Source organism: Pseudovibrio sp. W74, assembly GCF_001623085.1.
Classification (GTDB): domain Bacteria; phylum Pseudomonadota; class Alphaproteobacteria; order Rhizobiales; family Stappiaceae; genus Pseudovibrio.
The window spans coordinates 1-45,109 of record NZ_LMCJ01000053.1 but is presented as its reverse complement, the minus strand read 5'-3'; the positions used below and the strand labels follow the sequence as shown (position 1 = coordinate 45,109).

Genomic DNA, 45,109 nt, shown 5'->3' with positions numbered 1-45,109 from the left:
TGTGCAACAAGGTCGAGCGCTTTGTCCCAACTGACGCGCACAAAATCGTTGCTGCCACGGTCTTCAACGTCTGCACCACGGCCTTTTTCAAGGTAGGCACGGCGGACCATTGGATATTTGATGCGGGATGGTGAGTAGACGGAGTCCATGACACCAGCCAGCTGATGACTAGGATGTGGATCCTGCTCCCAAGGCTTAACTTCGGTCCAGCGTCCATTTTTAACCACTGCACGGAATGCACCCCAGTGACAACCGGAGAGAACTTCTCCGTTGACGGCTGCTTGTGCAAAGCGCGGTGAGAAGATGGATGGAGCCAATACACCCAGAGCGCCCAGTGCGGAGGCGCCCTTCAGGAAACTACGGCGAGACGTATAGTTTGCAATGATTTTCGACATCTCTGCTGTCCTTTTATTTTGGCAGACAATCGATGAGTTGAGCGAGTTGCTCGATGAAAACAGCCTGTTTTCTCTTGAGATTCACCGTAGTCACTGCGTGTAAACGTGGTTCGCGCGTTGATTGAACGGGATGTAAAATCGAGTAAACAGGTTGTAAATGGAGTTGGTCAGGTGGTGGTCTTTGCCTCATTCAAGTGAGCAAGATCCATGGCAAGCCAGGCGCTGAGGGCATTGGCCAGTTCTTTGTAAAAATCTGACTTGTCGAAGCGCTTACAGCTCTCGCAAAAAGAGGGCACCCAGTTCAGAAGATGATTCGAGAGGAACCAGATCTGGTTCTGATGTGAGGTGTATGCGGTCTCATGATCGCCATTGGCTTCTGCCAGAGCTTCGCGGTCGATGTACTCTGCCAGTACGTTGAGTTGAACGCCGAGGTGATCGGCGGGTTCTTTCATTGAATTTTCAATGGAGATACCCAGATCCTGAAGGATCTTGTTCATGTCTGCTGTTGGCTTTTGGAAGAGCGTGCCTTTTTCGTTGTAATAGGCGGACTCATAAGGAGGGGCTGAATGTTGACCGCCAACCCCCAGAAACAGACGAGAATATGCAGTTGCCAGATCGAGCACCTTGCTCTGATAACTCTCAACGGGAAGCTCTGTCAGCTTGGCAAGCTCACCCGTAAATGATGTGAGTGCCGGTGCTTGTGAGAAGACATCCAGAAGCGCCCGTCCTTCTGGAGAGCTGTAGCTCTCCAGAGTTTCGATTTTCACTTCACTGGTGAAGAAGCTTGCCAGCCAGCGGTAAACCAGAGATCTGTCGCTGTTGGAAAGAGTGATGGGTTCGTGCTTATCCATGAGCTTCACTCCCACCCGTGTCTTTTGCGTTGAGTTGCAGGTACTTCTGCAGGATGCGGTATTGTTCTTTGTCCAGTGAGATGAAGCGCTTCATGGCTTTGAGAGAACCGATCCACTGGTTGGCAAGGAAGTGCTCGGGATCGCGCAGGCCATGGCATGTGGAGCATGCGGCACTGTACATTTCACCGGTGTAAGTCCAGAGCTGATCTCCGTTTGAAATTAGATTTTCCTTTGAGACCCAAGTGTCGATCTGTACCTGATGCCAGGTGAGTTCTGTGTCCGGATCTACCTCGGTTTTTAGGCGTTTGATTTTATCGATGACCTTTTTACCGACAGTGGCAGAGAAGATGCGCTGGCCTCGGAGGGCATAGATCACGCGGTCCACCTGATCTTGCTGCCAACCGGCGATGCGCACTTTGAGAAGATCACCGCTACGTTCCAGAACAGTGACGTCAGTTCCGCCCAGAACACGGCCATCACTTTTGCCGTTGCTTTCCGCTTTTGACTGTTCAACGAAGAAAGGTTTGCTTGTGATGGCGTACAGATGATCTGCGCTTGCACCTTCGCTTACTGACAGGGCTTTGAGCTCGTCATACAAAACTTTGTAGCCCTGAGACATGTCTGGCAGTTTGTGGGCAATGCCTTTGTGACAGGAGATGCAGGTCTCGCCGTCCTTGAAACCCTTCTGCATGGTTTCAGAGGCTTTGGGATGCTGCTTGGCGAAGTCCATGGAAGCTTGCTTGTGGCAGTTGCGGCACTGCTGGGAGTCGTTGGCTTCCATCTCTGCCCAGACACTCTTGGCCATGGTCAGGCGATGGGCTTCAAATTTCTCCTTGGTATCGATCTTACCAGTGAGCTTGGAGTAGACCTCTTTGGCAGCTTCGATCTTGCGAATGATCTTTGGGTAAGTTTCTTTGGGCACGTGGCAATCTGAACAGACTGCCTGAACACCGGATGCATTCGAGAAGTGCGGAGATTTCTTGTACTCCTCGTAGACCGTGCTGCGCATTTCATGACACGAGACGCAGAACTCCAGAGTGTTGGTGTAGTCCATTGCGGTATGGAAGCCGCCCCAGAACACGACGCCACCTGCAAATGTGCCGAACAGTAATAAGCTTATTGGAAATATTGCGGTTTTCGTCCGCAGGAGTCGCCAGATATTCATCTTCTATCTCTTTTGCACTCTCGGACAAGTCGGTCCGTTCAATGCTCAGAGAATTAGACTAAGGTTGTAAATAGCGTTTGGAGGAAATATGAACGGGGTGTAGAATGGTGTAAACATGATGTAAACACACAAGCCGACAACAAGCATATGACAAATAAGGCACATATACTGGTCGTTGATGATGACCTGACCAGCCGCGTGGCACTTTCCGGATATTTTGAGACCGAAGGATACCGTGTTTCTGAAGCAGAAGACGGCGCGCAAATGCGTTCGGTTTTTGCTGGCGGTGATGTGGACCTGATTATGCTTGATATTCGTCTGCCAGATGATGATGGCCTAACGCTTTTGAAGGACGTGCGAAAGAAGTCTGACGTCGGGATCATCATGGTGACAGGCCGGACGGACGATGTGGACCGGATTGTTGCGCTTGAAATGGAAGCAGACGACTATGTGATCAAGCCGTTCAACTCGCGCGAGCTGTTGGCACGTTCCAAAAATTTGCTGCGCCGAGTGAGGGCAGGGCGGGTGCCTGTCGCTGTTGATGAGCGCGTGTTGAGTTTCTCAGGTTGGGTTCTGGACTTGGACAAGCGTGGGCTTCAGTCTCCCGAGGGAGAGGATGTTCGTTTGACGCGCGGCGAGTTTGAGTTGCTCTCTGCGCTGGTTGAGAACAAGGGGCGTGTGCTCACCCGTGATAATCTGCTGGATCACCTGAACCATCGGGAATGGGATCCAAGCGACCGTACTGTTGATGTGCTGATTGGCCGGTTGCGCCGTAAGATCGAAGCGAACCCCAAAGACCCGACTTTGATCATGACCGTGCATGGCGTTGGCTATGTGTTTACAGGTGCGTACTGAAGACGCCTATGCGCTTGCCGGCGCTTTCGTCAGGCAATTGAGCCAGGTTTCGTTCAGCTTGTGCTTTGAGGCTGTATAGGTCACCTCCAGTGCGCTGAAGATCTCCATAATTTTGTGCTTTTCCTTGTTTTGAGCTGCCTGTTCCAACTGCTCTGCGAGATTAGCGGCATGAATGAGACCCACATTATGGGATGCGCCCTTCATGCTATGCGCCTTGTCTCTGATCTTGGAGAAGTTTTGGGTTGCGATGTGGTTTCGCAGCTCTGGAATGATGAAACGCGACGTTTGCATATATGCATCGACAATGCGTTTGGCGCGTGTTTCTCCCAGCATCTCGAAGTGACCACGTAACACCGTTGTATCAATGAGTTCTGTAGGTTGCTCCTGCAATGTCTGTCTGGATTTACGTGCAAACATGGCTCTGTCAGAGAGGCAGGAGGCGATGGCATCCTCAAGGTCCTCTTGAGAATACGGCTTGCCAAGGAACCCATCGGCACCAGCAGTGAAGCTCTTCTCGATGTCAGCCAGGAAGATGCAGGCGCTTTGTACAATAACGGGAATGTTGGAAACATGGTGGTAGTGAGAGGCTCGGATGCGGGCGATGGTATCTGTGCCGCTCAGACCGGGCATACGGTTATCCATGAGCACCAAATCAAAACGGTGTTCGTGCAACTGGGCCAATGCGTCTTCACCGCTGCCGACTGTGCTACAACCATGCCCTGCCTTTTCTAGAAAGCCTTCAGTGACCAACTGATTGACCTTGTTGTCTTCAACAAGCAAGATTTTCAACTTCTTTGGCTTCCAGGTCTCTTGCTTATCTTCAATGACGCTGACGGTCTGATCCGCTTCATAAAACGGAATGATGAAGTGGAAGCTAGCGCCCTGAGTTTGATTAGATCGACAACCAATTTCACCACCCATCGCGTTGACCAGGCGTTTTGAGATTGCAAGACCGAGACCAGTTCCTCCAAACAAGCGATTGATTGCGGCGTTTTGCTGTACAAATGGCTCAAACAGATAGCTGTGATCTCCGGTGGGCAGACCCACTCCAGTGTCTGTCACCATGATCTGAAGACATCTTGCCTGTCGGATCTTGCTTTCAGGAATATGTACGCCGATGGTGATGGAACCTTCATTGGTAAACTTGATGGCATTGCTGACGAAATTCAAAAGGATCTGCCTGATCTTAGTGGGATCAGCCCGCAGTATTTCTGGAACCTGCGGATGTACCTCTATGTGAAGCTGTAGCCCTTTGGTTTCAGCGTCTTGTTGGGTGAGGTCAACAACCTGTTTGATGACTTGCCTGATCTTGAAATCAACGGCCTCCAGCTCCAGCGAGCCTGCTTCCACCTTGGAGTAATCCAGTACATCATTGAGGATTGAGCGCAGCATTTCGCCGGAGGAGATGATGCCATCCAGATAGCGGTGCTGTTCTGGCTTGAGGTTCGTGCCCTTGAGAAGGTCGGCTAGTCCAAGCACTCCGTTCAGGGGTGTTCTGATTTCGTGGCTCATGGAGGCAAGGAAAGTGGACTTGGCGCTATTCGCGGCTTCAGCTTCTTCCTTGGCTTTTTTATGGTCGGTGACATCATTGAGGATAAGGATCATCCCGGGAAACTTGCGGCTGAAGTCGACGATGTGTTGGGCGCGGATATCAAAAACGCGTGGACCTATCGCAGTGTCCAGTGTGATATCTGTAAAGCAGCTTTCCAGATTCTGCGGAAGATAAGGCTGTAGTTGGTTTGTCAGCAGCTCACGTGTGGCTGCATTGACGTATTTGACCTTCGTGTTTTGCAACCCAAAAAAAACAGCCTGAGCAGCATAGTTGAGGTCATTGACCTGGCCACTTTCATCCATCAATACGATGGGGTCGCTCAGGCTTTCCAGGATGGTGAGATACTTGTTCTTCTCATTGGTGATACGGCGGTTTTCTTCATAAGCCTCGTGCAGTTTTTTATCTTCGGCTACACCACTCCATTCCGTCGAAAACCCAAGTTCCATGAAATCGAAATAACGCAATAAGTAGGCGCGATATCTGGCACTTTCTGCCTCTGAAAACCCTTGTGTTTCCAGCAGGTCCAGATAGGCGCTGCGGTAGTATTTTGTCAGACCGAGGAAGTAGCCCAGTGTTACACCTCTGGATCGATGGCTCTTGGCTTGCTCTACGCCAAATGCAGCGAAGGGATGGCTGGAGAAATCAGAGCTGACATCAATCTCAGGCGGTGTGTCATAAGACTCCATCGCTTTGACGATGGATTTTGAGAGACCTTCAACTGATATGCGCCATGCCTCCCGCAGTGTGGCTGTGTACTGCGTGTAACCCTGACTTTTGGCATAAAAGAATATGCGATCTATGAGGGTGTTTTCATTTTGTAAAATCAGATCTCGCAGCACATGCATGATTGCCTCCGTCTTGCTTTCAGGCATGATACGAAGGGAAGGGACGGTCAAATTAAAACTGCCGTGCTACGTGTTGGGGTGTACGCAGCACTCCATAGTCGGTGATGCTTTTGAGTGCTTGCGCTGAAGTCAGTTCAGGTAGCGAGAACCGAACCTGTTCAGCGCGTCTCTTAAGGTTTCCTGTTCATCCAGATGCCGGTTGGCTTCTACTTCGTGGTGATCCAGTTGAGGGCTTTCTTCCGTCATACGAAGGTGATCACCGGAGTTTTCCTGAAGTTCTTCCAGAATATGGTCAAAGACCTGTACTCGCTCTTTGAGAGAATGTTGGCCACTGTGTTCCAGAAAATCTTTCAGCCTGGCCAGTTCTGCCAGCAAGATTGTGTTGTCTGCGATTTCTGAGTGATAGGTGCTCATAATCCCTTCAAGCGCATTTACATCTTCACCAGTGTTTGGGTTTTCTAAGCTCATTACAGGTCTCCTCGTTCTGGGGGAGCATGCGGTCGTGCCTATGGCGATATGTAATTATTATCTAGCCATAAAATGAGGTATTGAGCGTTGTCCGTTGGAGTTGAGGTAAGCCGATGCCTAAACCGTGCCCGAAAGTTCTATGAGAATTTTAACGGCTGCATCAGGGGCCAACTTGCTGATGGGTTTCTCATTCCTTAACCATCTGCTGAGTTCTACAAGTCCAGATATTCACGCAGTCGCCAGGCTCTCGTCATTCCTCACAAGTGTTTTAACGCAGATACCGTGAGGAGTTTGGTATGAAAAAAACAATAGGAGCCGATGAGCTGGATGCTGCAACTCTGGAGTTTGGACTTCTGGTGGGACTGCTTCTTCCCAAGGGGGAAGATCCTGTAGAATACAAGCTCAACAAAGATTGGTTGAAAGACCCAGTGGCTCAATTGCGTAAGCAACTAAAAACCGTCAGCGAAGATCTCAACGGTTGCCTGAAAGATGCATTGCAGGCCATGAAGAAAGGCAGCAGTGATAAGGTTGAAAATGCTGCTGAGGAAATCAGTAAATGGAATCCGCTTCTTTTTCCAGCTATCGGATTTGGTGGCCATGTTGGTGATTTGGGCGAAGTGCCAGCAATAGACTGGCTCTCGCTGATTACGAATGGTGCTGATGTGCCGGAGACCATCGAGAAATGGGTCCAAAAAGTTGCCGGCGATCGCAAAACTCTAAAAGCATGGGGAGCCGCACTCGTTGGCCTCGCAACAGGTCGCCTGGACCATCCAACCGGAATGGGAACTCCCGACATCCCCTACCTTTTCGCCATTATGAATGTGGGATCCATGGGAACCTTGTATCTGTCACTGGCAGCAAAGAAAGACAAGGATGGTTCTGTCGTTCTTGTCCCTGGCCTGTCGTTTGACAGTGATCCGATTGATTTAGACGGGGAAGGGTGACGACCGCGGGAAGTTTTAACTGTCTTATAAGGCCGTGTTGCAGGAGCTACTTAGTTCTCCTTGTTTGCAATAATCAAAATCGTCAGCCTTCAGTTTGACAGAAGTTATTATTGCTCCAGCCTCTCAACATCAAACACCAGATAGAGCAGGTTTTTGCACCAGTGCATTACGGTTTTGCGTTCTTGTTCGTCTGCTGTGAGGGCGACGATGTTGAGGCAGGAGACACTGATGAGGTTTTGGAGATAGGCGAGGCGGTGCGGGTTGTTTGGGAGTTGGCGGCCAAACTTCTCCTGGATACGGATGAAGCGTGCCAGAATTTGGTCCATGTGCGCTTCTTCAAGCTCTGACAATTCTTTAGAGGAGTTCATGGAGCGGCGAAGCTGCCAATGGCCTGCAGTGTTCGCTTGTGCATTGATTGCCATTTGCTCGAACATATCATCGATATAGTCCCGGATTGGCTCACTGCCATCATAGCGTGCATCCAGGTCATCAAGTCCGGTCAAAGCGTTTTCCAGCCAACGGCGAAACAGCTCATAAAGAATGGATTGTTTGTTGGGAAAGAAGTTGTAGAGCGACCCCACACTGACGCCAGCACGGCGGGCAATCTCATTGGTGTTGATCTTATCAACCTGACCTTCGCTCAGCATATCCAGCGTTGTCTGCAGGATAAGTTCGATTTTTTCTCGTGAGCGTTGTTGTTTGGCTTTCTTTCTCAAAGCGAGTGATTGCGCGTTCATGGATGGCATGGGCTGGCTGTCCTTTGTAAATCTCGCTTTCCCGTGTTCTGCACAACAAGATTTCCGGTGGCAAGCCCTTAAGAAACAAATTAGCAGATATACTCACTGAATAACTTGACTTATAAAGTCATATTATCTATTGGAGTCAAAGTCGAGTGATTGCTCAACTTTTTGATCGTCGGATCGGAAGTTGCTGCTAATTCTAAAAGTATTGAAGAATCAAATGATTGAGCTCCAACCAAATTAAACGTCAAGCCAGAAGCCAGACACCTTTGGAGCGATTATCAGTGGTATAGGTGTTTAAAACATGGGCATCCACTACAAGTCTGCGCTTCTGTCTGGCTCCTCTATTAGCTTGCTGCTGTTTGCTGGAATCGTGAATGCGCAAGAGGCGGGTCCTCCCAATCAAGATCTGGATGAAGTTGTTGTATACGGCTCTTCCGTTGCCGAAGACGCGTTGGCGCCGACCCTAGGTTATGTCCCAACTGAGACAGCGAGTGCTGGCCGTATTGGTTTGCCGATCGAGGAAACACCACGTTCTGTTTCGGTGGTTTCCTCTCAGCAGATGGAAGATCAGGGCGCCGAATCTATTGTAGATGCGATTTCCTACAGCGCTGGTGTTGTGCCTGCGATCTACGGATTTGATCTTCGTTACGATAACTATGCAATTCGTGGTTTTGAAAGCGCTGTTGGTGGGCTTAACTACCGCGATGGGTTGCCGTTGCGAATTTTTGCCTGGGGTGGCTGGAACATTGAGCCATTTGGTGTCGAGCGCGTTGAAGTGTTGCGTGGCCCGTCCTCCGATTTGTTTGGTGCGAACCAGCCAGGCGGCCTGGTCAACACTGTCACCAAGCGCCCGCAAGAAGATTTTTCTGCGATTTTGCAAGCAACCTATGGAAACAACAACCGTAAACAACTTGCTGCAGACGTAACAGGTTCCCTCTCAGAAGGTTCTCCAATCAGCTATCGGTTGGTTGGAGTTGGCCGTTTGTCAGATACCCAAGTAGATCATGTGAATGATGACCGGTTCTATTTTGCTCCATCTATAACTGCGAAGCTTGGCGATCAAACCAAGCTTACATTGCTTGCTCAATACCAGAAAGATTTTCAGGGTGAGAGCTGGCAGATACTGCCGCAACATGGGACTCTGCTGCCAAATAGTCAGGGTAGTTTTGACTACGACACATTTGCCGGTGATCCGGATCGCAAAGGGCTGAACCGTGACCAGCACTATGTTGGTTATGAGCTTGATCACCAGTTCGACAATGGCCTTGAGTTCTATCAGCGTGCACGCTTGGCTTATAATAATATTACCTATGATGGTGCCTACAATGGGGGCGCAATAGACTTTGACACGCTTTTAGCAAGTGGGGTTCCGAAGGCTTCGGGTGTTGATACCGTTGTTCTTGTCAAAAACGAAGTCGAAGAAACTGGCTATCAGGGATCCATTGATACCGCACTCAAGTTTGATGCCACATTTGGGGCTGTTGAGACGCAATTTATTGCGGGTCTGGATTACTATAAAGGCTATTCCGAAGCTGATTTAGGAAGCGGGTATGCCGGAGAAAAGAACCTCTTTACGGGCCAAATTACAAATCTCCTACCTAGCCTGCCAGGAATTAACGCGGCTTTGTTGAGCGACTATACAGGGTTCTCAGATCAATCAGTTACGCAAACCGGATTGTATGCTGCAGCAAATTCCAAGATACTTGATAAGTTCCGGCTTGATTTAAATGTTCGTCATGATTGGCTAGAGCGAGACACCAAGGGGCAAAGACCTGAGCCATTTGCCGTAGTGGCGGATGAGCAAACATTTGACCGTGCGCTTACCGGACGTATTGGTCTCTCATATGTGAGTGATTACGGCATCACCCCCTTCGCGAGCTATGGGACATCCTTTGATGCTCCTCCTGCTGGAACGACCAAGGAGGGTCGAGCCTTCAAACCGACTTATGCAAAGCAGTTTGAAGTCGGCATCAAGTATGCACCTACGAGTTTTGATGGTTTCTTCAGCGTAGCCGGTTTTCAAATTACAAAAGATAATGTTCTGACAAATGACCCGAACCACGCAGGACCTGTGCCAGCGTCGATCCAGGCCGGAGAGGTCAGGGTGCGTGGCTTGGAGTTTGAAGGTGCGATTGAGCTATACAGTGGTTTGTCTGCGCTCGGCAGCTACACCTACCTGGATATTGAAGTCACAAAAGATACAACTTCGTCTCTTTTAGGAAATCAACTTGAGCGCATTCCAGAACATGCAGGCTCCCTCTGGCTCAAATACGACTTCGCGGAAAATACCTGGTTAGATGGTTTAAGTGTTGCCGCTGGAGCGCGATATCTGGGAGACCGATATGGTGACAATGAGAACGCGATTAAGCTTGATCCGGTGACACTTCTGGATGCGGCCGTGAGTTATGAATACCAAAACTTCAAACTCTCTTTCACAGGCCGGAATCTTGCAGACAAGTCATATATTAGTCATTGCGGTAAAGCGACACTTGCATCGCTCGTGCCTACAAGTCTGAATATGGACTCCCACAACTGCACATATGGCAAGGGACGTGAGCTGCGGTTGCAGTTGACCAGTACTTTCTAGACTTCTCAATCAGTAAATACGGTGATGCCACGGGCTTTTCAGTCCGTGGCTGGTTTTGTGAGAGTGACATGCAAACCATCCACGCATGCATCAAAAAAGTGAAGCTGCTGTTTTACAGCGCTGTGCTGTGCCTTGCTGTGACTTTGCTGGGCCTTCAGCAGACGACAGCAGCTGAATTTCCAGTGGTGTTTGAGCATCAGTACGGGACAACGACGGTCACTGCAGAGCCTAAGCGGATCGTTTCTGTCAGCTTCATTGGGCATGACTTCCTTCTGGCGTTGGGAGTGAAGCCAGTAGCCCTTCGGCGTTGGTATGGCAGCTACCCGAGTGGTGTCTGGCCTTGGGCGCAACCTGCTCTGGGGGATGCCAGGCCGACAGTCATGTGGGGTGAGATTAATGTGGAGCAGATCGCTGCTCTGAAACCTGATCTGATCTTGGGTTTGTGGTCTGGAATGACCCGTTCTCAGTACAAGATACTCTCGCAGATTGCGCCTGTTCTCGTGCCTGAAGAGCGCTTTGGGGATTACGGAACGCCGTGGCAGCAGATGACACGCTCAATAGCGAAGGCTGTTGGGCGCACTGCAAAAGGTGAGCAAGTGGTGCAGGATCTGGAAACTCGCTTTTCTGCCATTAAGGCCCGCAATCCGGCATGGCTCGGCAAGTCTGCTGTGGTTGTGTGGCCGGGAGATATCGGGGCCTATCCCTCCTCAGACCTGCGAGGCCGGTTCCTGAGTGATCTTGGGTTTGTTGTCTCTGAAAAAGTAGAAGCGCTTGTTCGCAGTGATCTTTTTTATGTGCGTGTTTCTCCCGAGGATTTGGATCCGATTGATACGGATGTGCTAATCTGGCTCGACTTTGGCTCAGGTGCCTCCCAAATCAACACTTTGCGGCTCCGACCAACAATGCGCGTCTACAATGAAGGCCGTGAGGTGGTGGCGACGCCTATGATCGCAGCTGCCCTCTCACATTCCTCACCACTCAGCCTGAGTTTTGCTTTGGACCAGCTGGAACCGCTGATCGCAGCAGCGATTGATGGCGACACGGCAACGCCTGTTGCAACTTCGGTTGAGGCAGGCATCACCCGTGCACAGCAAATGGAGGGGCAGTGATGTTTGCAGAATCCGCTCAACGAGTTGGGACTAGTGATAGTCTTGCTCACTCCGGTCAGTCTCGTGGTGGCTGGTCACTTGCGTTTGTAGCCATTTTGATTGCTTTGTCTGTGGTGTCGCTTGGTGCAGGTGTGCGGGCAGTTCCACTCTCGGCAATCAGTGATGCTTTGCTGGCAACTGATCTGAGTAATCCGGATCATATTGTGATTTTGGAAATGCGTGTGCCGCGGCTCATCGGTGCGCTGTTGATTGGTGCATCTCTGGCAATGGCTGGTGCCATCATGCAGACCGTAACCCGCAACCCGCTGGCTGATCCGGGACTGTTCGGTGTGAATGCCGGTGCCTCCATGGCCGTTGTGCTTTCCATTTGGGGAGCAGGCATTTCAGCAGCTGGGATGTTCATCTGGCCCGCGATGGCTGGTGCATTTGTGGTGAGCGTTGCTGTGTACGGGCTTTCCAATCTGGGGCAGGGCGGTGCCAGCCCTTTGCGTATGGCTTTGGCTGGAGCTGCTGTCAGCTCGTTCCTTTTGGCATTGGTGCGCGGTGTATTGCTGGTCAGCCAGCAAACGCTGGAGACCTATCGCTTCTGGGTGGTTGGCTCATTGCAAGGCGTCAAGCCGGAGATCTTGTTCCAACTTTGGCCGTTCTTTGCAGCTGGCTTTCTCGCCTGTGTTCTCCTCGGGCGCTGGCTTAATGCACTTTTGCTTGGTGAGGATTTAGCGAAGTCACTTGGCATTAAAATAGGTGTTGTGAAGGCGTTGAGTTTGTTTGCTGTGGTCTGTCTCTCAGGTGGTTCTGTCGCTTTGGCAGGACCTGTTGCATTTGTGGGGCTTGTTGTGCCGCATGTGGCACGACGCTTCAGTGGAGCAGACAGCGCCTGGTTGTTGCTGTTCTCAGCTCTGCTGGGCGCGTTGTTTGTGCTGTCCGGAGACATTCTTGGCCGAATAGTGCTTGAAGGTCGTGAGTTGCAAATTGGCGTCACAGTGGCCTTGGTTGGTGGCCCGTTCTTCGTCTACCTCATCAGAAAAACAAGGATGATGTCTCCATGAAGTTGCTTAGTCATCATCTCGTCATTCCGCTACCCGGTGGTGCATTGCTCATGCGCAAGCGCAGCGCTGTGGTTGGTATAGTCTTGCTAACACTCAGCCTTATTTCGGTGATTGCTGCGCTTTGGCTTGGAGTATATCCAATCGCGGCAGGCCGCATCCTTCCGCTGTTCTTCAGCGGGGAGGGCGGTGTAGACCAGCTCATCCTGCTGGATGTGCGGATGCCGCGTATTCTCGTCGGGGTGTTTGTGGGCGGTCTTATGGGCATGTCCGGTGCAATCTTTCAGGCTCTTATGCGCAACCCGTTGGCATCACCAGATGTGCTCGGGTTCAATGCAGGCGCTGCGTTTGGTGCATTACTGACGATCTTCCTGTTTGGATCTGCTGCCTATGTGTTCTGGGGTGCTGTGGTTGGTGGTGTGCTGACGGCGCTTCTTGTTGTTGTACTGTCCTGGTACCGCGGCTTGGATCTGTTCCGGTTGATCATGGTTGGCATTGGTATTGGGTTCACCTTGCTGGCATGTGCCGATTTCCTCATGTCGCAGCTTGATATTCAGCGTGCATCTGACATGGCCAAGTGGCTTGTTGGCAGCCTTGGGCAAGTGCAGCGCGAAGATATTGCTCCTGTTGCTATTGCATTTGTGGCTTTGGGCTCACTGGGCGTTGTGCTGCAGTACTTTTTGGACAGGCTTGCCTTTGATGAGGATCTGGCAACCGGGCTTGGTCTTAAAGTGAATGGCCTTCGACTGCTTATGGTTGCCGTTGCTGTGGTCATGACAGCAACAGCTGTCGCGGTTGCCGGCCCAATTCCTTTTGTGGCTTTCGTCTCCGGCCCCATAGCACGTCAGCTTTCCCGTACTCCATCATCAGCACTCATCCTTGCTGCTGGGATTGGTATTCTCGTCACTTTGTTATCTGACACCGCAGCTCGCACATTGGTTGCAACCTTCCAAATGCCGACCGGTGTTTTTACAGCTCTGATCGGTGCGCCCTATCTTATTTGGTTGCTTGCCCGGCAGGTGAAACGGAACCTCATCTAATGCTTGATCCTAAAGAACACACACCGTTAGAGGCCAGGGGTCTTGGGCTTTCGTTTGGATCTCATAGTGTCCTGAAAGACTTTAACCTGACTATTCCAAAGGGGCAGATCTCTGTCGTAATTGGCCCCAATGCCTGCGGAAAATCAACGCTTCTACGATCACTAGCCCGGCTGGAAAAACCGAATGCTGGCACTGTGCTGCTGGATGGCAAATCCATCCATAAGCAGCCCACCCGCGAGGTTGCCAAGCGTCTTGGTATATTGCCCCAGATGCCTGTCGCGCCTGAAGGTATCACCGTCGGTGATCTAGTAAGCCGAGGCCGCACGCCTCACCAGTCTGTTTGGCGCCAATGGTCCCGGCAGGACGAAGTGGCCATTCAAAATGCGATGGATATGACAAAAGTGACTGAGTTGCGAGACAAGCCATTCAGCTCGTTGTCAGGTGGGCAGCGTCAACGTGTGTGGATTGCGATGGCTCTGGCACAAGAGACTGATCTACTGTTACTGGATGAACCAACAACCTTTCTCGATCTCGCCCACCAGATTGAACTGCTTGAGCTGTTGAAGCGATGCAATGGAGATCAGCAGATGACAATCGTTGCTGTGTTGCACGATATCAACCTCGCCGCGCGCTACGCTCACCATCTCATCGTGATGAAGGACGGGCAGATTGAAGCGCAGGGCAATGCAGCCAAGGTCATCACACAAGACATTATGAAATCAACCTTCGGTCTGGAATGTTACGTGATGCCTGATCCGGTGAAGGGAACCCCGCTGGTTGTTCCAGCTTGATGCCAACAATATTTCGATAAAACAAGACGAGCACTTTGATGACAACCACTGCAACAGAACTTCATAAGATCGAAAGCCTCATTCCCGGTATCGAGTTTGCCAAAGCCATTGAGCTTTTTGCTGCCGAAGCAAAACTCCATAATCTGACGCTGGAAGAAATTACCAGTACCCACTACCGCGTGAATTCTCCAGTCGGAATGGTTGAGTTTCTGAAGGCAGATGCAGAGGCAAAGCTGGTGATCTCAGCACCATCTCAAGAGGCACTGCATCTTGTCAAAGAGAGTGTCGAGCATCTTATTGGCCACATTGACATAAACATTCCACCTCAGATGGTCTGGAGCGGGGATTTTACAGCAGGCGTTCACCCGCCCAACTTTCTCGAAGTTCAAGTTGTCAGAACAGCGGCTTTCAGCTCCAATTTCATACGGGTAACCGTTGCAGCGAAGGGAATTGAGCGCTTCTTTGAAGGTGGATTGCATTTCCGTCTGTTGTTCTCGAAAAATCTGGGTTTTGAAGCCAGATGGCCCTATTGGGATGACAAAGGCCGCACGGTCTGGCCTGAGGGTGATTATGAATTGATGCGCCCTGTCTACACTGTTCGCCAGTTCGATAAGTCAGCACAGACTATCGACTTTGATGTTTTCCTGCATGAAGGCGGGCCGACAGCGGAGTGGGCAGCTCGCGTTAACGAAGGGGACAAGGTTGGTCTGCTTGGCCCTGGTGGCGGGTGGATTCCTGAGGCCAGGTATCTGTTGCTTGCCGGAGATGAAACAGCCATTCCAGCTATCTCACGCGTTCTCGAAAGTTCGCCTGCAGGTACGAAAGGTGCGGTGATCATCAGTGTTTCAAAAAAAGGCATGGAAGCGCCAATCCCGTTACCTGAGACAATGAGCTTTGAGTGGGTTTATCGGGATACTCATGGTCATGACGGATTATTTGAAGCTGCAAAACAAATAGAAATCCCTGAGGTTCAGGAGGCATTCCTCTGGTTTGCTGCGGAAAAGAAAACTGCCAAGAAAGCGCGCAAGTATTTCCGCAATGAAGTTGGTTTCAAAGCCGACAACTGCTACATCGCGGGGTTTTGGGAGGAGGAATAAGCTCTCCTAAAACCCAAAGAGCTTTGCGCCTTGATAAAACAGGAATGACACCAGCCAGGCATAGCTTAGAGACAAGATCAGCGAGAAACTGGTGAACTGCCATGACTTTCCTTCTGAATGCACTGTCGCAATGGTCGTTAGACAAGGCGTGTAAAGCAGGCAGAACAAGCAGAAACTGTAGGCTTCCAGCGGTGTGACACTCATCGAGATGGCTTGAGAAACACCGCTGGCAGATAGTGCGTAGATTGTAGACAAAGATCCGATGACGATCTCTTTGGCGATGAAACCGAAGATCAGTGCCAGAGTAAGATACGGATTGATGCCGATTGGCTCCATGATCGGCTGAAGCAAAACGCCCAGTTGGCCGCCATAGGTATTCAATCCTTCTGCGCCAACTGGCAGGTTCGTCAATAACCAAACCAGAATGCAGCCGATGATAATAAACCGTGAAGCTCTTCTGATGAACTCACGTACCTCACCCCAACCTCTGAGTAAAACCTGTTTGACTGTCGGAATCCGATAGGGGGGTATCTCCAACAAGAAGGGTTCCTGGCTCTTGAACTGCTTGGAAAAGCTGAAGATGGCAGCCGTTGAAAAAGCGGCGAGGAAGCTGATCACGTAAAAGGAGAACAACACTAGTGCACCTTCGGAACTGGGAAAGGTGGCGCTGATGATAAACACGAACACAGCTAGGCGCGCAGAGCAGAGCGAAAATGGAATAACCAGCATTGCCAGCAGGCGCAATGAGCGTGTGCGCATGACACGTGTTCCCATCAAGGCGGGCACATTGCAGCCAAACCCCATCATTTGCATCACAAAAGCACGCCCATCCAGCCCGACGCGGCGCATGAGTGCATCCATTAAAAAAGCAGCACGCGCCAGATACCCGCTATCTTCAACAGCGGCCATGCAAAAGAAGAAGAGCACAAGAAGCGGCACAAATGATGCGACCGTCGACAGACCAAGCCATATGCCATTGATCAGGAAGCTATTGAGCCAGACAGGCGCCCAGGCCAAACCCGGCTCCAGCAGTATCGTTTGTACCCAGTCAGCACCTCGGCTCACAAGATCCTGAGAGGGAAGGCCAATCTCCCAGATCACGGAGAAGATAACCAGCATGCTGAGGAAGAACATGGGCAGGCCCAGCAGCGGATGCAAAAACAGCTGATCCAGCTTTTCTGTCAGTGTTTTCGGCCAGATTTTGGGAAGAGTCACGCAACCTTTCAAAGCATCATCGAGCGTTTCCTCGGTCATCAGGGTTTTGAACAGCGAGTCATAGTCCGCCAGAACCGGCTTGCTGGCAAAGTCAGAGCTTAAACTGTCTGAGACTTGTTTCATGGCATCGTCAAAGCCAGTGCCGTATTTGGCGCTAATCAAGGCCACCGGCATCTTGAGAGAATTCTGCAACTGCTCAAGATCAAACGTGATGCCGAGCTTACGAGCTTCATCGCACATGTTGAGCATGACAACAGCAGGCAGTCCCAGCGCCTTCACCTGCAAAGGCATCAGAATCTGTCGTTCAATCTGCGCTGCATTGATAACGATGATAACCAGATCAATCGGAAATTTTGTCAAAAACCGGTTCACGACGGCTTCGTCTTCAGATCCGCCCTCCAGATTATAAATACCCGGCAGGTCAACATATTCCACGTTTCGCCCTGCTAAAGGCACGCGCGCACGCATCACATTAACGGTGATCCCCGGCCAGTTGCCAACGGAGGCACGGGCATTGGTGATGCGATTAAACAGCATGGATTTGCCAGTGTTTGGCTGACCGATAAGTGCAATACGTGGGGTACTCTGGGCACCTGCCTCAGGCCGAGGGTTCATCGCCTTTGATCTCCTCCACAACAACGCAACGTGCTTCAGAACGTCGGATCGCAACCTGTGTTACCTGATTGACACGAAGCAACATGGGGCCACCCAACCAAGCCAGCCGTATCACGCTGACTTCCTTCCCAATGTTGATCCCCAGTGCGTTCAGGCGAACGACCAGAGCGCGTCCATCAGATGTTTCCTCGCTCTCGATCTCTCGCACAATGGCTCTTTCGCCTTTGAGAAGGTGATCGAGACTGCGGGTTTTCGGTGCATTGCTCATAATCTGTTCTTGGAGCGTTGGGGTGAAGTTGAGGTTTAAACTCATAAATACACAAGCTCCTCTCAGCAAACTGGTTAGAAGCGTGTTGCTGCTGGCTTGAAAACTTAGCTAAAGCAGAAATTATTGTAGTTTCCCGTAAGATCTAATTGCGAATAACTTGCAAGTAGTGATTGAAAATATGAGTGTAATTCTCTAGTTAAAAATCATTAGTTGGTTAGCCAGAACGACTCGTTCGAGCCAGGCCGTTGAGTGCTAGGTAGAAAATGGCTAACGACAGCAGTGCCCATATTGCAGGGCAGGCGCGCGCAACTTCACACAACGAGCAAGGTGATCGTACAGCCCGTTCAGTCATTATCGTGCTGGCGGGGCTTTATGTAGCTCAGGCTATTCCGGTTTATCTTGTCGCTGCGGCCATGCCGGCGATCTTCCGCGCACAAGGCATCAGTCTTGTCAGCATTGGCTCTATGGCACTTTTGATGCTGCCCTGGGTTGTCAAATTCCTCTGGGCGCCAATTGTTGACCGTTATTCCTTCGCTGCCTTTGGAAGACGCCGAAGCTGGATCATCCCGATGCAGCTTATCTCCGTGGGCATCATCACTTACCTTTCAGCACTCAATGTCGCCGAGCAACTGCACATCCTGTTTCCATTGTTGATGGTTCTGGCGCTGTCCTCCTCTACACAGGACATTGCGACAGATGGCTTTGCCGTTGAACACCTCGCCCCGAAAGACCAGCCCCTTGGCAATGCAGTCCAGGGAGGCAGTGTTGCCGCAGGTGTACTGATCGGTGGTTCTCTGTCCCTGTTTCTGCATGATCTGTGGGGGTGGAGCTTTGCTCTTAAAACAGCTGCTGGTCTGTCATTTCTCACTTTGCTGCCACTGCTCTTCTTCAGAGAAAACCCACGGAAAGACAAAGGTGTCGATGGAAGAAGTAAACCACGGCCATCGATCATTGGATTTGTAAAGCGCAACAACACGTTGATGCTGTTGTTTTTTGCACTGCTGTTCCGCCTGCCTGAGGGGCTCGTCAAAGGCGTTGAGCAAGCATTTCTGGTGGACTACGGCTTTTCTCTTTCTCAGATCGGATTGGTTAGCGGAGGTGCAGCCGCTTGCGTTGGCTTGGGCGGTTCAGCGATTGCTGTGGTGCTGATCAAACGAGCTGGCCTGATGCAGTTCCTCTGGCTCATTGGCACTTTGAGGACTTTGTGTTTCCTCGGCTACGCATCTGTAGCTTTGCTGGACTATCGCGGAGTTGCAGTGCTCGTTGGCCTTTCTGCTGCCAACACCTTCATCCGCTACATGGAAATTGTCGGTCTTTACAGCGCATTCATGCGCGTCAGTTCGCTCAAGCAAGCTGGTACCGACTTCACTATTCTCAGCTGCGCAAATCTATTCGTCTACATGTTGGGTAGCGTAGCTGCTGGCTTTATCGCGCAGCATTCCGGCTACGGCATCCTCTTCTCGCTCGCAACTGTCTGCTCAGTCGCAGGCATTCTGGCAAGCATGCACTTCTTCAAAAAAGCATCCATCGGCAAGGGGCAACAAACTGCCGAAGATGCAGATCTTTCAACAACATCACCGATAAAAACTTAGGGGGCAATATGAAACGCGTCGCTATGGGGAACAAAGGTTCCTTCGCGCGAGTGCTGCTGTGCACTGTCGCGCCTTTCGCAATGTTTCAAACAACATCCATCGCAACCGCACAGGATGCCATCGAAGACGACACCGACCTAACCGTCGTCGTAACCGCCAGCCGTACCGAGGAATCCATCTCCTCCATCCCGGGTACGGTGCAGGTGATCTCTGGTGAGGAACTACAGCAAGCTGTTGCCGCAAATGGGGATATCACGACTGCGTTGGGGCGTTACATTCCGGGCTTAAATCTCAGCAATGACACACTGAGCGGATTAGGGGAAACTTTCCGCGGGCGCTCGTTGCAAGTACTGGTAAATGGCAGCCCGCGCACATCTTCGCTGCGTAAAGTGAATCGCGTTCTAAGCCTCATTGATGCAGATAGTATTGAACGCATTGAAATTATTAACGGTGCAAGTGCAGTTTATGGTGATGGTGGTACAGGCGGTATCATCAATGTCATCACTAAGAGTGCTGATAAAGAGGGCTTCAGTGGGGCTTTCTCCACCACCATCTCTGCTAGTGAGCGCAATATTAAGGATAGTGCGCATGTGCTCACGAGTGCTGAGGCTGGATACCGGAAAAATGGCAAGAGCATTCAACTGAATGGCCAGTTCAAAAACACGGGTGATTTGTTTGATGGAAACGGCACGCGCGTACCAGAAGATCCGGCAACTGGGCAGGGTGGTGGCTCTGGTATCGAGCAATACAATATCTCTGGTCGTGTTGGTTTTGAAGCTGAGCGATTTGATGTCTCGATTTACGCCAATCTGCTCAAAATGGAGCAAGATATCGAGTTCTATTCCGATTTCACATCGGACCCGGTTTCTCAAAACACCAGCGATCCCTATAAAGGGCTGAGCCCGATGGAAGACGCCAAGAACCTGACCGCGACATTAAATTTCTACGATCTGGGGCTTTTCGGTGATGCCAATGTAGAACTCTTTTACAACGATACTGAAAGACGTTCGGCTTTGGTTCCATTGAGTGACGCTAATCCGTTCACTTATTCTCCAGATCCGGACCGTTCTCAAAACTCAGTATTCATGAAGCAGGTTGGAGTTCGTACCACATTTGATCGTGATCTCAGTAACTTCTACGAAGGATTGGAGTTCAGCTACGGTGGCGACTTTACATACGAAGATGTAACTCAAAAACTGCCGGATGGTCGAGATATCATTGGACCAATGGAACAAAACTCCTTTGCGGTCTTTGGACAGCTCAAGGTTCCAATCGGAGAGATGTTCGAACTGCGTGGTGGCCTTCGTTATCAACGTTATGATCTGAGCGTAGGTGATTATACAAGACCTGCTGGCACTTATTACTATCAAGGTCTGCATATCCCTGTTGCTGAAGCAAATGTCAAAGGCGGGGATGCAGTTTATGATGCTACGGTCTTTAATGTCGGCGGTGTGATGCATCTTAATGATAATCTGGATTTGTTTGCAGGCTTTTCTCAAGGGTTCTCTGTACCAGACGTTGGAGGTTTCACTCGCCGGTCACTGGACAACACAAACCCGGGTCGTACAGAATTTGATTTTTCTGATTTGAAGCCAGAAGCAGCCATCGTCAACAACTACGAAGTGGGTACGCGTTTCAATGATGGCAAATACTCCCTTGCTGCTTCTGTTTATCTCTCAACAACGGATAAAGGTCTCACATTCAACCCATCTGCAAGCGCTCTAAGGCAGAGAAAAGAACGCATTTGGGGAGCTGAGCTCAATGCAAAAGCCGCTGTAAATGCAAATTGGAGCCTTGGAACTATTCTCGCCTACAAAGAAGGTGTTTATGATTATGATGAGGATGGCGACCTTGACGACGCGTTGCCGAATAATCGCATCGGTTCCCCATTCCAGGCGACCCTTTATACAGACTACCGGTTCGAGAATGGCTTGAGCCTTCATGGCGAAGCAATCTACGGCTCGGGGCGAGATGTTGATGACGGGAACCCGCAGTCAGAAGATCTAAAACTGAAACAGACATTCACTGTCAATGCAGGCGCCAAATACGCTGCGGACTTTGGGACTGTAAAGTTTGGTGTAGAGAATGTGTTTGATACCAAGCAGACCAATGTAACAGCAAGCTCTGGCCGCAACCGCAACATCCTAGCCGAAGGCCGCCGTGTCTTCTTGCAGTACACCAAGACGTTTTGAGTTATGTAAGTGTGGGGGAGGGCTTTGCTCTGCCCCTCGCTCAGAAATTTAATAGTCGACGGTATAGTTAATGTACTTACAGTTCTTTACTATCTTTATTATTTAAGCGAGTAACGATAGCTCTGGCAGCAGGGATCGAACCCGCGCGCTGATTAAAACTCAAAATGAGTCACATTTGCGGATGATCTTAGGCAATCGTATATAAGCAGGTTTTTAAACTGTAATTCTCAGCCTCTGACAGTCAACTATCAGCTCCCACTTCACCGAACCTCACAGAATGCCTTGTTTTTGACGGCATCACAGCTTTTCCAGTATTTAGTTGAAAGGGTATATCGAAGGGCGAAATTCTGCTTACAAAAACGCCCGTTTGCTTACAATATGCTGACAAAAGCCAGAAAAGCAAAAAGCCTCCCGGAGGAGGCTTTGAAATTTCCTTGATAAATCAAGTAGAAGAGTGGTGCCGGCAGCAGGGATCGAACCCGCGACCCCCTGATTACAAGTCAGGTGCTCTACCATCTGAGCTATACCGGCGTCGTCTTCGTTGGAGGGGTATTTACGGGCGCTGGCGGGGTTTGTAAATACCGAAAATGCAAAAATTTGGAAGAATTCACAGGGGAACGAATTTTTTGGATGAATTCGGGGTTGATCTGGTTGTTTTGGGGCTTCTTTTCCACATGCGGAGGATGCAGCCTATTGATATTGATAGAAAATTTCTTGGTTTGCGCGTCTGCGTTGTTTTGTGCGTTCGTTTGAAAGGTATTGGGAATTTCTGCGTTCCTATGGGGTGATGGTCGGAAAACACTGACTGATTAAAGGAGCGTTGGCTTTGTGGGTTTGGGTGTGAGTTGTGCTTCTTTATTCCCCCTTGGCGACAGCTGGGGATGGAAGGGGAGTAGAGCCGATGAGTTTCCGCTTCGGTGAATTTCGAAAGTGAGAAGCATACATATTCGCTGAATATCAGTTTTGCCTTTGTTGGGGTCCTGGCAGCTGTTGCTTTTGGCGGTGTTTGCGGGCCTGTGAGGTGGTGTGTGTGAGTGAGCGTTTTTGGTTGCAGGGCTTTTGAGCAGCGTTCTTTGTTTGGTCGTCGGGAGCGCTTTCCAGAGTGTAGGAGCTTTGGTGGTTGGGTGCGGAGACACAACTTGGCGCGAAAGGTGTCCTGTTGGGGAGCCGAAGGGTGTTTGGGCAAGGCTCAGAACTTCACAGATGCAAAACGAGACGTTCAGGCGATAGCGGTTCTCCGCATGGCCTGTGTTCATGCAGGCCGGAGTAGTCTTGCTGTTTGTTGTGGTGGCAAGTTGAGTGTCGTGATGAAAACGATCAGTGATGCCCCTAAGTGGATCCTGTCTTGTGTTGAACCGGGCCAACAGGAAACATCCGCAATGTAAAATACTGTCTGTTGTGAGCTGACCCGGTTGCTGCTGGTCTTGCAGGGCAAGTGAGCTGTACCTGCATCATGAAAGGGGAGCAACGGTTCCTGCCTACACATTACAGCTCCTATCTGCGGTTTGAGAATACTGAGTTGGCTATCGTTGAGGGGGGAGCAAGGCTTTGCGCAGGACGCAAGGTTTTGGGACTTAACTTTGGCTTAAGCTTGTGATGTGCCATGCGCATATGTTTGTAGGGTTCTTGGCCAACAAGAGAGTTGAATGCGGATTTTGGTAGTGGAAGATGAAAGAGGTGTCGCTCAGCAAATTGAAAAGGCTTTGGTGGCTGCTGCGTTTTCGGTAGATCAGTGCAGATGCGTTGAAGATGCGCAAATGCTCATGAACTCTGAGATGTTTGATGCGTTAATTGCTTATTGAATGTTGCAGGATGGAGATGCGATTGAGATTGTCTCATTCCTTCGGGAGGAAGGCAGCGATCTGCCAATTCTTATGCTAACAGCCCGTGATACAATTGAAGATCGTATTGATGGGTTGGAGGCTGGAGCGGATGATTATCTGATCAAGCGCTTTGCGATGTCTGGGCTTGTTGCAAGAATGCGAGCTTTGTTGCGTCGGCCAAGCTCCGTGTCTGGCAAAACTGAAGCTGTCGGCAGTCTTTCCTATAACTTTAAATCTCGAACAAGCACGGTCAACGCGGTAGCCTTGCCAAGGCGTGAACTGCTGGTTCTTGAGAGCTTGATCAGCAACCGTGGGCACGTTGTGACCAAAGACGATAATGTCGCTGGCGGTGGGCTTATATGTGTAAGACGCATACTTGAAGATCTGACTATCACACCGCGCATCATGGAGGTGGCGCTACTCAGCTAAACTCAACTAACTGGCAAAGTTTAAGCTTCATGGTCAGCCCGATGCGAGAACAGTAGCGTATTGGAAAGCTTTCTCCGCATCGGCTTCGTGCCATAGGCTTTGTTTATAAGGTTAGTGAAATATGCGTATTAGTTTTGGTAGGTTGTTCAAACCGCACGAAGCTCACCAGGGAGTAAGTAATCCTGTCACGAGTGCGCAGCTTCAAAAAAAGATTGCCTCTGACTTCGCTAAGAAGCCAGAAGGCTGGCACCCTCAGGTTTGCTATAATTTTGCTCTGAAAGTGGGCGTGCTTGAAGGAAAAATCTCAAACCATTTCAAGCAGGAACTCATGAGCGGAGCAAAAGTAGGTGGTTACCCGCTTGGCTTCTCAGATAAAATGGGCATCACTGCTTCAAACACGCAGAAATATTTCGACCATACAAAGATAACCGGGTCAGGCATCATCAACTTCATCGATGACCAGGTCGGTGCGGTCGTACACACTGCCTATCTGCAAAAAGAGGATGGCGGCAGTGTTCATATCTACCATGCCAATTGCATGACACTAGATATGGCTTTGCTCGGTGATGCCCCAGACGTTCCTAAGGTTGGCTGCGTTACGCATTACGAAGTGAGTGATCACTATACTCAGAATCGTCTTCAACGCTGGCTGGATGGGGGCTATAGCTTCAAATTTACGCCTGCGTCCAAGCTGTCTATATAAGGTGGATCCCAACAAAGATGGGTACATAACCCGCTATAGAATTTTTTGCTTCATGCGGTTTGTGGTTGCTACTTGAGACGCGACTCTTGTTTGAGTTTAAAGCTACTCGCTTTTAGCTGAAACGCATGAACTGCTTAGTTTTGTTTTTTGCGTGACTTTATCTGAAACCAGTTTCCACTTTTAGGGATACGCCGTAGATGCAGACCCGGAGGCTGTCGGTTAGGACAGCCCCATTTTCATGCGGGCGACGTAGAGGGACAGGATCGCTGCGTTGGAGACGTTGAGGGATTTGATCTCTCCCGGCATGTCCAGGCGGGCGAGGGCGTCGCAGTTTTTGCGGACGCCTTCACGTACACCTTTTCCTTCTGAGCCGAGGACCAGCAGGGTCTTATCCGTGAAAGTTGTATTTTCGACGGAGTTCGGACCTTCGCTGTCCAATGCAATTGCCTGATAGCCTTTATCTCTCATTTCATCGACAAAACGAGACATGTTCGGGACGCGGACGTGTTTGATCATATCCAGCGCGCCACTTGCTGTTTTGGCAAGGACCGGGCCTTCTTCAGGTGCGTGACGGCGGGTGGTGACAACAGCGTCAGCACTCAAAGCGACAGCGGAACGTAGGATAGCGCCGACATTGTGCGGATCGGTGACCTGATCGAGTGCCAGAACGAGCTGACCGTCCTGGAGTTCTTCCGGTCCATATTCAGGAAGGGTATCCACCAGCAGTGCAGCGCCCTGATGGACGGCATCTTTGCCAACCAGCTTGTCGATGTCGCGGGGGCTGGCTTCTTCAACCGGAACGTCAATCTTCAGATTGCGCTCTTCCAGTCGCCGTAATGCGTTTTGCGTTATGAGGAGCTTGTGGCGAGTGCGTTCCGGATTTCTAAAGGCGGCTTCAATGGTGTGAAGTCCATATATATAGAAAGGGCCGTCTTCAGCAGCTGATTTCTTCAGCCAGGGCTTGCCCTTTGAAAATCCACCAGACGGTTTTCCATCGGGCCGGCTTTTCTTATGGGGGCGATCATTGCTTCGCTCTGGGCTTTGCTCAGGGCTCCAGCGGTTGCCGCCTGCGCTCTTTTGTTTTTTAAAGTTGCTCATAGCCTCTCGATACTCCGGTGATGTTTTCGCTTCAAGGGAATAAAGAGGGGAGGCTAAACATTCCTTTTTTGTTGCTTATATAAAAAGAGCAGGTCCAGTGAATTTGAGAGGGTGTTCATGTGTGTAATCTTTTCACTTTGCCAAAAAAAGAATTTGCACCAAAATTGCCGGGTTTGGTGAGAAGAGCTGTGATTTAGCAAGGTCATACGTAGATTCCGTCGGTTAGTTCTCCGACAAAAAAGGGGGAAAACTAACTGCCTTGTTGATTTTGCACAGGCACATGCAAAAGAGGCGTTGACAGATGGCGTTCTCAGCGGCATAAACCGCGCCACAGGACGCGGCGCAACTGCTTAGCGGTTAAGCGGCGTGTTTGGCAAAACGAGTTTCAAAAAGTTCTCTTTTAGAGAATTTTGGTCGATCTCGGAGGAGTGCCCGAGTGGCTAAAGGGGGCGGACTGTAAATCCGCTGGCTATGCCTACGTTGGTTCGAATCCAACCTCCTCCACCATCGACTTGAAATTGGTAATGCGGGTGTAGCTCAATGGTAGAGCAGCAGCCTTCCAAGCTGAATACGAGGGTTCGATTCCCTTCACCCGCTCCAATCTCTTCTCGCTCTTTGCTGAAGGTATCCTAACAGAATCCTTGGGGTCTTTTATTGGCTTCAAGCCTTGATCGACGGAACTACGATTAAATAGAGAGCTACGCCCATGGCGAAGGAAAAATTTGAACGTAATAAGCCGCACGTCAACATCGGCACAATCGGCCACGTTGATCACGGCAAAACTACGCTGACTGCTGCGATTACTAAATCTTTTGGTGATTTTAAAGCATACGATGAAATTGACGGTGCTCCTGAAGAGCGCGCACGTGGTATCACTATCTCCACAGCGCACGTTGAGTATGAGACCGAAGCTCGTCACTACGCACACGTTGACTGCCCAGGCCACGCTGATTATGTGAAGAACATGATCACTGGTGCTGCACAGATGGATGGCGCGATCCTCGTTGTTAACGCTGCAGACGGTCCAATGCCTCAGACGCGTGAGCATATCCTGCTCGCTCGTCAGGTTGGGGTGCCTGCTCTGGTTGTCTTCATGAACAAAGTTGACCAGGTTGATGACGAAGAACTGCTTGAACTCGTAGAAATGGAAGTTCGTGAACTTCTTTCTTCCTACGAATTCCCAGGCGATGATATTCCAATCATTGCTGGTTCTGCACTTGCTGCTCTTGAAGACCGCGATGACGCGATCGGCAAAGACAAAATTGTAGAGCTGATGGCTGCAGTTGACGACTATATCCCAACTCCTGACCGTCCACGCGATCTGCCATTCTTGATGCCGATCGAAGACGTGTTCTCTATCTCTGGCCGTGGTACTGTTGTAACCGGTCGTGTAGAGCGTGGCATCGTTCACGTTGGTGACGAAGTTGAGATCGTTGGCGTTAAAGACACATCTAAGACCACTGTTACTGGTGTTGAAATGTTCCGCAAGCTGCTCGATCAGGGCGAAGCTGGCGACAACATCGGTGCATTGATCCGTGGTGTTGGTCGTGAAGATGTTGAGCGTGGCCAGGTTCTTTGTAAACCAGGTTCCGTTACTCCTCACACTAAGTTTAAGGCTGAGGCATACATCCTCACCAAGGAAGAGGGTGGACGTCACACTCCATTCTTCACCAACTACCGTCCACAGTTCTACTTCCGTACGACTGACGTGACTGGTGTTGTTTCTCTGCCGGAAGGCACAGAAATGGTGATGCCTGGTGATAACGTTGCTGTTTCAGTTGAACTTATCGTACCAATCGCTATGGAAGATGGTCTGCGCTTCGCTATCCGTGAAGGCGGTCGTACCGTCGGCGCTGGTGTTGTAGCTGAAATCATCGAATAAAGGCTTTTAAAGTCTTTACATATCGTACCGCGGTGGTTATTGCGGTACGGTTCCTTCCAGTGAGTTGATTATTGGTCGGAAAAAGGTTTTGTCCCATGCTTGGGACTTTGTAGGGGTATAGCTCAGTTGGTAGAGCGACGGTCTCCAAAACCGTAGGTCGCGGGTTCGAGCCCTGCTGCCCCTGCCATCTCTTTGGTTGAGAAAGATCTTGATTAATCGAAGTTGGTGGCATATGAAGAGTTTTTCAGGGATAGGGTGCGTGGAAGAATCTACGCGCCCACCTGTCGTGTAATGGGCCGGGACCGGATGGCAAAAACCAATCCTTTTACATTTATCCAGCAAGTTCGTTCTGAAACTGCGAAGGTAACTTGGCCGACGCGTAAGGAAACTGGCGTGACCACGTTAATGGTCTTCGTGATGGTTTTCCTGGCGGCGATGTTCTTTCTTGCTGCTGACCAGCTGATGAGCTGGGGTATCAGTTTACTGCTTGGCTTCTAAATAGCCTTACAGGCATTTCTAGTAGGAACAGGATTTAAGATGGCTAAGCGCTGGTATATTGTGCACGCTTATTCGAACTTCGAGCGTAAAGTTGCTGAAGCGATTAAAGAAAGAGCTCAGCAGCAGGGTCTTGAAGATTCATTTGACGAAGTTCTGGTTCCGACCGAGAAATTCGTAGAGGTACGTCGCGGTCGCAAAGTTGATGCTGAGCGTAAGTTCTTCCCAGGATACGTTCTGGTGAAGATGGAGATGAGCGACGATGCTTATCACCTGATCAACGATACGCCGAAAGTTTCTGGCTTCCTCGGTAACGACAAGAAGCCGATGCCGATCTCTGAGGCTGAAGCGCAGCGTATTCTTAATCAGGTTCAGGAAGGTGTCGAAGCTCCGAAACCTTCTGTCAGCTTTGAAGTTGGTGAACAGGTTCGCGTCAGCGATGGCCCGTTTGCTTCCTTCTCTGGTCTCGTCGAGGAAGTCGATGAGGAACGGGCACGTCTGAAAGTGACAGTGTCCATCTTCGGCCGGGCTACCCCGGTTGAACTTGAATACGGACAGGTCGACAAAGTCGGTTAAGTCCGGGATGGGGCGGCAGGTGAAGCGCACTTTCGTCGGTGTGCTGGAAGCCAGACCGCCCGCTCTCTTATCCAGTGAAATGCGCTTGGCGTGATTTCACAGATCCATTCTGGAGAGAATTATGGCGAAAAAGATTGACGGCTACTTAAAGCTTCAGGTGCCAGCAGGTTCTGCTACACCATCCCCACCAATTGGTCCTGCGCTGGGTCAGCGCGGTCTGAACATCATGGAATTCTGTAAGGCGTTTAACGCTAAGACCCAGGATGTTGAGAAAGGTGCTCCTTGCCCAACCATCATTACTTATTACTCCGATAAGTCTTTCACTTTTGAAGTTAAGACAGCTCCGGCTTCTTTCTTCCTTAAGAAAGCTGCGAAAGTCAAATCTGGCTCAGCAACTGCTGGTCGCGGTACCATCGCGTCCGTGACTAAAGCTCAGGTTCGTGAAATCGCAGAAGCTAAGATGAAAGATCTCAACGCTAACGACATCGAAGCAGCAATGCTGATGATCGAAGGCTCCGCCCGTTCCATGGGTCTGGAAGTTACGGAGTAAAGTATCATGGCTAAAGTAGGTAAGCGCATTAAAGCTGCTCGCGAAGGTATTGAACGTAACAAAGAGTACGCAGTAAGCGAAGCTCTTGGTGTTGTTAAGTCTGGCTCCACTGCCAAGTTTGACGAAACCATCGAAGTTGCAATCAACCTTGGTGTTGACCCACGTCACGCAGACCAGATGGTTCGTGGTGCATGTGTTCTTCCAAACGGTACCGGTAAAACTGTACGCGTTGCTGTATTTGCTCGTGATGCGAAAGCTGATGAAGCAAAAGCTGCTGGCGCAGACATTGTTGGTGCTGAAGAGCTGGTTAAAGAAGTTCAGGGCGGTACCATCAACTTCGATACCGTCATCGCAACTCCTGACATGATGCCACTCGTTGGTCGTCTTGGTAAAGTTCTCGGTCCTCGCGGCATGATGCCTAACCCTAAGGTTGGCACTGTGACCCCTGACGTGACCAAGGCTGTTAAAGACGCCAAAGGTGGTTCTGTACAGTTCCGCGTTGAAAAAGCTGGTATCATTCACGCTGGCGTTGGCAAAGCTTCTTTTGAAGCTTCCAAGCTGGAAGAGAACGTGAAAGCGTTCGTTGATGCAGTGATCAAAGCTAAGCCATCAGGTGCAAAAGGTACGTACGTTAAGCGCGTAGCCCTTTCATCCACGATGGGACCTGGCGTGAAGGTTGATCTTGGTTCTATTACCGAGTAAACACCTCGCCTATAAGAGTTACCTCCCGCTTTCATGTGGGAGGTTTTACCGCTGAAAGACTGTTATGGTCCTTCGGCATCCCTGTCCGAGACTGCAGGTGCCAACGTTTGTTGGTTTAAGTTTTTGATAAGAAAGGCCTGCATAGATGGAGAAGAACTGATTTGGTTGATATGCAAAATGCAATTCAACCTTGCGGTTCGAACCAAATTGCCTTGCTGCGTCTCTCCGGCGCGTAAGGGGACAGGACCCTAATCGTCGTTGTCGAGGTTGGGTTAGCCCAACTTTGATGCGGCAAAGGCAAACCGGCGGCAATGAGAATTGCTGCCAACTGGAGAAGGCAAGTGGAAAGAGCGGATAAGCAAAAGTTCGTCAGCGATTTCAACGAAGTGTTGTCGAACACTGGCGTTGCAGTTGTTGCGCACTATGCGGGCCTTTCAGTTTCTCAGATGACTCAGCTGCGTGCTGATGCTCGTGAAGCTGGTGGTACCGTAAAGGTTGCTAAAAACCGCCTTGTCAAGCTTGCCCTTCAAGGCACTGAACTAGAGCATATCAGCGACCTGTTCACAGGCCCAACTGTCATCGTCTACTCTGACGATCCAGTTGCTGCGCCTAAGGCTGCTGCTAACTTCGCTAAGGCTAACGAAAATTTCGTAATCCTTGGTGGTGCTCTTGGTTCAACTAACCTGGATACTGCTGGTGTTAAAGCACTGGCAGCGATGCCGTCTCTGGACGAGCTTCGTGGCAAGCTGGTGGGTATGCTTCAGACCCCAGCGACCCGTATGGCCATGGTTACGAGCGCACCGGCCGGGCAACTTGCTCGCGTCTTCAATGCGTACGCCGAGAAGGACCAAGCCGCGTAAGGCGGAACCACATAATTTTTGTCAAAACCGAAAACGGTTCGAACAACAAGGTACTGAAAAATGGCTGATCTCTCAAAGATCGTAGAAGAACTCTCCGCACTGACCGTTATGGAAGCTGCTGAGCTTTCCAAGCTGCTCGAAGAAGAGTGGGGCGTTTCCGCTGCTGCTCCTGTAGCTGTTGCTGCTGCTGGTCCAGCTGCTGAAGCTGCTGAAGAACAGACTGAATTCGACGTGATCCTGGCTGATGCTGGCGCGAAGAAAATCAACGTGATCAAAGAAGTGCGTGCGATCACGGGTCTTGGCCTGAAAGAAGCTAAAGAGCTCGTAGAAGGCGCTCCAAAAGCTGTTAAAGAAGCAGTTTCTAAAGACGAAGCTGCTGAGCTGAAAAAGAAGCTCGAAGAAGCTGGTGCAAAAGTAGAACTCAAGTAATCCTGAGTTCTTCAGATATTGGTCCCGGAGTAATCCGGGACCTTTTCCGTACCCTGGCGGGTTTCCCGGCCGGGGTAAACGTCCCAACGGGGGAGGGTGCCTGAACAGCGCCCTATTGTGGACGGTTCTGAGAAGCTACGTTTTCTGCCATGCAGGGCGTCGTTTTTCTGAACCGTCACCTTGAGTGATACGAGGAGCGACAATGACGCAGACGTTCAACGGTCGCAAGCGGGTCCGTAAATACTTCGGATCCATCCGCGATGTAGCGGCTATGCCAAACCTTATCGAAGTGCAGAAGGCGTCTTATGACCAATTCTTGCAAGTTGATAAGGTTGAAGATAACCGCGTTGACGAAGGCCTAGAGGCCGTATTTAAGTCCGTATTCCCCATTTCGGATTTTGCAGGCAATTCCCTTCTTGAATTCGTAGATTACGAATTTGAAGCACCAAAGTATGATGTGGAAGAGTGCCGCCAGCGTGATATGACTTACGCTGCGCCACTGAAGCTTACGCTTCGCCTCATCGTGTTTGATGTGGATGAAGATACTGGCGCAAAATCGGTTAAAGACATCAAAGAACAAGATGTCTACATGGGCGATATTCCGTTCATGACCGATAACGGTACCTTTGTGATCAATGGTACAGAACGCGTTATCGTGTCTCAGATGCACCGTTCCCCGGGTGTATTCTTTGACCATGACAAAGGTAAGACCCACTCTTCCGGTAAACTTCTGTTTGCCGCACGTGTGATCCCTTACCGTGGTTCATGGCTCGATATCGAATTCGATGCTAAGGACATTGTCCACGCACGTATCGACCGCCGTCGTAAGATCCCTGTGACATCTTTGTTGATGGCGCTTGGTCTTGATAGCGAAGAGATTCTCAATACCTTCTATAACCGTATCGACTACGTACGTAACGGCGAAAACAGCTGGTCCGTACCGTTCGATGGTGCTCGTCTTAAGGGTACTAAAGCAACTGCCGATATGGTTGATGCTGCCAGCGGTGAAGTGGTTGTTGAAGCTGGTAAGAAAATTACCGCTCGTACAATCCGTCAGTTGACCGAAAAGGGTGTTAAATCTCTTAAGGGTACTGATGATGATCTGTTTGGCCAGTACCTTGCCGAAGACATTGTTGATACGCGTACTGGTGAGATATATGCTGAAGCTGGTGAAGAGCTGACTGAAAAGCTTCTTCATGAGCTTATCGAGCGTGGCTACCACGATCTGCCTGTTCTGGATATCGACTACGTTAACGTTGGTCCTTTCATCCGCAACACGCTGGCTGCCGACAAGAATGACGGCCGCGAAGGTGCTCTGTTTGACATCTACCGCGTTATGCGTCCTGGTGAGCCGCCAACCATTGAGACTGCAGAGGCTATGTTCCAGTCTCTCTTCTTCGATGCTGAGCGCTACGACCTTTCCGCGGTTGGCCGCGTGAAGATGAACATGCGTCTTGACCTTGAGTGTGAAGATACTGTTCGTGTTCTGCGTAAAGACGATATCCTGTCAGTGATCAGCCTGCTGCTTAATCTTCGTGATGGCCGCGGCGAAATCGATGACATCGATAACCTTGGTAACCGTCGTGTTCGCTCCGTTGGCGAATTGATGGAAAACCAGTACCGTGTTGGCCTGCTGCGCATGGAACGTGCGATCAAGGAGCGTATGAGCTCTGTTGAGATCGACACTGTGATGCCTCAGGATCTGATCAACGCAAAACCTGCTGCAGCAGCTGTACGTGAGTTCTTCGGTTCTTCCCAGCTGTCTCAGTTTATGGATCAGACCAACCCATTGTCTGAAGTGACGCATAAGCGTCGTCTTTCAGCGCTTGGGCCTGGTGGTTTGACCCGTGAGCGCGCAGGCTTTGAAGTTCGTGACGTTCACCCAACACACTATGGTCGTATCTGCCCGATTGAAACACCGGAAGGTCCGAACATTGGTCTGATCAACTCACTGGCAACCTTTGCACGTGTGAACAAGTATGGCTTTATTGAGAGCCCATACCGCCGTGTTATTGATGGTCTGGTGACGAAAGACGTTGTCTATCTCTCCGCTATGGAAGAGAGCAAGTACTACGTTTCTCAGGCGAACGCTGAGATGAACGAAGATGGTAGCTTCGTGAACGACCTGGTTCAGTGTCGTCATGCGGGTGAAAACATCTTGGTCACCTCTGATCGCGTTGATCTGATGGATGTGTCTCCGAAACAGCTGGTTTCCGTTGCTGCGTCGCTCATTCCGTTCCTTGAGAACGATGATGCGAACCGCGCACTGATGGGTTCCAACATGATGCGTCAGGCTGTGCCGCTCGTTCGTGCACAGGCTCCATTTGTTGGCACCGGTATGGAACCAATCGTTGCTCGTGACTCTGGCGCTGCTATTGGCGCACGTCGCGGCGGTGTGGTTGACCAGGTTGACGCAACACGTATCGTTATTCGTGCGACTGAAGATCTGGATCCTTCCAAGTCTGGCGTAGATATCTACCGCCTGATGAAGTTCCAGCGTTCCAACCAGGATACTTGTATCAACCAGCGTCCGCTGGTGAACGTAGGTGACCGGGTTCGTAAGGGCGATATCATTGCAGACGGTCCTTCGACTGATCTGGGTGATCTGGCGCTTGGCCGTAACGTTATGGTCGCGTTCATGCCTTGGAACGGCTACAACTTCGAGGATTCCATCCTACTGTCCGAGCGCATCGTTCGCGATGACGTCTTCACCTCCATCCACCTCGAAGAATTCGAAGTGATGGCGCGTGATACGAAGCTTGGCCCTGAGGAAATCACTCGCGATATTCCTAACGTTTCTGAAGAAGCGCTGAAGAACCTTGATGAAGCCGGCATTGTTTATGTTGGTGCTGAGGTGAAACCAGGCGACATTCTTGTTGGTAAGATCACTCCAAAGGGCGAAAGCCCAATGACACCAGAAGAAAAACTTCTGCGTGCGATCTTCGGCGAGAAAGCTTCTGACGTTCGCGACACATCCATGCGTCTGTCTCCAGGTGTATCCGGTACTGTTGTTGAAGTTCGTGTATTCAACCGCCACGGCGTTGAAAAAGACGAACGTGCGATGGCTATCGAGCGCGAAGAGATTGAACGTCTTGCGAAAGACCGCGACGACGAACAGGCAATTCTTGACCGTAACGTCTATGGCCGTCTGGCTGAGATGATCATGGGTCATGTGACTGTTGGTGGTCCGAAGAACTTCCGCAAGGGTGTTGAGATCGACGGTAACGTTTTGAACGAATTCCCACGTTCTCAGTGGTGGCAGTTTGCTGTCGAAGACGAGCAGCTGATGAGCGAGCTGGAAGCGCTTCGTGGTTCTTATGATGAGAGCCGTAAGCGTCTTGAGCAGCGCTTCATCGACAAGGTTGAGAAGCTGCAGCGTGGTGATGAGTTGCCACCTGGCGTTATGAAGATGGTTAAAGTCTTCGTTGCGGTTAAGCGTAAGATTCAGCCTGGTGATAAGATGGCTGGTCGTCACGGTAACAAGGGTGTGGTTTCCAAGATCAACCCATGTGAAGACATGCCATTCCTGGATGACGGTCAACACGTTGATATCGTTCTGAACCCACTCGGCGTTCCATCCCGTATGAACGTTGGTCAGATTCTTGAAACACACCTTGGCTGGGCTTGTGCCGGCATGGGGCAGAAGATCGGCGAGCTTTACGACGAATATCGTAAGTCTGGCGAGATCGAGCAGCTTCGTGGCAAGGTCGTTGAGATCTACGGCGACAACATCAAGGGTGAGCCGGTTCAGGAATACGACGACGAAGGCATCGCTAAACTTGGTGAGCAGCTGCGTCATGGCGTTTCCATCGCGACTCCGGTCTTTGATGGTGCACGTGAACCTGACGTTGTTGACATGCTGAACATTGCTGAGATGAAACCATCCGGTCAGTCTACATTGTATGACGGACGTACCGGTGAACAGTTCGACCGTCAGGTCACTGTGGGTTACATCTACATGCTCAAGCTTCACCACTTGGTTGACGATAAGATCCACGCGCGTTCTATCGGACCTTACTCTCTTGTTACTCAGCAGCCGCTGGGTGGTAAGGCGCAGTTCGGTGGTCAGCGCTTCGGTGAGATGGAAGTGTGGGCGCTTGAAGCTTATGGCGCAGCGTACACCTTGCAGGAAATGCTCACTGTTAAGTCTGATGACGTGGCAGGTCGTACCAAGGTTTATGAAGCTATCGTCCGGGGTGACGACACATTTGAGGCGGGTATTCCTGAGAGCTTTAACGTTCTCGTCAAGGAAATGCGTTCCCTGGGCCTCAATGTCGAGTTGCAGGATAAGGAACCGCGTCAGAAAGCCAATGATGACGCTGAAGCAATCGATGCCGCGGAATAAGACCTTTCAAGGTATTTCGCTGTAAGTCATGTATTCATGCCGGAAGAGGGGAGCCTGCTTATTAGCACGCTCCCCGACCTGCGCATTTTAGGAGAGAGCTGATGTCGCAAGAGGTCATGAACCTGTTCAATCAACAGGCTCCCGCACAGACCTTCGATCATATCCGCATCTCGATCGCCAGCCCGGAGAAAATTCTGTCCTGGTCGTTCGGTGAGATCAAAAAGCCGGAGACGATCAACTACAGAACTTTCAAGCCAGAGCGCGACGGGCTGTTCTGTGCTCGGATTTTCGGTCCTATCAAGGACTATGAGTGCTTGTGCGGTAAGTATAAGCGCATGAAATATAAAGGCGTTATCTGTGAGAAGTGTGGCGTTGAAGTCACCTTGTCCCGTGTACGCCGTGAACGTATGGGCCACATTGAGCTTGCAGCTCCTGTTGCGCATATCTGGTTCCTGAAGTCGCTGCCATCCCGTATCGGCATGCTGTTGGATATGACGCTTAAAGATCTTGAGCGCATCCTGTACTTTGAGAACTACGTTGTTATTGAGCCGGGCCTTACTCCTATGAAGCTGCGTCAGCTGCTTTCTGAAGAAGAGTTTGTTGCCGCTCAGGACGAATACGGTGAAGACAGCTTCACTGCTATGATTGGTGCTGAGGCGATCCGTGAGATCCTTGCCAGCATGGATCTGCAGCGTGAATCTGAAAAGATCCGTCAGGAAATTGCAGAAGCAACCACAGAGCTGAAGCCTAAGAAACTGGCGAAGCGATTGAAGGTTGTTGAGGCGTTCATCGAGTCCGGAAACCGTCCTGAATGGATGATCCTGACCGTTGTTCCTGTGATCCCACCAGATCTGCGTCCGCTGGTTCCATTGGATGGTGGCCGTTTTGCGACGTCTGACCTCAACGACCTTTATCGTCGTGTGATCAACCGTAACAACCGTCTGAAGCGTCTGATCGAGCTTAAAGCGCCTGACATCATTATCCGTAACGAAAAACGTATGCTGCAGGAATCTGTAGATGCGCTGTTCGATAATGGTCGTCGTGGTCGTGTGATCCAGGGTGCAAACAAACGTCCTCTGAAGTCCCTTTCAGACATGCTGAAGGGTAAGCAGGGTCGTTTCCGTCAGAACCTTCTCGGTAAGCGCGTGGATTACTCCGGTCGTTCCGTTATTACTGTGGGTCCTGAACTGAAGCTGCACCAATGTGGTCTGCCGAAGAAGATGGCGCTTGAGCTGTTCAAGCCGTTCATCTATTCCCGCCTCGATGCAAAGGGTTATTCTTCCACTGTTAAGCAGGCGAAGAAGCTCGTTGAAAAAGAGCGTCCGGAAGTTTGGGATATCCTTGATGAAGTGATCCGCGAGCACCCGGTTCTCCTGAACCGTGCGCCTACGCTTCACCGTCTTGGCATTCAGGCCTTTGAACCTACCCTGATTGAAGGTAAGGCAATCCAGCTGCACCCACTCGTTTGTTCCGCGTTTAACGCTGACTTCGATGGTGACCAGATGGCTGTTCACGTTCCGCTTTCTTTGGAAGCGCAGCTTGAAGCCCGTACTCTCATGATGTCCACCAACAACATTCTGCACCCGGCGAACGGTGGTCCGATCATCGTACCGTCCCAGGATATTGTTCTTGGCCTCTACTACCTGTCCATTATGGCGGATGGTGAACCAGGTGAAGGCATGGCCTTCGGTAACATGGGTGAGTTGCACCACGCGCTGGAAAACGGTGTTATCACTGTTCACTCCAAGATCCGTGGCCGCTTCAAGTCTGTTGATGAGCTGGGCAACCCAACCTCTGAAATCCATGAGACCACTCCTGGTCGTCTGATGATTGCAGAGCTGCTGCCGAAGCACTTCGAAGTACCGTTCGACGCCTGTAACAAGCTGATGACCAAAAAAGACATCTCCAAGATGATCGATACAGTTTATCGTGCTTGTGGCCAGAAAGAGACCGTTATCTTCTGTGACCGCGTTATGCAGCTTGGCTTCAAAAACGCATGTCGTGCTGGTATCTCCTTCGGTAAGGATGACATGGTTATCCCTGATGCCAAGGCGACACTCGTTGAAAGCACCACCACTTTGGTGACTGAATACGAACAGCAGTACAATGACGGTCTGATCACTCAGGGCGAGAAGTACAACAAGGTTGTTGACGCCTGGGCGAAGTGTACTGACAAAGTCGCTGATGAAATGATGGGCCGCATCTCTGCGACCGAGTTCGAAGAGGACACAGGTCGTCAGAAACAGATGAACTCTGTTTACATGATGGCTCACTCCGGTGCGCGTGGTTCTCCAGCGCAGATGAAGCAGCTCGGCGGTATGCGCGGTCTGATGGCGAAACCAGATGGTTCCATCATCGAAAACCCGATTATCGCGAACTTTAAAGAAGGTCTGTCGGTTCTCGAGTACTTCAACTCCACCCACGGTGCCCGTAAGGGTCTTGCCGATACGGCGTTGAAAACTGCGAACTCCGGTTACCTGACACGTCGTCTCGTGGACGTTGCACAGGACAGCATCATTCTTGAAGTTGACTGTGGTTCCACCGGTGGCATTACCGTCCAGCCAATCGTTGATGCTGGTAACGTTATCGCGACCCTTGGTATGCGTGTGCTTGGCCGTACTGCGGCTGAAGACATCCGCAACAACAAGACTGGCGAAGTGCTCGTTCCTAAGGGACGTATGATTGACGAGAAGGACGTGGAGCTTCTTGAAGCTGCCAAGGTCCAGATGGTCAAGATCCGCTCCGTGCTGACTTGTGAAACCAAGACTGGTGTATGTGCGACCTGTTATGGCCGTGACCTTGCACGTGGTACTCCGGTGAACATCGGTGAGGCTGTTGGTGTTATTGCTGCGCAGTCCATTGGTGAGCCTGGTACTCAGTTGACCATGCGTACGTTCCACATTGGTGGTACGGCACAGGTTGTTGATAGTTCCTTCATTGAATCCAACTTTGAAGGCACCGTGAAGATGCGCAACCGTAATGTGGTTCGCGACTCTGATGGCAACAACATTGTTATGGCACGTAACATGTCCATCATTATCGTAGATAGTGACGGTAATGAGCGTTCTACGCATCGTCTGACTTACGGTGGTAAAATCTTCGTTGACGAAGGTGACGTCATCAAGCGCGGTGATCGTATTTCTGAATGGGATCCGTACACGCGTCCGATCCTGACAGAACTTTCCGGTCGTGTTGGCTTTGAAGATCTGGTGGATGGTTCTTCTATGCAGGAAACTGCTGATGAAGCGACCGGTATCACCAAGCGTGTTGTTATCGACTGGCGTTCTTCTCAGCGTGGCGCTGATCTGAAGCCTGCGATGGTTATTCAGGATGACAGCGGCAAGATCAAGAAACTGGCTCGCGGTGGCGATGCTCGTTCCCTGCTTTCCGTTGACGCTATTCTGTCCGTGCAGCCAGGTGACATGGTTTCTGCTGGTGACGTTCTTGCACGTATTCCTCTGGAATCTGCAAAAACGAAAGACATCACCGGTGGTCTGCCACGTGTTGCTGAACTGTTCGAAGCACGTCGTCCGAAAGATCACGCGATTATCGCTGAGCTTGACGGTACGATCCGCTTTGGCCGAGATTACAAAAACAAGCGCCGCATCATCATCGATCCTACCGATGAGAGCCTGGAGCCTGTTGAGTACCTCATCCAGAAGAACAAGCACTTCCACCTGCAGGAAGGGGACACTATCGAGAAGGGTGAATACCTTGTTGATGGTAACCCGGCACCGCATGACATTCTTGCGATTAAGGGCGTAGAGGCACTGGCTGCCTTCCTCGTTAACGAGATCCAGGAAGTTTATCGTCTGCAGGGCGTGGGCATTAACGACAAGCACATCGAAGTGATTGTTCGTCAGATGCTCCAGAAGGTTGAGATCACTGATCCGGGCGAAACAGAGTACTTCTCTGGTGAGCAGGTCGATAAGATCGAATTTGATGCAGCTAACCAGCGTGCGATTGATAATGCACGTGATCCTGCCAAGGGTGTTCCAGTTCTTCTGGGCATCACGAAGGCAAGCTTGCAGACTCGTTCGTTCTTCTCTGCTGCATCGTTCCAGGAAACAACGCGTGTTCTGACTGAAGCAGCTGTCTTCGGCAAGATCGATCCACTGGACGGTCTGAAAGAGAACGTGATTGTTGGTCGTCTGATCCCAGCGGGTACAGGCGGGGCGATGAACCGCACTCGTAAGATTGCGACACTGCGTGATGATCTCATCCAGGACGCTCGCCGTTCAGCTTCTACTGCTGGAACTGCGGACTCCATGCTTGAAGATTTCAGCCGTGACGGTCAGTTCTAGTGAGCTGCAAAATCTAAATTGAGGTCAAGCCGCCCTTCGGGGCGGCTTTTCCGTTTATGGCGGATGGTTGCTTGTGGCGACCTGCTGACCTGCCACTAACAAGAAAGACGCGTATCTGAATTTGGAAGCTGAGGCTCCTTGGCAGATACGTCTGGTGTTTTGAATTGAAACGCATCCTTTCGGTCGGGCTGGACTGAGTGGGGGCGTGATGAAGGAAATAAAATGTCTGATCAGATTGAAGAAGAAAATGGTGATGACGCCCCTCCAGTTGTCTACCTGATTATGGGCCGTGCGTGGAAAGAGGAGGACGGTGAAGAAGAAGATGGTCTTCCGTTCCATGTGATGGTGACCGCGCCTGATGACGATGGTGCAGTTCGCCGTGCCGTTGAAGCGTTGGGTGAACAGGGTTTCGTGGATGCAGCTCTTGATCAGCTGGGATACATCACGGAAACACCGGAGGAAGAGTTCTTCGTTCAGCCTTATAAAGACGCACTGGCAGGCAATGTTTCAGTGATCACGTTCTAAAAATTGAACTGATGATCCGATTTTGGATTTTGGAAAGGAGAGGGTGACCTCTCCTTTTTTGTGTTTGGGGAGAGGGGAGGTGTGAATGCCTCTCTGCTGGGTGTTTCAAATAAGTAGTGATCTTGCCTGACTTGTGAGTACGGTGATCTTTTGGCTTTGCAGTTGAAGCCAGAGTTAAATGGAGCGAACGTTCTTGGGGAATGCTACTTCGAAGACTGCATTGGTAACAGGTGCCAGCAAGGGCATTGGTCAAGCCACCGCGGTTGCTTTTGCCAAAGCTGGTTATGATGTCTGTGTGAACTATCATTGTGATCAGGCCGGAGCGGAAGAGACTGTCCGGCGATGCAAGGAGGTTGGCGTTCGCGCGATTGCTGTTGGTGCGGATGTGGCTGATCTTGAAGCCGTGCGTCAGATGTTTGTCATTTGTGACGAGAGACTTGGGCCGATTACTTGCCTCGTGAACAATGCTGGTATCATAGGGGGATCGTCCTCCTTAGTGGACTTGGATAGCTCGGCGTTGGTTTCGACTTTTCAGACCAATGTGTTCGGCATGATCTATTGCATGCAAGAAGCAGCTAAACGCATGAGGATTGACGAAGGTGGTTCTGGTGGTGCGATTGTAAATATGTCTTCGATTGCTGCCGTGATGGGGAGCCCTGGGGAGTATGTTCACTACGCCGCTTCAAAAGGTGCAGTGGAAACATTGACGGTTGGTGCAGGTAAAGAGTTTGGGCCCCTTGGTATTCGGGTGAATGCGATCCGTGTGGGAACAACCGCGACCGACATGCACCAGCGGGAGGGGAACCCTGATCGTCCGGCCCTTGTTGCTGCTGCAACGCCTCTTGGTCGTATAGCGAGCCTTCAGATATTGCAGAGGCTGCTGTCTGGCTGGGATCATCCGGGGCAGGATTCGTGAGTGGGACGACACTGACGGTTGCCGGCGGCCTTGCTCCCTAACTGGGTGTGTTGGGTGCTTGAGACTTGAGGCGACGACGTGCCTTCGCCCTGTGGCAGTATTTGCACTTAAGGGGCGTAATTGAATTTGAGTTAAAGCTGTAAGAATCAAATGACCTGCGGAAATGACGATGAGTCAGAGTAGGGATGTGCTTAACTTCCTTTTAATCTTCAGAGTCAAACTGCAATGAACACTTAAGCGCCTCCAAATTTTGACGTCTTCCGAGATGAAATTGCTGAATCTACGCGAATCTTGGGATACACCGTATGAATCTGAGAGGCTGGGGCCAAGAATCTCTTGGAAGGGACTTGACGAACAGTGTCCTGATGAGTAGGTTCCGGCAACCTTATGGCAAGCAGTAAGCAATGTCCTTCTCCTGAGGCGCCTCGCCTCGGAGTACTGAAGCTTAAACGTTGTCGGGTTCAAAGGCGAATACAAGTCGAATGCAAGACCGCGGATCCGTCCGTGGTCCTCTGGTTTCGCGGTGCCCTTCACGAATAATCGTTCGTGGATTTGGTGCGCATGCGTATGTCTACCAGAAACTGCGTCCGGTCGAAGAGCAAAAGTAGTTAAAGGGCAAATTATGCCAACGATCAACCAGTTGATCCGTAAGCCGCGTACAGTGCCGGCGAAGCGGAACAAAGTTCCAGCGATGGAAGCGTGCCCGCAGAAGCGCGGCGTGTGTACTCGCGTATATACAACCACTCCTAAGAAGCCTAACTCAGCGCTTCGTAAAGTGGCAAAAATCCGTTTGACCAATGGCTTTGAAGTTATTGGTTATATCCCGGGTGAAGGTCATAACCTCCAAGAGCACTCCGTTGTCATGATCCGTGGTGGTCGTGTAAAGGATTTGCCTGGTGTTCGTTACCACATCATCCGTGGCGTTCTTGACACCCAGGGTGTTAAAGATCGTAAACAGCGTCGTTCCAAGTATGGCGCTAAGCGTCCGAAATAATAGGATATAGACCGATATGTCCCGCCGTCACGCCGCTGAAAAGCGTCAAGTTATTCCGGATCCTAAGTTCGGAGATATCGTCGTTACTAAGTTCATGAACGCAGTAATGCTCGATGGTAAAAAATCCACCGCAGAACGCATCGTATACGGTGCATTCGATGCGATCGAATCTAAAGCTAAGGCTAGCCCGCTCGAGATGTTCCATCAGGCGCTCGAAAACGTTATGCCACAGGTTGAAGTTCGCTCCCGTCGTGTTGGTGGTGCAACTTATCAGGTTCCAGTCGAAGTTCGTACAGAGCGTCGTCAGGCACTTGCTATCCGCTGGCTGATTTCTGCAGCTCGCGGTCGTAACGAAACCACAATGGTTGGTCGTCTGTCCGGTGAACTGCTGGATGCTGCGAATGGCCGTGGTAACTCCGTTAAGAAGCGCGAAGATACTCACCGGATGGCTGAAGCTAACCGTGCATTCTCGCACTACCGTTGGTAATCACCCTGGATAGAGGCTGACGCTATGTCACGTACGCACAAAATCGAGGACTACCGTAACTTCGGTATCATGGCTCACATCGATGCTGGTAAGACGACCACTACAGAACGTATTCTGTATTACACTGGTAAGTCCCATAAAATCGGTGAAGTTCATGATGGTGCAGCTACCATGGACTGGATGGAGCAGGAGCAGGAGCGTGGTATTACCATTACTTCAGCTGCTACGACTGCCCACTGGAACGGTAAGCGTCTGAACATCATTGACACTCCAGGTCACGTTGACTTCACGATTGAAGTTGAACGCTCCCTGCGTGTTCTTGATGGTGCAGTTGCACTTCTCGATGCGAATGCTGGTGTTGAACCTCAGACTGAGACCGTATGGCGTCAGGCTGATAAGTACAACGTTCCACGCATGATCTTCGTCAACAAGATGGACAAACTCGGTGCTGATTTCTTCCGCTGTGTAGAAATGATCGAGAAGCGTCTTGGCGCAACTCCAGCATGTGTTCAGCTGCCGATCGGCGCTGAAAGCGAATTTGCTGGTGTTATCGATCTGCTGAAGATGAAAGCATTGGTTTGGAACGGTGAGGCTCTTGGAGCAAGCTGGGATGAGCTGGATATTCCAGAAGATCTCGCTGACCAAGCTGCTGAATACCGCGAAAAACTGATCGAGATCGCTGTAGAAGTAGAAGAAGAAGCTACTGAAGCATACTTGGAAGGCGAAATGCCATCCAACGAAAAGCTTCAAGAGCTTATTCGTAAGGGTACCATTGCTGGCAACTTCGTTCCAGTGTTGTGCGGTACAGCATTCAAGAACAAAGGCGTTCAGCCTCTTCTTGACGCTGTTGTAGATTACCTTCCTAACCCGGTTGAAGTGCCGGCGATTAAAGGTATCGACGCCAAGACTGAGGAAGAAACCACACGCGAATCTTCTGATGAAGAGCCGCTTGGTATGCTCGCATTTAAAATCATGAACGATCCGTTCGTTGGTTCTTTGACCTTCGCACGTATTTACTCTGGTGTGCTGAATAAAGGCTCATCCGTGCTGAATACTGTTAAGGGCAAGCGCGAACGCGTTGGTCGCATGATGCAGATGCACTCAAATTCCCGCGATGACATTGATGTAGCCTATGCAGGCGACATTGTGGCTATCGCAGGCCTGAAGGACACGACCACTGGTGATACGCTTTGTGATCCTCTGAAGCCTGTTATTCTGGAACGCATGGAGTTCCCGGATCCGGTTATCGAGATCGCTGTTGAGCCTAAAACCAAAGGTGACCAGGAAAAGATGGGCCTTGCCCTGAACCGCCTGGCTGCTGAGGATCCGTCCTTCCGCGTGAAGACAGATGAAGAGTCCGGCCAGACAATCATTGCTGGTATGGGCGAACTTCACCTGGACATCCTTGTTGATCGCATGAAGCGTGAATTCAAGGTTGAAGCAAACATCGGTGCACCTCAGGTTGCTTACCGTGAAACCATTACCAAGTCTGCTGACGTGGATTATACCCACAAGAAGCAGTCCGGTGGTACTGGTCAGTTTGCTCGCATCAAACTCTCTATCGAGCCAAATGTTGTTGGTGAAGGTTTTGAGTTTGCTAACACGATTGTTGGCGGTAACGTTCCTAAGGAATACATCCCTGGTGTATCCAAAGGTATCGAATCCGTCATGTCCTCTGGTCCACTTGCTGGCTTCCCGATGGTCGACATTAAAGCTACCCTCACTGACGGTGCTTACCATGATGTTGACTCGTCTGTGCTCGCATTTGAGATCGCAGGTCGTGCTGGTTTCCGCGAAGCTGTGGCTAAAGCAGGTCCAAAGCTTCTGGAACCTATCATGAAGGTTGAGGTTGTCACTCCAGAAGACTATATGGGTGACGTGATTGGTGATTTGAATTCCCGTCGTGGACAAATCGCCGGTACCGAAAACCGCGGTGTCGTGACCGTTATCACTGCTATGGTTCCGCTGGCCAACATGTTTGGTTACGTGAACAACTTGCGTTCCATGTCCCAAGGACGTGCGCAGTATTCCATGGTGTTCGATCATTACGACCAAGTCCCGCAGGCTGTTGCTGACGAGGTTATGGCGAAATACGCCTAAACCTCATTAGACCAGTCAAAGGGATTCAAGAGAGAACGGAGAGATCCGATGGCTAAAGAAAAATTTGAACGTAATAAGCCGCACGTCAACATCGGCACAATTGGCCACGTTGACCACGGTAAAACTACACTGACCGCAGCGATTACTAAATCCTTCGGTGATTTTAAAGCATACGACGAAATCGATGGCGCTCCTGAAGAGCGTGCTCGCGGTATCACTATTTCAACAGCACACGTTGAATATGAAACCGAAGCTCGTCACTACGCGCACGTTGACTGCCCAGGCCATGCTGATTATGTGAAAAACATGATCACTGGTGCTGCACAGATGGACGGCGCGATCCTCGTTGTTAACGCTGCAGACGGCCCAATGCCTCAGACTCGTGAGCACATCCTGCTCGCTCGTCAGGTTGGTGTGCCTGCTCTGGTTGTCTTCATGAACAAAGTTGACCAGGTTGACGACGAAGAACTGCTTGAACTCGTAGAAATGGAAGTTCGTGAACTTCTTTCTTCCTACGAATT

General features: G+C 50.6%; 38 protein-coding genes and 4 tRNA genes. 32 read left to right on the top strand and 10 right to left on the bottom strand.

Going from position 1 to position 45,109, the window contains the following annotated elements; all coding sequences use genetic code 11:
- From PsW74_RS29960 to PsW74_RS22200, 3 genes are all read right to left on the bottom strand, one after another.
- A partial coding sequence (locus PsW74_RS29960; RefSeq protein WP_244277891.1) for a molybdopterin-dependent oxidoreductase occupies positions 1 to 395 on the bottom strand: 395 nt, incomplete at its 3' end.
- Positions 396 to 562: 167 nt separating this feature from the next.
- Positions 563 to 1,246 carry a molecular chaperone TorD gene (torD, locus tag PsW74_RS22205; protein ID WP_063289505.1) on the bottom strand — a complete coding sequence of 228 codons (684 nt, stop codon included), beginning with the start codon at positions 1,244 to 1,246 and terminating at the stop codon, positions 563 to 565.
- Positions 1,239 to 2,411 (bottom strand): NapC/NirT family cytochrome c, encoded by a 1,173-nt coding sequence (locus PsW74_RS22200; protein WP_063289504.1) that lies wholly within the window; start codon positions 2,409 to 2,411, stop codon positions 1,239 to 1,241. Before PsW74_RS22200 ends, torD begins: the two co-directional genes overlap by 8 nt.
- A 147-nt stretch (positions 2,412 to 2,558) precedes the next feature.
- Between PsW74_RS22200 and PsW74_RS22195 the strand changes: the two genes are divergently transcribed.
- Entirely contained in the window at positions 2,559 to 3,266 is a 708-nt protein-coding gene (locus PsW74_RS22195) for a response regulator (RefSeq protein ID WP_063289503.1), read from the top strand.
- 6 nt (positions 3,267 to 3,272) lie between these two features.
- Here the strand turns inward: PsW74_RS22195 and PsW74_RS22190 are convergent, their stop codons facing one another.
- On the bottom strand, positions 3,273 to 5,663 hold the full coding sequence (locus PsW74_RS22190; RefSeq protein WP_063289687.1) for an ATP-binding protein: 2,391 nt from the start codon (positions 5,661 to 5,663) through the stop codon (positions 3,273 to 3,275).
- Positions 5,664 to 5,792: 129 nt separating this feature from the next.
- Positions 5,793 to 6,131: a hypothetical protein gene (locus PsW74_RS22185; RefSeq protein ID WP_063289502.1), complete on the bottom strand. Its 339-nt coding sequence runs from the start codon at positions 6,129 to 6,131 to the stop codon at positions 5,793 to 5,795.
- Between the two features lie 296 nt (positions 6,132 to 6,427).
- On the opposite strand from PsW74_RS22185, the gene PsW74_RS22180 reads away from it, so the two are divergent.
- On the top strand, positions 6,428 to 7,075 hold the full coding sequence (locus PsW74_RS22180; protein WP_063289501.1) for a hypothetical protein: 648 nt from the start codon (positions 6,428 to 6,430) through the stop codon (positions 7,073 to 7,075).
- 107 nt (positions 7,076 to 7,182) lie between these two features.
- Here PsW74_RS22180 and PsW74_RS22175 read toward each other — a convergent pair whose 3' ends face one another.
- The gene (locus PsW74_RS22175) at positions 7,183 to 7,821 is read right to left on the bottom strand and encodes a TetR/AcrR family transcriptional regulator (protein ID WP_063289500.1); all 639 of its coding nucleotides are present in this window, start codon (positions 7,819 to 7,821) and stop codon (positions 7,183 to 7,185) included.
- A 298-nt stretch (positions 7,822 to 8,119) separates the two neighbouring features.
- Between PsW74_RS22175 and PsW74_RS22170 the strand changes: the two genes are divergently transcribed.
- From PsW74_RS22170 to PsW74_RS22145, 6 genes are all read left to right on the top strand, one after another.
- Positions 8,120 to 10,405 (top strand): TonB-dependent siderophore receptor, encoded by a 2,286-nt coding sequence (locus tag PsW74_RS22170; protein ID WP_063289499.1) that lies wholly within the window; start codon positions 8,120 to 8,122, stop codon positions 10,403 to 10,405.
- A gap of 68 nt (positions 10,406 to 10,473) precedes the next feature.
- Positions 10,474 to 11,514, top strand: a complete 1,041-nt coding sequence (locus PsW74_RS22165) for an iron-siderophore ABC transporter substrate-binding protein (RefSeq protein WP_063289498.1) — start codon at positions 10,474 to 10,476, stop codon at positions 11,512 to 11,514.
- On the top strand, positions 11,514 to 12,563 hold the full coding sequence (locus PsW74_RS22160) for an iron ABC transporter permease (protein WP_063289497.1): 1,050 nt from the start codon (positions 11,514 to 11,516) through the stop codon (positions 12,561 to 12,563). The genes PsW74_RS22165 and PsW74_RS22160 overlap by 1 nt, the downstream gene beginning before the upstream one ends.
- A complete protein-coding gene (locus PsW74_RS22155; protein ID WP_063289496.1) occupies positions 12,560 to 13,600 on the top strand; it encodes an iron chelate uptake ABC transporter family permease subunit in 1,041 nt (346 codons plus the stop codon). The genes PsW74_RS22160 and PsW74_RS22155 overlap by 4 nt, the downstream gene beginning before the upstream one ends.
- Positions 13,600 to 14,391 (top strand): ABC transporter ATP-binding protein, encoded by a 792-nt coding sequence (locus tag PsW74_RS22150; RefSeq protein ID WP_063289495.1) that lies wholly within the window; start codon positions 13,600 to 13,602, stop codon positions 14,389 to 14,391. The genes PsW74_RS22155 and PsW74_RS22150 overlap by 1 nt, the downstream gene beginning before the upstream one ends.
- Before the next feature lie 38 nt (positions 14,392 to 14,429).
- Complete coding sequence (locus tag PsW74_RS22145) at positions 14,430 to 15,488, top strand: siderophore-interacting protein (RefSeq protein WP_063289494.1); 1,059 nt, start codon at positions 14,430 to 14,432, stop codon at positions 15,486 to 15,488.
- 6 nt (positions 15,489 to 15,494) lie between these two features.
- Here the strand turns inward: PsW74_RS22145 and feoB are convergent, their stop codons facing one another.
- Positions 15,495 to 17,318 carry a ferrous iron transport protein B gene (feoB, locus tag PsW74_RS22140; protein WP_063289493.1) on the bottom strand — a complete coding sequence of 608 codons (1,824 nt, stop codon included), beginning with the start codon at positions 17,316 to 17,318 and terminating at the stop codon, positions 15,495 to 15,497.
- Positions 17,302 to 17,631, bottom strand: coding sequence for a FeoA family protein (locus PsW74_RS22135; protein ID WP_063289492.1), 330 nt, complete (start codon positions 17,629 to 17,631; stop codon positions 17,302 to 17,304). The genes feoB and PsW74_RS22135 overlap by 17 nt, the downstream gene beginning before the upstream one ends.
- A 218-nt stretch (positions 17,632 to 17,849) precedes the next feature.
- On the opposite strand from PsW74_RS22135, the gene PsW74_RS22130 reads away from it, so the two are divergent.
- Together PsW74_RS22130 and PsW74_RS22125 are read left to right on the top strand one after the other, a co-directional pair.
- Positions 17,850 to 19,178: an MFS transporter gene (locus PsW74_RS22130; RefSeq protein ID WP_063289491.1), complete on the top strand. Its 1,329-nt coding sequence runs from the start codon at positions 17,850 to 17,852 to the stop codon at positions 19,176 to 19,178.
- Between the two features lie 8 nt (positions 19,179 to 19,186).
- Positions 19,187 to 21,370, top strand: a complete 2,184-nt coding sequence (locus PsW74_RS22125) for a TonB-dependent receptor (RefSeq protein WP_208988106.1) — start codon at positions 19,187 to 19,189, stop codon at positions 21,368 to 21,370.
- 455 nt (positions 21,371 to 21,825) lie between these two features.
- Here the strand turns inward: PsW74_RS22125 and PsW74_RS22120 are convergent.
- A tRNA-Thr gene (locus PsW74_RS22120) sits at positions 21,826 to 21,901 on the bottom strand.
- Positions 21,902 to 22,509: 608 nt separating this feature from the next.
- Between PsW74_RS22120 and PsW74_RS22115 the strand changes: the two genes are divergently transcribed.
- The 4 genes from PsW74_RS22115 (at position 22,510) to PsW74_RS22105 (ending at position 24,325) form a co-directional block, all read left to right on the top strand.
- Positions 22,510 to 22,755 carry a hypothetical protein gene (locus PsW74_RS22115; protein ID WP_153041740.1) on the top strand — a complete coding sequence of 82 codons (246 nt, stop codon included), beginning with the start codon at positions 22,510 to 22,512 and terminating at the stop codon, positions 22,753 to 22,755.
- Positions 22,756 to 23,016: 261 nt separating this feature from the next.
- The gene (locus PsW74_RS28980) at positions 23,017 to 23,172 is read left to right on the top strand and encodes a hypothetical protein (RefSeq protein ID WP_193775976.1); all 156 of its coding nucleotides are present in this window, start codon (positions 23,017 to 23,019) and stop codon (positions 23,170 to 23,172) included.
- Positions 23,173 to 23,622 carry a response regulator transcription factor gene (locus PsW74_RS22110; protein ID WP_063289489.1) on the top strand — a complete coding sequence of 150 codons (450 nt, stop codon included), beginning with the start codon at positions 23,173 to 23,175 and terminating at the stop codon, positions 23,620 to 23,622.
- Positions 23,623 to 23,743: 121 nt separating this feature from the next.
- Entirely contained in the window at positions 23,744 to 24,325 is a 582-nt protein-coding gene (locus PsW74_RS22105) for a hypothetical protein (RefSeq protein ID WP_063305872.1), read from the top strand.
- Between the two features lie 219 nt (positions 24,326 to 24,544).
- Here PsW74_RS22105 and PsW74_RS22100 read toward each other — a convergent pair whose 3' ends face one another.
- Positions 24,545 to 25,423 (bottom strand): RNA methyltransferase, encoded by an 879-nt coding sequence (locus PsW74_RS22100; RefSeq protein WP_063289487.1) that lies wholly within the window; start codon positions 25,421 to 25,423, stop codon positions 24,545 to 24,547.
- A 422-nt stretch (positions 25,424 to 25,845) separates the two neighbouring features.
- On the opposite strand from PsW74_RS22100, the gene PsW74_RS22095 reads away from it, so the two are divergent.
- From PsW74_RS22095 to PsW74_RS22010, 18 genes are all read left to right on the top strand, one after another.
- Positions 25,846 to 25,930 (top strand) — tRNA-Tyr (locus PsW74_RS22095).
- Positions 25,931 to 25,949: 19 nt separating this feature from the next.
- Positions 25,950 to 26,023 (top strand) — tRNA-Gly (locus tag PsW74_RS22090).
- A 106-nt stretch (positions 26,024 to 26,129) separates the two neighbouring features.
- Positions 26,130 to 27,305: an elongation factor Tu gene (gene tuf / locus PsW74_RS22085; protein WP_063289481.1), complete on the top strand. Its 1,176-nt coding sequence runs from the start codon at positions 26,130 to 26,132 to the stop codon at positions 27,303 to 27,305.
- A gap of 111 nt (positions 27,306 to 27,416) precedes the next feature.
- Positions 27,417 to 27,492, top strand: a tRNA-Trp gene (locus PsW74_RS22080).
- A gap of 119 nt (positions 27,493 to 27,611) precedes the next feature.
- Positions 27,612 to 27,803, top strand: coding sequence for a preprotein translocase subunit SecE (secE, locus tag PsW74_RS22075; RefSeq protein ID WP_057464836.1), 192 nt, complete (start codon positions 27,612 to 27,614; stop codon positions 27,801 to 27,803).
- A gap of 39 nt (positions 27,804 to 27,842) precedes the next feature.
- The gene (gene nusG / locus PsW74_RS22070) at positions 27,843 to 28,376 is read left to right on the top strand and encodes a transcription termination/antitermination protein NusG (RefSeq protein ID WP_057464835.1); all 534 of its coding nucleotides are present in this window, start codon (positions 27,843 to 27,845) and stop codon (positions 28,374 to 28,376) included.
- 121 nt (positions 28,377 to 28,497) lie between these two features.
- On the top strand, positions 28,498 to 28,926 hold the full coding sequence (gene rplK, locus PsW74_RS22065) for a 50S ribosomal protein L11 (RefSeq protein ID WP_057464834.1): 429 nt from the start codon (positions 28,498 to 28,500) through the stop codon (positions 28,924 to 28,926).
- Between the two features lie 6 nt (positions 28,927 to 28,932).
- Complete coding sequence (gene rplA / locus PsW74_RS22060; RefSeq protein WP_063289486.1) at positions 28,933 to 29,628, top strand: 50S ribosomal protein L1; 696 nt, start codon at positions 28,933 to 28,935, stop codon at positions 29,626 to 29,628.
- 341 nt (positions 29,629 to 29,969) lie between these two features.
- Complete coding sequence (gene rplJ, locus PsW74_RS22055) at positions 29,970 to 30,488, top strand: 50S ribosomal protein L10 (RefSeq protein ID WP_063289485.1); 519 nt, start codon at positions 29,970 to 29,972, stop codon at positions 30,486 to 30,488.
- A 60-nt stretch (positions 30,489 to 30,548) separates the two neighbouring features.
- Complete coding sequence (gene rplL, locus PsW74_RS22050; protein WP_063289484.1) at positions 30,549 to 30,917, top strand: 50S ribosomal protein L7/L12; 369 nt, start codon at positions 30,549 to 30,551, stop codon at positions 30,915 to 30,917.
- A 202-nt stretch (positions 30,918 to 31,119) separates the two neighbouring features.
- Positions 31,120 to 35,262: a DNA-directed RNA polymerase subunit beta gene (gene rpoB / locus PsW74_RS22045; RefSeq protein ID WP_057464830.1), complete on the top strand. Its 4,143-nt coding sequence runs from the start codon at positions 31,120 to 31,122 to the stop codon at positions 35,260 to 35,262.
- Between the two features lie 101 nt (positions 35,263 to 35,363).
- On the top strand, positions 35,364 to 39,566 hold the full coding sequence (rpoC, locus tag PsW74_RS22040; protein WP_063289483.1) for a DNA-directed RNA polymerase subunit beta': 4,203 nt from the start codon (positions 35,364 to 35,366) through the stop codon (positions 39,564 to 39,566).
- 222 nt (positions 39,567 to 39,788) lie between these two features.
- Positions 39,789 to 40,091 (top strand): hypothetical protein, encoded by a 303-nt coding sequence (locus PsW74_RS22035; protein ID WP_063289482.1) that lies wholly within the window; start codon positions 39,789 to 39,791, stop codon positions 40,089 to 40,091.
- 193 nt (positions 40,092 to 40,284) lie between these two features.
- Positions 40,285 to 41,007, top strand: coding sequence for an SDR family NAD(P)-dependent oxidoreductase (locus PsW74_RS22030; RefSeq protein WP_206599950.1), 723 nt, complete (start codon positions 40,285 to 40,287; stop codon positions 41,005 to 41,007).
- A gap of 622 nt (positions 41,008 to 41,629) precedes the next feature.
- Positions 41,630 to 42,001: a 30S ribosomal protein S12 gene (gene rpsL, locus PsW74_RS22025; RefSeq protein WP_057464826.1), complete on the top strand. Its 372-nt coding sequence runs from the start codon at positions 41,630 to 41,632 to the stop codon at positions 41,999 to 42,001.
- A 16-nt stretch (positions 42,002 to 42,017) separates the two neighbouring features.
- Complete coding sequence (gene rpsG, locus PsW74_RS22020; RefSeq protein ID WP_057464825.1) at positions 42,018 to 42,488, top strand: 30S ribosomal protein S7; 471 nt, start codon at positions 42,018 to 42,020, stop codon at positions 42,486 to 42,488.
- Between the two features lie 24 nt (positions 42,489 to 42,512).
- Positions 42,513 to 44,588 carry an elongation factor G gene (gene fusA, locus PsW74_RS22015; protein WP_057464824.1) on the top strand — a complete coding sequence of 692 codons (2,076 nt, stop codon included), beginning with the start codon at positions 42,513 to 42,515 and terminating at the stop codon, positions 44,586 to 44,588.
- Positions 44,589 to 44,636: 48 nt separating this feature from the next.
- Positions 44,637 to 45,109 (top strand): GTP-binding protein (locus tag PsW74_RS22010; RefSeq protein ID WP_153042456.1); only part of this gene is annotated, 473 nt, incomplete at its 3' end.

Coding starts and splice junctions, on each gene's coding strand:
- PsW74_RS22185 (WP_063289502.1), bottom strand. CDS start 6,131: ATGAGCTTAGAAAACCCAAACACTGGTGAAGATGTAAATGCGCTTGAA.
- PsW74_RS22195 (WP_063289503.1), top strand. CDS start 2,559: ATGACAAATAAGGCACATATACTGGTCGTTGATGATGACCTGACCAGC.
- PsW74_RS22200 (WP_063289504.1), bottom strand. CDS start 2,411: ATGAATATCTGGCGACTCCTGCGGACGAAAACCGCAATATTTCCAATA.
- PsW74_RS22190 (WP_063289687.1), bottom strand. CDS start 5,663: ATGCATGTGCTGCGAGATCTGATTTTACAAAATGAAAACACCCTCATA.
- PsW74_RS22175 (WP_063289500.1), bottom strand. CDS start 7,821: ATGCCATCCATGAACGCGCAATCACTCGCTTTGAGAAAGAAAGCCAAA.
- torD (WP_063289505.1), bottom strand. CDS start 1,246: ATGGATAAGCACGAACCCATCACTCTTTCCAACAGCGACAGATCTCTG.
- PsW74_RS22035 (WP_063289482.1), top strand. CDS start 39,789: ATGTCTGATCAGATTGAAGAAGAAAATGGTGATGACGCCCCTCCAGTT.
- PsW74_RS22170 (WP_063289499.1), top strand. CDS start 8,120: ATGGGCATCCACTACAAGTCTGCGCTTCTGTCTGGCTCCTCTATTAGC.
- rplK (WP_057464834.1), top strand. CDS start 28,498: ATGGCGAAAAAGATTGACGGCTACTTAAAGCTTCAGGTGCCAGCAGGT.
- PsW74_RS22110 (WP_063289489.1), top strand. CDS start 23,173: ATGTTGCAGGATGGAGATGCGATTGAGATTGTCTCATTCCTTCGGGAG.
- rpsL (WP_057464826.1), top strand. CDS start 41,630: ATGCCAACGATCAACCAGTTGATCCGTAAGCCGCGTACAGTGCCGGCG.
- PsW74_RS22155 (WP_063289496.1), top strand. CDS start 12,560: ATGAAGTTGCTTAGTCATCATCTCGTCATTCCGCTACCCGGTGGTGCA.
- PsW74_RS22160 (WP_063289497.1), top strand. CDS start 11,514: ATGTTTGCAGAATCCGCTCAACGAGTTGGGACTAGTGATAGTCTTGCT.
- feoB (WP_063289493.1), bottom strand. CDS start 17,318: ATGAACCCTCGGCCTGAGGCAGGTGCCCAGAGTACCCCACGTATTGCA.
- PsW74_RS22100 (WP_063289487.1), bottom strand. CDS start 25,423: ATGAGCAACTTTAAAAAACAAAAGAGCGCAGGCGGCAACCGCTGGAGC.
- PsW74_RS22180 (WP_063289501.1), top strand. CDS start 6,428: ATGAAAAAAACAATAGGAGCCGATGAGCTGGATGCTGCAACTCTGGAG.
- PsW74_RS22150 (WP_063289495.1), top strand. CDS start 13,600: ATGCTTGATCCTAAAGAACACACACCGTTAGAGGCCAGGGGTCTTGGG.
- PsW74_RS22105 (WP_063305872.1), top strand. CDS start 23,744: ATGCGTATTAGTTTTGGTAGGTTGTTCAAACCGCACGAAGCTCACCAG.
- fusA (WP_057464824.1), top strand. CDS start 42,513: ATGTCACGTACGCACAAAATCGAGGACTACCGTAACTTCGGTATCATG.
- PsW74_RS22130 (WP_063289491.1), top strand. CDS start 17,850: ATGGCTAACGACAGCAGTGCCCATATTGCAGGGCAGGCGCGCGCAACT.
- rplL (WP_063289484.1), top strand. CDS start 30,549: ATGGCTGATCTCTCAAAGATCGTAGAAGAACTCTCCGCACTGACCGTT.
- PsW74_RS22145 (WP_063289494.1), top strand. CDS start 14,430: ATGACAACCACTGCAACAGAACTTCATAAGATCGAAAGCCTCATTCCC.
- rplA (WP_063289486.1), top strand. CDS start 28,933: ATGGCTAAAGTAGGTAAGCGCATTAAAGCTGCTCGCGAAGGTATTGAA.
- rpoB (WP_057464830.1), top strand. CDS start 31,120: ATGACGCAGACGTTCAACGGTCGCAAGCGGGTCCGTAAATACTTCGGA.
- rpsG (WP_057464825.1), top strand. CDS start 42,018: ATGTCCCGCCGTCACGCCGCTGAAAAGCGTCAAGTTATTCCGGATCCT.
- PsW74_RS28980 (WP_193775976.1), top strand. CDS start 23,017: ATGCGGATTTTGGTAGTGGAAGATGAAAGAGGTGTCGCTCAGCAAATT.
- nusG (WP_057464835.1), top strand. CDS start 27,843: ATGGCTAAGCGCTGGTATATTGTGCACGCTTATTCGAACTTCGAGCGT.
- rpoC (WP_063289483.1), top strand. CDS start 35,364: ATGTCGCAAGAGGTCATGAACCTGTTCAATCAACAGGCTCCCGCACAG.
- secE (WP_057464836.1), top strand. CDS start 27,612: ATGGCAAAAACCAATCCTTTTACATTTATCCAGCAAGTTCGTTCTGAA.
- PsW74_RS22125 (WP_208988106.1), top strand. CDS start 19,187: ATGAAACGCGTCGCTATGGGGAACAAAGGTTCCTTCGCGCGAGTGCTG.
- PsW74_RS22135 (WP_063289492.1), bottom strand. CDS start 17,631: ATGAGTTTAAACCTCAACTTCACCCCAACGCTCCAAGAACAGATTATG.
- tuf (WP_063289481.1), top strand. CDS start 26,130: ATGGCGAAGGAAAAATTTGAACGTAATAAGCCGCACGTCAACATCGGC.
- PsW74_RS22165 (WP_063289498.1), top strand. CDS start 10,474: ATGCAAACCATCCACGCATGCATCAAAAAAGTGAAGCTGCTGTTTTAC.